Consider the following 57671-nt stretch of genomic DNA (forward strand, 5'->3'; position numbering starts at 1 on the left):
ACTAGCGCTCGTGGACAAAGGGTATCCATAGTTTGACTGCAGCGATTGCGACGAAACCGAGGTAGGATTCCTTGGTCTTGTCATAGCGGGTCGCAACGCGCCGCCAGTTCTTGAGCTTGTTGAAGAGGCGCTCGATCTGATTACGCCATTTGTATTTGGCTTTGTCGTGCGGGATTGGTTGGCGTCTGTTGCTTTTTGTCGGAATGACGGCCTCGATATTGGCGCTGGCGATCTCGTCGCGAATGGCGTCAGCGTCATAACCCTTGTCGGCGAGGAACGCCTCGATCTGGTCGGAGATCATCCGGAATAACGGCGCGAAGCCCTGGGTATCATGCGTTTGTCCGGGCGTCAGGACGAAGCCGAGCGGTCGGCCTTTCGCATCGCACCGGGCATGGAGTTTGGTTGTGAAACCGCCGCGCGATCGGCCAAGCGCCTCGGTCTCTTGAGTCCCCTTTTTATGCCGACTGCACAATGGTGTGCCCGGACCACGGTACTGTCGATCATGTCGGCACTTCGATCCCGTTCCACCAGTTCGGCCAGTGTCTCAAGCAGTGCCTCGAAAACACCGGTCTCCACCCAGCGTCGATATCGGCGGAAGACGCTGTTCCACTTGCCGTATTCATCAGGCAGATGCCGCCATTGCGCTCCTGTGCGCGCCATCCACAGCATGCCTTCGAAATAACGCCGATTGTCCTGAGCAGGGCGGCATCCACGCCCACTTTCAGCAGGTAGAAGCGGACTGATTACCGACCATTCCTCGTCTGTCAAACCTATCCGTTCGCCCAAAGCAGCCTCCAAATGGCAGCCTTGAATCAAAAAATGATTCCTCAGTCAACCTTTGTCCACGAGCGCTAGAACGAGACGGAGAAACCGACGACTGGCCCATGCTGGGTCACGTCATACTTGAAATTCTCAACCGTATCGTTGTCCTTGTAGTCCTGATAAAGCGCGCGGTAGCCGACACGGAATGTCGTGGGAATATCGAAAACCGTTGTTCGATATCCAAGATAGATTTGGCCATTGGCGCTGAGTTTGGTTCCAGCTCCGAAACCACCAATGTCGGCTTCTGCAAAAATGTTCCACCGGTCATTGATGTCGTAGAAGACACGCGCGCCTACAAAGGGATCGGTCCATTCCACCTTGCGCGACTCGCTGTAAGGGCCAACTTCAAGTCCGGCCTCCAGTCTTGTCCAGCGAACACCCACGGTTGGTTCAATCGCGAAAATCCGCTGGTTTCCGAAGAGCGTCGTTCCCTCGAGCTGCTGTTCATAGACGCGATAATAAGCACCAGCTGCCAAGGTGGTTGTCTTGATATCGAGGGCGAGTTCATTGTCGCGGAGGTTTTCATCCTGACTGGTCTTGACGTACTGACCGTCGATGAAAAAACCAACCGTGCCGTTGCTGATATCGACATTGCCCATGAAAGTCATATCGAGATTATCGAAAATTTCGCGAAAGGGGACGTTAACATCGGTGCTGCGGCCTAGCAGACCAGCGGTGCCGTTCAGCGATGCACCCCAGACATATGGGCTGAAAATCACGCGCCAGCGCTGCTGGTCCTGAATTTCTGGTTGTGGTGTCACGGCATCTGCCGCGAACGATGTCGCTGACATACCTATTAAAACAGTTGATGCTAATATAATACTTCTAGAAAATTTTAACAGTAAATTCCCGTTCTGGTTACGCGATCTTCCGTCTTTAACCGAAAAAACTCCCTTGATTATGTATTAGCAATTTCGATAATACATCAGATTCAAATCTTTCTCCATATATATGTTAATCATTCAGGGAAATAAACTGAGAATTGATACTTATATTAAGGTTTGTTCTGTTTACTTTCATCAGGTGCAACCATTTATTCGGAATGGGAGCGGCGCCTCTTTTCTCATTGAGGTGAGGCGAGGAAGTTATTTTGGCAATTCTTAATATGACAAATCGTGGAGTAACGAGGTCATCATGAAAACGAAACAATCTATCTGGAAGTCGTCTCGCCGGATGTTTGCGCGGGGCGCTGCAACTGCTCTCATCGCTGCAGCTGTGGTCGTTCCTCAGGCAGCTTTCGCCTGCACCAGCTTCGTTCTCCCGACGAGCGACGGTGGTATGGTCTATGCACGCACGATGGAGTTCGGGTTCGAACTCAAGTCCGATATGATCGTCGTTCCGCGAAACTATGCTTTCACGGCGATCGCCGCCGACGCGAAACCCGGCAAGCAATGGAAGAGCAAATATGCCGTGATCGGCATGAATGCATTCGGCATTCCGGCTCTCACGGATGGCATGAATGAGAAGGGACTTGCGGGCGGCATCCTCTATTTCCCGGATTACGCCAAGTTCCAGGATCCTTCCACGGCCAAGGCGGAAGACAGCCTTGCTCCTTGGGATGTTTTGAGCTGGGCCCTGACCAATTTCTCCACCGTGGCGGAAGTGAAGGCAGCTCTTGGCAGCATTGCCGTCATTGATGTCAAGCAACCCAATATGGGTTTCGCACCACCTGTGCATTATACACTGCACGATGCGACGGGTGCATCGATTGTCATTGAACCCATCGATGGCAAGCTGAAGGTTTATGACAATCCGCTCGGAGTGATGACGAATTCGCCGTCCTTCGACTGGCACATGACCAATCTGCGCAATTATGTTCACCTGTCGCCGGACAATACCAAGCCGCTCAAGGTCAATGGCGCTACTTTCACGCCATTGGGTGAAGGATCGGGTATGCTGGGCGTGCCTGGAGACACGACGCCTCCATCAAGGTTTGTGCGCGCAACCGCTTTCGTTCTGTCGGCGGCAAAGGTGCCGAGCGGGTCGCAAAGCGTTCGTCTGGCCGAGCATATCGCCAACAACTTTGATATTCCCAAGGGCTGGATCGTGGACCTGGCAACGCCGCTCGAATACACGCAGTGGACGACCATCGCCGACATGAAGAACATGACTTACTACGTCAAGACCTATGACGATCAGGTTCTTCGCGGTGCTGCTTTCAAAGATTATGATCTTGAAGCCAAGGATCTGGTGACGATCAAGATGCAGGAGCGTCTGGATCCGCCGGCCCTGACTGACAAGTAAGTCTTTTCAGGAATTGAGAGTCTGGAGCGCCGATCTGATTGAACCGGGTCGGCGCTCCAACTATTTACGCGGTCGTTTTCAGGACGCGCTATCGAAAAGCCTGCGCTTGCTACGGCACCTCGTCGGAGGCAGTCGGGCCGCCCTCGTTCTCCAGATTGGCAATGCGTTTAGTCTCCGAACGATTGAATTTCAGGCGTACCCCGACACCGCCACCATTTTCGGGAATGAATTGCGCACCGGCTTTTTCCAGCGCATTGGCCAATGCCTGTATCTGTTCGCCCGTTGGCGTACCGAGCTTGCGCTCAAACTGCTCGATGGTCGTTGCGTCGATCCCTGATAGTTGGGCCAGACGGTCGCGTGAGAATTCCACAAGCGCTCTGGCTGCACGGCATTGAGGTCCGGTTATCATCATCTGTGTCTCCCCTTGCAGTCATGTATCGAAAGAAAAATACTGGAAATGCGCTCTAAATGTTTGTTCTAACGCACATCTAATGATGGTCGGAGTTGCCGACCTTTTTCCCAGCGCCATTGATAATCGTTTCGAGCAGCCAGGGCTTGTGGTCGATTATTTCGGAAAGCTCCTGCAGACCTACTTGCGAACCGGCTTCCTTCAGCAGTGCGTCGGCCACCGAGGCTGATCCGTTCTTGCCTTCCTGCGCCAAACGATGCGCCCGCCGGATCAGAAGTTCCGGTTGTGAAAAACTGCTCTCAGCAAGTCTTTTTTCTATTCGGCGCTGTAGCTCTTCCGGAGCAATCATCTGTTGAATTCCCTTATTCCTGAAAGGCCTGCAACCGGCAGCGGTGTGCAGCCCACATTATAAATCTATGTTGTGATGAAGTTTTTGCCACGTGACAATTCGTACAAATCTGACGTTTCGGCAGATTTTACTATGAGGGCGAGTAGGTGGAGTTGTGAGGCTGTTCTACTTTAGTATCACGGAATAGTAACGAAATATTTCAGCACATCAAATCCGCAAATTGGCCAAATTATTGCCACGCTTTCTCTTGTTTGCATCTGGCAAGCTACTTACATAGCCGGTACGCCTTGGCGGGAAGAGCAGTGGTCAGGTAGCGCGCGACGGGAAGCGGATTTCGCTTCACGGCAGTGTGCTGCAGCGGCCAGTGGCTGTTTCCGTTTGATAAACAATAAGAATTCAATGGTTTGAAATGGCCACTCTTCGTTACTTTATTTGGCCCATGGTTTTTACCGTACTGGGTCTCGCTGGTGCCGTTTGGCTCGGTTTCGAAATGACCGGCACTTTTGGGGGAATGGTCTCCGTCTTCATCATCTGTGCAGTTTTGAGCGTTCTCGAAATATCGCTTTCTTTCGATAACGCTATCGTCAATGCGCGCATCCTGCGCGACATGACGCCGGAATGGCAGCATCGCTTCCTGACTTGGGGCATTATCATTGCCGTTTTCGGCATGCGCATCATCTTCCCGCTTGCCATTGTCGCCGTTGCCATGTGGACCGATCCGATCTCTGCATTGAAACTCGCGATCTGGCAGCCGGATGAATATGCTCGCGTGATCTCGGAATCCCATACAGGTATTGCTGCCTTTGGCGGTACATTTCTGCTTATGGTCGGCATGAAGTACTTCTTTGATGTCGAGAAGGACGTGCATTGGATCAAGGCCATCGAAAGCCGTATGTCGAAGTTTGCTTCGGTGCAGGGGGTCGAGATCGGTGTGGCGATCGCTCTGATCATCTTCTTCTCGTACCAGCTTGATGCCGAACATTCGCACACCTTCCTGATCGCAGCCCTGTTCGGTCTCCTGACCTTCCTCGCTGTCGAAGGACTGGGCGAGGTTCTGGATGCGACGCAGGAGCAGATGGATATGGTCCATCGCGGTGGTCTTGGCGCCTTCATCTATCTTGAAGTGCTGGATGCCAGCTTCTCGTTCGATGGTGTTATCGGTGCGTTCGCGCTGACCACGAACCTGTTCATCATCGCTATCGGTCTTGGTATCGGCGCATTCTATGTGCGTTCGCTCACTATCATGCTTGTCGAGCGCAAGACGCTGGGTCAGTACCGCTACCTCGAACATGGTGCTTTCTATGCGATCCTGGTTCTGGCGGTCATCATGTATGTCCAGACGCTGGTACATATTCCGGAAGTCATTACCGGCCTTATCGGCGCGGCTTTGATCGGTCTCTCGTTCATGTCTTCGCTGCGCTACAACCGGCTCAATCCGAACTGGCAGGAAGAAGCCGAAGAGGTGACAGGGCACTAGTTGGCCTTGTATCCTTGGATTAGAAGGGCAGCTTCGGCTGCCCTTTTTTGTTGGCCTTGACCGAATCGCCGGAGTTGAGGACCATCACCGGACGCGACTGACATCGCGTTTTCATGCTGCAGATTGTTTTCAGGGGATCATGATCGGCGCGCTGCGGCTCATTCGGGGAAGGGGATTTCCATGATCGTAACACGTTTGAGCAAAACCGCCTTCGTGGCGGCTATAGCCTTTTTCGCAACGCTGGTTTCGTTCGGTAATATCACCGATTACGACACGAATTTCGGGTTCGTGCAGCACGTCCTGATGATGGATACCATCTTTCCCGATGCCACGATCAAGTATCGCGCCATCACTAATCCGATGCTGCACAATGCCGCCTATATTCTCATCATCGCGGCAGAGACGCTAACGGCAATCCTGTGCTGGATCGGGGCGTTTGCGATGCTCGGCCGTCTGACTGACCGGGCGGTCAGCTTCAACCGTTCGAAGAAATGGGCCATTGCCGGTCTCGCACTCGGTTTTTTGGTCTGGCAGGTCGGCTTCATGTCGGTTGGCGGCGAATGGTTCGGCATGTGGATGTCGCAAACCTGGAACGGGATCGAATCTGCGTTCCGGTTCTTTATCACCATCATCGCTGTGTTGATCTTCGTCGTGCTGCCGGACGGCGAACTGGTGGATTGAATTTGACGTTTGAATTCCGGCTGAATGAGATGCTGTTTCAAACGTCAAATTCGAAAAATCCACCAGATACATGAAGTTACTAGTGGTCTTTGCGATTCCGACATTTGCCCGGCGCCTGTATCAGAGGGACGCAAATGTCGGAATCAGACCACTAGAGTAAATGTGATGCTGAAACAGGCTCGTCAATCAACTCGACACCAGCCTGTTTCATCTTCTGCAGCATGATTTCCATTGAGCCATTAAGGTCGATCCCGCGGCACGCATCCAGACGGACGCGCACCTGAAAGCCTTCTGCAATGGCGTCGAGCGCCGAATAGGCGACGCAGAAGTCGGTGGCCAGTCCCGCCAGAGTGAGCGAACCAATGTTACGTTCGCGTAAATACCCGCCAAGACCGGTCGGCGTGCTGCGGTCGTTTTCGAAGAATGCAGAATAGCTGTCTATGCCGATGCGAAAGCCTTTGCGAATGACGAGCTGTGCCCGTGTCCACTGCAGATCGGCGTGAAAATCTGCGCCATGACCGCCCTGAACGCAATGGTCGGGCCAGAGCGTCTGCAGGCCATAGGCCATCTCGATCGTATCGAAAGGCTGGGCGTGGGCATGAGTCGAGGCGAAGCTTGAATGATTGGCCGGGTGCCAGTCCTGCGTGAGGATCACGTGTTCGCTTTCATCGATCAGCCGGTTGACGGTGGGAATGATTTCGTCACCGCGATCGACGGCCAGCGCACCGCCGGGGCAGAAATCATTCTGGATGTCGACAACCACAAGTGCATGACCGATCATAGAATACTCGCTTTGCTTATTCCGTAACCGACTATAGCCAGACAGGGTTCACGAGACCAGCAATAAGCCGCGTTCTGGTATAACATCGGCAAGAGTGCTACGGACGGCTCAAATCAGACACCAGACAGGAAACCATCATGACAGATGTTATCGTCCGCGACAGCAATGGAACTCAGTTGAATGACGGCGATTCCGTCACCTTGATCAAGGACCTGAAGGTCAAGGGAACCTCCACGACATTGAAGCGGGGAACACTGGTCAAGGGCATTCGCCTCACCGGGAACCCGGACGAAGTCGATTGCAGCACCAAGCAGGTCAAGGGACTGGTGCTGCGGACCGAGTTTCTGAAGAAAGCCTGATTTTCAGAGCGCGCATTTTATTCCGAAAACCGCTTCGCACTTTTCTGGATGCGCTCTAGGCATCGATCTCCACGCGCCCGCGTGGGCGGCTGCAGCAGGCGAGGATATAGCCCTCGGCAATTTCGTCGTCGCGAATGCCGCCATTGTGATTCATCTCGGTCTCTCCGCCGAGGCACTTCACCTTGCAGGTGCCACAGATTCCGAACTCGCAGGCGCTCGGAATCTTGAGGCCGCCACTACGGGCGGCAAGCAGGATTGTGTCGTTTTCCGTACATTCGACTTCCACGCCGGAAAGGCTGAAGACGACGCTGGCTGCTGCCACGGCCGGGGCGATGGGTGCTGTCGCTGTACTCGCCGGTTCGGAGAGCGTGGACGGTACCGGAACCGACGAAATCTCGCTGGCCGGATTAAAGCTCTCCTGATGATAGTTGGCCATGTTGAAACCGGCGTCTTCCAGCAGGCCCCGCACACCGTTCATGAACGGTTCCGGCCCACAGCAGAAAACCTTGCGATGCAGGAAATCAGGCGCCAGCAGTTCAAGCCGCGCACGGTCTATGCGCCCGTGCAGGCCCGGCCAGACATGGCGTGCCGATGATTGCTCGACAATGAAGGCCAGATGCATTGCTTCCATGCGACCGGCAAGCAGCTCCAGTTCACGGCGGAAAATGATGTCGTCCGGCGTGCGCGCGCAATTGATGAACGCGACGTCGGTCGCTGGTGCACAGTCGAAGAGCCAGCGCGTCATGGAAACCATCGGCGTGATGCCGGAACCGGCAGAGACGAAAAGATACTTTTCGCCCGGATGATTGGCGAGTGAGAAATCGCCGTTCGGTCCGTAAGCCTTGATCTTCATCGGCGGACGCAGATTGTCGAGCATCCAGCGCGTGCCGATGCTGTCCTTCTGCGCCTTGACGGTGACGGAGACGTGGTAGGGGCGGGAAGGGGTCGAGGAAAGCGTATAGGTCCGTAGCACCGGGCCGAGGCCATCTGCCCGTTCAATCGGCAGTTCCAGAGTGACGAACTGGCCCGGCGTATAGCGGAACCAGTTGTCCTCGGCGGTCTTGAAGGAGAAGGTCATGACGTCTGGCGCTTCTTCGATGGCCGAGATGCATTCCAGCATCTGCAACCTGTCGTTCCACGGCAGCATCTCGTCCAGATATTTCAGAGGCTGCATGGCCTTCTCACTTCTTCAACTGCATTTCAAAAATCAGGCGACGCGGCTGAGCTTTGCCGCTTCACCACGCAGGCGCGGCGTAATGGTGTTGGTGTACCATTCGAGGAACTGCATCACGCCGCCTTCATGTTCAACCGAGTAAGGGCCCGGCTGATAAGCGGGCGAGCAAATGCCCACCGCATTTTCTTCAACGATCTGCCGGTCCTGGTCATTGGTCTGGATCCAGACATGGGTCAGTTCATCGAGATCATAATCCACGCCTTCGACGGCATCCTTGTGGACGAGCCATTTGGTGGTGACAAGCGTTTCCTCGGCGCTGATCGGCAGAACGCGGAAGGAAATCGCATGATCTGCCATCAGGTGGTTCCAAGTTGATGGATAGTTGAACATCAACATCGCACCGATATTCGTGTTGCCAGCCACCTGATCGCTCAAAGGCTTCTTGACTGCCGCCTTGCCAGACATGGTGTAGCTCACCGCGTCGCGCAGAAGTGGGATGCGGGTGATGCGATAGCGCCCATCTTCGGACATGTTGAATTCTGCAGGCAGACCGACGCTGGCGCAATTCTTCCAGAGCTGGTTGATCTCCGGGTCTTCCATCACGCCCTGCACGCCGGTTGCCGACGGAGCTTCCGGATAGGTGCGGCAGAGTTCTGGATGGTTCGCGGCGCAGTGATAGCACTCGCGGTTGTTTTCCCAGACGAGCTTCCAGTTGCCCTTCTCGATGATCGAGCTTTCGAAGGCGACCTTTGCATCCTTGATATTGTGCGGTGCGAGATAAGGCTCGACCAGATTGCGGAATGCACCGAAATCGGGCGCTTCCTCGGCGACGCAGACATAGATATAGCCGGCGACGGTTTCGCAATGAACCGGCTTCAGGCCGTATTCGGCAGGCTTGAAGTCAGGGCCGACCTGACGCGCGAAGAGCAGACGCCCGTCCAGTTCATAGGTCCACTGGTGATAAGGGCAGACGAGCTTTGCGGCGGTTCCCTTTTCAGCCGCGCAAATGCGCGAACCACGATGGCGACAGGAATTGTGGAAAGCACGAATGCCGCCCTGCGCATCGCGAACGATGACAACAGGATAAGCGCCGATCTGCACGGTCATATAGGAACCGGTCTTCGGCAGCTCGCAATCATGGCCGACAAACAGCCAGTCCTTGTAGAAAATGTTCTCCAGATCCAGCTTGTGATATTCTGGATCGGTGTAGAATTTCTGCTCCAGGCTGAAATTGGGGTCGCGCCCGGTCAACAGCCCCAGCATTTCGTTGCGAACGTCCATAGCCTCGAACCCTTGCTTTCCATCTTGGATCTGCCTTCTGCTGTTCTCCCAGCGACTATGGCTCGATCCGGTGTTCCCTTTGTCTTCCGGAAGCACGGCTTGTCCCGTTATCTCAATGGCTTGCCCACATCTCCCGAGGTCTGTGAACTAGCTTCCGTTATCTCGATTCAATCACTGAACTATTCTAAACGCGCATTGGGATGCGACATGGTTTTCGCGTAAAGACGACACGCCAAAATGTCGCTTTTGCGGCGTGATCAGATCGTCGCAAATATGTGTTACATCCGCCTTCGGAGCGTTTCCGGGATTGCAAATTGGTTTAAAAGCCAGTTACCACGTCAACCACATCCCAATCTGTTTCATTCCATGGGAGGCTCGGTGGCCATGAAACGTTCTGAAATCAACGAAATCATCCGCGAAAGCGACGCTTTCATCCGCTCTTTCGGCTATGTCATGCCGCCTTTCGCATATTGGTCGCCCGAGGAATTGAAGGCGCGGACCTCTTCGGATGCGCATGCCATTCGCGACGCGCGTCTTGGTTGGGATATTACGGACTACGGGCAGGGCAAGTTCGCCGATCTTGGCCTGTTCCTCTTCACCACGCGTAACGGCAACGCAGAAGACCTCAAGCGCGGCGGCGGCATGCTTTATGCCGAAAAGATCATGATCTCGCGCAAGAACCAGCTTTCTCCGATGCACCGGCATGTGGTGAAGGCCGAAGACATCATCAATCGTGGTGGTGGCACGCTGGTGCTGGAACTGTTCAACTCGCTGCCGGATGGTAGTGTGGATGAGCAAACCGACGTGACGGTTGCCACCGACGGACGCCTTGTGACGCAGAAGGCTGGTGCTCATCTGAAGCTGCAGCCGGGCGAAAGCGTGACGCTGCTGCCGGGCAATTGGCATGCTTTCTGGGGGGAAGGCGGCGATGTGCTGATCGGCGAGGTTTCGACCGTCAACGACGACCTGACCGACAATATTTTCCGCGAGCCGATTGGCCGTTTTTCGAATATCGATGAAAACGAGAAGCCGCTGCATCTTCTGGTATCCGACTACGACAAATGGCTGTGAGCCTACCGATATTTCGGTTCTGGCCGCCTGCAAATGGCGTTGTTTGACGTTTCCGGTCTGCATGTAACTTTAAGTGAACGATGCTCCGGTTCTCTAACGCTGCCATTTCCGGCAAACCGGGGCCGGAATCTCACGCGAAGCCAAACTGAAGGACTGAACATATGAAGCTGGCGATGATCGGAACGGGCTATGTGGGTCTGGTTTCGGGTGTGTGTTTTGCCGAATTCGGCTTTCACGTTACCTGCGTCGACAAGAACCCGTCGATCATCGAGCGGCTGAAGGCCGGGAAAGTCACCATCTTCGAGCCGGGGCTCGATGAGCTGATGACCCGCAATATTCGCGATGGTCGGCTGGAGTTCAGCACCGATCTTCCGACAAGTGTCGCGGATGCCGACGTCATCTTCATCGCTGTCGGCACACCGTCCCGTCGCGGTGATGGCGAGGCGGACCTGCAATATATCGAAGCAGCTGCGGATGAAATCGCCGCCGCCATGAAGCCGGGCGCCGTGGTCGTCATCAAGTCGACGGTCGTGGTTGGCACCAATGCGCGCATACGCGACCGTATCAAGGCTGCCAATCCGGCTGTGTCGTTCTCGATGGTGTCCAATCCGGAATTCTTGCGGGAAGGCTCGGCAATCGAGGATTTCATGCGACCCGACCGTGTTGTTGTTGGGGTGGAAGACGAGCGCGGCAGAACCGCGATGCAACGCCTCTATCGTCCGCTTTACCTGCGTGAAACGCCGATGGTCGTCACGTCGCTGGAAAATGCGGAAATCATCAAATATGCGGCCAATGCTTTTCTGGCCATGAAGGTGACATTCATCAACGAGGTTGCGGACCTTTGTGAGAAGACCGGCGGCAATGTGCAGGAAGTCGCGCGCGCCATTGGTATGGACAATCGCATCGGCTCGAAATTCCTGCATGCCGGTCCGGGCTTCGGCGGGTCGTGCTTCCCGAAGGATACGCGGGCCTTTGCTGCGACGGGCAAGAAATATGATGCCCCGCAATCGCTGATCGAACAGGTCATTGCGGTCAATGAGACGCGCAAACAGTCGATGGCCGAACGGATCGTGACTGCCGCCATGGAAAACGGTGCAGACACGGTTGCTGTCCTGGGCGTCGCCTTCAAGCCGAACACCGATGATATTCGCGAGTCTCCTGCGCTCGACATTATCGCGGCCATTCAGAAAGCCGGGATCAAGGTTCAGGCGCATGACCCTGAGGCCATGGACGCTGCCAGGGCGGTGCTTCCTGATGTTGTCTGGTGCAATTCAGCTTACGAAGCGGCGAAGGGCGCAGGCGTCGTTGCCCTGCTGACCGAATGGAACGCTTATCGTGCGCTCGATCTTAAGCGAGTGGCCAATGTCATGGCCGGAAATGTGCTGATTGATCTACGCAATGTCTACAAGGCAGAAGATATTGCAGGCACCGGGCTAGATTATCGTTCGGTTGGGCGGACGCTTCGGGCCTGACCAGAGCATTTCCAGCAAAAGTGGAAACCGATTTTGCGTCCAGAAATGCTCTGGAAACGACCGGGGAGTTTATTCCCCGGATGTCAGCCGCTTCTTCTCATTGGCGATGAGCCAGAGATTGCGAACATAGACGATGAGGCCAAGTCCTTGGCCAGCGATGAAGACCGGGTCTTTACGCTGGATCGCATAGATCAGCAGCAAAATGCCGCCGAAGAGTGAGAAGAACCAGAAGGCAACCGGCATGACGCTGCGTTTTGCCTTTTCGGAAGCCAACCACTGCACAACGAAGCGCATGGTGAAGCAGGCCTGAGCGACGAAGCCCAGCACGATCCAGCCATCCCACTGGGCCACGAAAACCTCGTGCAGCCACTGTGACAGGCTGTTGAAAATATCAGTCATGGGTGATCTCTCTCACACGCGGAACGACCTTGCGGCGCTTCCGCAGCCACCAGACGCCATAAAGGTCCAGAATGCCACGCACTCCACGGTCCAGAATGCCGTAATTGGATTTGCCGTGGCGGCGTTCGCGGTCGACAACATCGACATGCACGACGTCGAAACCTTCGCGGATTGCCAAAGCAGGCAGATAGCGATGCCATCCGTCAAAGAACGGCAGTTGCCGGAACAGGTCAGTGTGCAGCGCTTTCAGGCCGCAGCCGGAATCGCGGGTCTTGTCCTTGAGGATCGCGCCGCGCAGATTGTTAGCAAAGCGAGACGAAAGCTGCTTGAGTTTCGTATCCGTGCGCTTGAGGCGCTGTCCGGCTGCAATGCCGTAATCAGGCCCGGCCTTTAACAGTGCATCTGCCAGAACCGGGAGATAGGCGGGGTTGTTCTGTCCGTCGCCATCCATAGTCACGACGATCTTGCCGCGTGCCGCGAAAACACCGGAGCGCACAGCAGCGCTCTGGCCTGACGACCGGTCATGGCGCAGATGGCGGAGTGGCTTCCCGGCATGAATGCGGCCCGCGAGTACATCGCTGGTCGAGTCCGTCGAACCGTCGTCGACGACGATGACTTCGTATGCGCGGCCCTGCATGGCGGCATCGACTTCATCCAGCAAAAAGGCAAGATTGTCGGCTTCGTTGCGGCAGGGGATAACCACAGAAATCGTCGGTGTGTCCAAGCGGAGTGTTCCTTTATTCCTCGCGCTATCTGCTTAAGCTCGGCTTTCCTGCCCGGAAACCCGATAACGCGCAAGGCGCGCTCCATAGCATTGATTGGATGGCAAAGCCAAGACGGTTCAAGTAAACGTGAGTTCTGGCCCGGATAATAGCTTGATTGATCGGTTGACTGCCGTTTTTTAGCCGGACATTGCCGGATACGGAAGAGCCTCCGCCAGCCAATCCAGAAAATTCTGTGTCACCTCATCCCGGTTGATTTCATTGAGGCTCTCGTGGCGGGTGCCGGGCAGGATCGTGCAATTGACACGCTCAAAACCCATTTTCCGCATTCTGTCTGCCAATCTGCGCACTGCGGCACCGTTCACCGTTGCAGGGTCTTCGGCTCCACCAACAAGATTGAAGGGCATGTTTCGCGGGATATTGGAAAAGTTCCGGTCGTCGGCGCCACGGCGGATCAAGCGGAAAATGTCGATCCATAACGCCACGCTGGCATCGAAGCCGCAAAGCGGATCGGCGACATAGGCGTCGACCTCTGCCGGGTCGTGCGAAAGCCAGTCGAATAGCGTGCGGTGGCCCTTTATGGATCGACCCCAGGCGCGGAAAGTCATCTTTGGCAGAATGGTGCTCGGAACATCTGAGCCTTTCAGCATGCGCTCCATATAAAGAAGTGCGAGCGCTGCAGCGCTTTCCGCGCCACCATCGACATTGGCATTCCAGATCGCGGCGGCATCGACTGTGTCAGCGTAGTCCAGCACATAGTTCAGCGCGATCAGCCCGCCCATGGAATGTCCGAAAAGCACGACCGGAAGGCCCGGATGGTTCTCGTGAATATGCCGGTTAAGCGTCTGCACGTCCTCGATAGCCACACGATGGCCCTGCTTTTGTGCAAACATTCCTCTTGGCGCATGAGCGCCGATATTGGCTCCGTGACCGCGATGGTCGTGGATATAGACGTGGTAGCCTGTTGCGACCAAGACGGACGCGAAGCGTTCATAGCGTGCGGAATGTTCGGCAAGGCCGTGGCATATCTGGACAACGGCTCGCGGTGTCCCGGCGCGGACGGTGCGGAACGGGAGTTCTGATTTGTCTGAAACCGGCAGATGATGAATGGTTTTGAATGTCATTTCGCCATCTGATTTTATGCCGTGCAAATAGTCAATCTCCTCCGTTGCGGCGTCGCTTAAACAGGCACTGGAACGGAGTGTGAATGAATTTTAGGCAATTGCGTTTTTTGTGCAGATTCCGCTTGAAAAGCGCAAAAGCTTGGGCAAATCTAACTTTGCAGACGGGTTTTTTGAAGGGCAATCAGGGGCGTTTTAAACGGGATTCCACGTCATAACTTGCAGGCCGTCCGATGAAAGGGAGGAAACTTTCGCGGACGGTGGCCAGAGGGGAAACCGGGTGACGGAAATATCCGCGCCCGGTTTCATTATTTATGGTTTTCATCAGAGTTTGATTTGCGGTACCGGCTGCTTCCGTTTCGTGGGTTGCCGTTTGCGTCCGGGGCATATTTGGCCTACATACGCGTCAGCAATTTCCGCGCGGTTCGGCAATGTTAAGACCGATCGCGCTTCTCAACCTGCGGAGACGACGCGCTTTATGGCACGCCAGTTCATTTATCACATGTCCGGCCTCAATAAGGCCTACGGCAACAAGAAGATTCTGGAGAATATCCATCTCTCCTTCTATCCCGACGCGAAGATCGGCATTCTCGGCCCAAACGGCGCCGGTAAGTCGACCATCCTCAAGATCATGGCCGGTCTCGACAAGGAATATACCGGCGAGGCCTGGCTGGCCGATGGCGCGACCTGCGGTTATCTTGCCCAGGAACCGGAACTTGATCCTTCCAAGGACGTGCTCGGTAATGTGATGGAAGGTGTGGCCGCCAAGAAGGCGATCATCGACCGTTACAACGAACTGATGATGAACTATTCCGACGAAACCGCGGATGAAGGCGCGAAGCTTCAGGACATCATCGACAGCCAGAACCTCTGGGATCTCGAAAGCCAGGTTGAAATGGCCATGGAAGCGCTGCGCTGCCCTCCGGGCGACGCCGACGTGACCAAACTATCGGGCGGTGAAAAGCGCCGTGTGGCACTTTGCAAGCTTCTGCTTTCGAAGCCTGATCTGCTGCTTCTCGACGAACCGACCAACCATTTGGACGCCGAAACGACCGCATGGCTTGAAAAGCACCTGCGTGAATATCCGGGTTCGGTGCTGATCATCACCCACGATCGCTACTTCCTCGACAATGTGACGGGCTGGATTCTCGAGCTCGACCGTGGCCGCGGCATTCCTTATGAAGGCAATTATTCCGCCTATCTGGAAGCCAAGGCCAAGCGCATGCAACAGGAAGGCCGTGAAGAGGCTGCCCGTGAAAAGGCGCTGTCGCGTGAACGCGAGTGGATTTCTGCAAGCCCGAAGGCCCGTCAGGCCAAGTCCAAGGCGCGTATCAAGGCCTATGACGAACTGGTCAAGAGCGCGGAAGAGCGTCGCCCTGGCGATGCGCAGATCATTATCCCGGTCGGCGAGCGACTCGGTCAGGTGGTCATTGAGGTCGAGGGTCTGTCGAAAGGCTATGGCGACCGTCTCCTGATCGACGATCTGAGCTTCAAGCTGCCAGCAGGCGGCATTGTAGGTGTGATCGGCCCGAACGGCGCCGGTAAATCGACGCTCTTCAAGATGCTGACGGAGCAGGAACAGCCGGATAACGGTTCGGTTCGTATTGGCGATACGGTTCATCTTTCCTATGTGGACCAGAGCCGCGACGCGCTCGATGCCAACAAGACCGTCTGGGAAGAGATTTCCGGCGGCAATGACGTCATCAAGCTCGGCAAGTTTGAAATGAACTCCCGAGCTTATTGCGGTGCGTTCAACTTCAAGGGCGGCGACCAGCAGCAGAAGGTCGGCAATCTCTCCGGCGGCCAGCGCAATCGCGTTCACCTTGCCAAGATGCTGAAGTCCGGCGGCAATGTTCTGCTGCTCGATGAACCGACCAACGATCTCGATACGGAAACGCTCGGCGCGCTTGAAGATGCGCTGGAAAACTTCGCTGGCTGCGCCGTTATCATCAGCCATGATCGTATGTTCCTCGACCGTCTGGCAACACATATCCTCGCATTCGAAGGCGACAGCCATGTCGAATGGTTCGAAGGCAACTTCGAGGACTATGAAGCTGACAAGATCCGTCGTCTTGGACCGGATAGCGTCAACCCGAAACGGGTGACCTACAAGCCGCTCACACGGTAAGGTTCGAGATGTTCAGGCTCTGGCGGTCTGCAAATGGCGTGGTTCTGCGCTTCCGGTGCTCACGTACGCAAAGTACGCTCCGCTCCGGTTCTCGAACCTCACCATTTTCGTCTCGCCATAGCCAGAACCTCAACGAACCTTTGGCGCTTTAAAGCTAAGGCCGGTGCAATGCACCGGCCTTTTTTATTTGATGAAGGGAAACATGATGAAAGACTGGTCTGCAAAGCAATATCTGAAGTTTGAAGACGAACGCAGCCGCCCGGCACGCGATCTTCTGGCCCAGATACCGGTCGATAAGCCGCGCAAGGTGGTCGATATCGGCTGCGGACCGGGTAACTCGACGGAGCTTCTGGTTGAGCGTTGGCCGGAAGCTGATGTTTCCGGCTTCGATACATCGCCAGACATGATCGAGAAGGCCAAGGCCCGCCTGCCGAAGGTGGATTTCACCATCGGCGATGTGGCGAGCTACGAGCCGGATACAGAAACCGATGTTCTCTTCTCCAATGCTGTTTTCCAGTGGCTGCCGGATCACATCGAGCAGATGAAACGCCTCTTGTCGCTGCTTCGTCACGGCGCGGTGCTGGCCGTCCAGATGCCTGACAATATGGGCGAGCAGACCCATGTCGGTATGCGTGACGTCGCAAAAACAGAGGCCTTTGCTGCCAAGATCGGCACCAAGGGCAGGGGACCTCTGCCCCCGGTGATGGAATATTATAACGCGCTCGCCGGTCAGGCCGCCCGGCTGGATATATGGCACACGGTCTATAATCACCCGCTGGATGGCGTGGATGCGATTGCGGAATGGGTGAAGGGAACAGGATTGCGACCGTTTCTCGATCCGCTCGATGAACAGGAGCAGGCCGACTATCTGAAGGCTTACAAGGCGAGGATTGCGCCGCATTATCCGGCGGCTTTAGACGGGAAAGTCCTGCTGCGTTTTCCGCGTATTTTCCTGGTTGTTCAGAAGAGATAGTTGCCCGAAGATCGCTCTACACGGGGAATTGATCGATTGCCCGTGTAGAAGAATCTAATTATTTTATAATTATTTCAATGCCTTATATTGGAATCTCATCGCTCGGTAACGTCAATTATGCATTTAAGCAATTTCTAATATTGGAATAGATTGCATGCAAACGATTTTGTTCCTATGGTCTGGCCGCATCCTGAAACCGCTCTAAATATGAGCTGTCATGATCGTAACGCCGCGATGCGCGCCATCCCCGTTGCGACTTCGTTCAGGAGGCCGGTTTCGATGCTCTTGCTCCGTTTTTATTTTTCAATGGGAATGAACGCCGAGGCCGCCGGTTCAAGGACTGTTTCAGGCGTCGTTGTGTCTTCGCAATAGATCCAAGCAGCGTGATTTCGACCGGGAGGACATTTCAAATACGAGCCTGCTTTCGGGTTGAATGCGGTTCGTAGTTTTATGTTTACGAAGTGAAACAATCGCCGATTTCGGTAATCCCTGCTTGGGGTCGGCGGCTTGCAGGCTGTTTGAGAACCGCCTGCTATCGGGAGTTTTCAGAATGAACAATGCAGAAATGCATGCTGACGCCAATGGTGAGGTCGAAGCGGCACATGATGCCCATGACACGCGCCGCCGCGTCTTTGCCATCGTGGCCAGCGCATCGGGTAATCTGGTGGAGTGGTACGATTTTTACGTCTATTCCTTCGGTGCGCTTTATTTCGCATCGCAGTTTTTCCCTGCGGAGGACCAGACCAGCCAGTTGCTGAATGCGGCTGCGATTTTTGCGGCTGGCTTCCTCATGCGCCCCATCGGTGGCTGGCTGTTTGGTCGCATTGCCGACAAGCTTGGTCGGCGCACATCCATGCTGATTTCGGTTACGATGATGTGCCTTGGCTCTTTCGCCATCGCCATTTTGCCGACCTATGAAACGATAGGTGTTCTGGCGCCATTCCTGCTGTTGATCGTGCGCCTCTTGCAGGGCCTTTCCGTGGGCGGCGAATACGGCACCACCGCTACCTATATGAGTGAGGTGGCGCTGGCCGGGCGCCGTGGCTTCTTCTCCTCGTTCCAGTATGTCACGCTGATTGGCGGGCAGTTGCTCGCTGTTCTTGTGATCGTGGTCCTGCAGTTCTTCCTGACATCGGACGAGCTTCATGCCTGGGGTTGGCGCATTCCATTCGCCATTGGCGGTGTTGCAGCCATCGTCGCGCTTTTTCTGCGGCGGACCCTTCACGAGACCTCGACGGAAGAAACCCGCAACAACAAGGCGGCGGGCAGCTTCGCCAATATCTGGAAGAACCATCGCAAGGCCTTCCTTGTCGTCGTCGGCTTCACGGCTGGCGGTTCGCTCGCCTTCTATACTTTCACCACGTATATGCAGAAATATCTGGTCAACACTGCTGGCATGAGCAAGGAAACGGCCAGTGAAACCATGACCTTCGTGTTGTTGGCCTATATGTTGATGCAGCCGCTTTTCGGCGCGTTGTCCGACAGGATCGGCCGCAAGACGATGATGATCGGCTTTGGCGGCATTTCAATCCTGACCACAATCCCGCTCATGACGTTGATCGGTTCGGTGCAGAGCTCGACCTTGGCATTCATCTATATCGTGATCGCTCTGGCGGTTGTCAGCATGTACACCTCCATCAGCGGCATCGTGAAAGCGGAATTGTTTCCGGCGGAAGTGCGGGCGCTGGGCGTCGGATTTTCCTACGCCATCGCCAATGCGATCTTTGGCGGCACGGCTGAATATGTGGCGCTCTGGTTCAAGCAGCAGGGCATGGAAAGCGGCTTCTTCTGGTATGTGACCGCGATGATGGTGATTGTCTTCGTCGTCAGCCTTGTCATGCCGAACCCGCGTGAACATGGATATCTGCAAGGCCACGGCACCGAGTAGCCGGTGTTCTATCGCGTATCAAACGCCGCCTCGGGGCGGCGTTTTCACATCTCCACGGCTTCGTCGTCTTCGGGCGACAGAAGGCGCGTGGCGCGCCATTCGGTCAGCTTGGTATTGATTGCATCCAGCACGAAGAAGCGCGCTGAATCCTTGTCATATCCATCATCCCGCAGTGCATCGTAATCAGTATGCGTGTGGCGCACATGCGCGACTGTCGCCAGCCACACGGCAGTAGATGGTGGCAACGTCTTCATATGGGGGCTGAGCGCCGCAGCGCGGATCGGTTCTGAATCCGAATAGGGTACGGCTGGAAGCAGGAGCGTCAGCGATTTGGCGATTGCCTTCTGGCGCATTGTGCCTGCACGCATGGCTTATCCTTACAGTCAGTTATTGAGGCGAATCCTTTGTCTGCCTCATTGTGCCACGAAAATCGCTTGCGCAGGAATTACTTTTCATATAAACATATCTTTATATCTTTACGGATTGCCGCGACGGACCGTAAATGAGGTGATGGATCAATCAAGAGCGGAAGGCATGACCGGTTTGCAACTGCAACTCGATCTGATGGTAGATGTGCTGAAGGCGGTGGCTGAACCAAGCCGCTTGCGTATTTTGGCGCTTCTTTCGCGCGGTGATCTCACCGTCTCCGACCTGACGACGATATTGGGGCAATCCCAGCCGCGGGTTTCGCGCCATCTGAAGCTGCTTGGGGAAGCCGATCTTATCGATCGCTATCAGGAAGGGGCATGGGCTTATTTCCGTCTCGCCGACAATGCGATCAGTGGCGATCTTGCACGTGGGCTTTTGGCCCGTCTCGACAAGGCGGATGCGCTGGTTGAGCGCGATATGGAACGCCTGTCGCAGGTGAAGTCCAGCCGTCAGGAAAAGGCGGCCGCCTATTTCAGCGCCAATGCCGGCAGCTGGGATCAGATTCGCAGGCTGCATGTTTCCGAGAATGCGGTTGAAGTCGCGCTTAAGAAAGTTATCGGTGACAAGCCGTTTCAGGCGATGCTGGATGTCGGCACCGGCACGGGTCGGTTGCTGGAGCTTTTTGCCCCGCTTTACCTTCGTGGTGTCGGCATCGACATCAATCGTGACATGCTGTCTGTGGCGCGAGCCAATCTTGATCTTGCAGCTATCGGCAATGCGCAGGTTCGCCAAGGCGATGTCTATGCGCTGCCTGTGGAGCGTGAGAGCTTCGATCTGGTGACTATTCATCAAGTTCTGCACTTCCTTGACGATCCGCTTGCGGCCATTCGTGAAGCGGCGCGGGCTTTGCGCCCCAACGGACGGTTGCTGATCGTCGATTTTGCGCCGCACAAGCTCGAATTCCTGCGTGAGGAACACGCCCATTTGCGGCTTGGATTCAGCGACGAGCAGATGCTGGGCTGGATGAGAGATGCCGGTCTTGAGCCGGAAAAGACACTGGAACTGGAGCCGAAGGCGGCCAATGGAGAAGAGGGGCTGACGGTGAAGCTGTGGCTTGCCCGCGATCCACGCCTTCTTATCGCCGATCCGGCTTCGCATGTCTCCCAAAAGTGGGAACCGGTTTTGGGATAGAGACAATGCGACAAAAACAGATAATGAGCATGACGGAGACAGTTTGATGGGTTTTTACGGTCTTTCCCGCCGACCGGATATTGGCCAGACCACCCGGGTATCGTTCGAATTCTTCCCGCCCAAGTCGGAGGAAATGGAACAGCGTCTCTGGGATACGGTGACGCGGCTCGCTCCGCTGCAACCCGAATTTGTCTCCGTGACCTATGGTGCTGGCGGTTCTACGCGTGAACGCACAGCGCGTACTGTGGCGCGCATCCTCAAGGAAACAGATGTCAAGCCAGCGGCGCACCTGACCTGCGTGGATGCAACACGCGAGGAAGTCGACCGCGTCGTGCGTGAGTTCGCAGCTCTTGGTGTCAACCGCTTCGTGGCGCTGCGCGGCGACCCGGCCGCCGGTATCGGCGAAAAATATGTACCGACGCCGGGCGGCTATCAGAACGGCGCCGAACTGGTTTCCGGTTTGCGCAATATTGCCGATTTCGACATTTCGGTTTCCGCCTATCCGGAAAAGCATCCGGAAAGCCCGGATTTTGTCACCGATATCGATATGCTGAAGCGCAAGGTCGATAATGGTGCAACGCGCGCCATCACCCAGTTCTTCTTCGAGAACGACCTTTACGAGCGTTATGTCGAGCGTGTTCGCCGTGCTGGTATCTATATCCCGATCGTTCCAGGTGTCCTGCCGGTGCACAATTTCAAACAGGTCAAGAATTTCTGCGCGCGGTCGGCGACGCATATACCGAGTTGGCTGGCGGAACGCTTCGAAGGACTGGACAATGATCCGCAGACGCATCAGCTGGTCGCAGCGGCAATTGCCGCCGAGCAGGTGATGGATCTGATTGAGCGCGGCGTGCAGGATTTCCATTTCTACACGATGAATCGCGCCGATCTGCCATTTGCGATCTGTCATATGATTGGCATAAGGCCGAAGACGGAAGCAGCTTTAGAGGTTGCTTGAAATAAAAGAAAGCCCGGCGGTTACGCCGGGCTTTTCATTTTCGTGCGGGTCGGCCTATCCTCAAAACCGAAGCCGCCGTAATGGTTTAGGCTAATTCCCCTAAGGGATGACGCCTGCTATCAACGCTGCAACAAATGCAAATGCCGCACAGATCATGAGGACATTCAAAGATCGCGTAAGTCCCATTGGTCTGTCTCCTTCATATGCGCCCGGGTGACCGGACGCGCGCTGGTAGGAAGCTAGAATCTAAGCGCAAAACGCCTCGAACAAAAGAAGATTTCGTGCTGCAATCTGGCGTGATGGAGAAATAAACCTATCGTTTACTACCTAAACTATTGAAATATTTGACTAGAAAAATTTGTTCACATTTCATGAAAAAGACACCGAACTGCCACGTTTGGTACTGTTTTTGCCGTAGTTGCCACCGGCTTTTGGCGATGTTTTTTGCGCGTTTTAGCGAATTAGCGCCAAATATGCCGACAAGGTGAGGATAGATATCACTGTCGAATAGAGGATGACGTTGGAGGTTATCGCCGCCTCGCGACGATAATGCTCGGCCAGCATGAAGGGGCCTGTGCCGGTCGGAAGTGCTGCAAGAAGGGCAGCACTTTGCGCGAGCAGGGGAGGCAGTCCGAAGACATAGACCGCCAGCAGCCAGGTCGCGAGCGGCTGGACAATGAGCTTCGCCGACACGAGAAAAGCGATGGCATTGACGCTTTCGCGTTCGATCTTGTGCGGCTGGGCGAGGAACAGGCCAAGCGCCACCAGTGCGCAAGGGGATGCGGCACCACCGAGCATCTTCAGGAAGGTTTCCGCCGGGGCAGGGATGGTGAGCCCCAGAAAGGACACCACTGCACCAAGTGCTGGAGCGACAAGCAGCGGATTGCGGATCAGGGACCGCATGACCTTCCAGATGAGATGAAGCGGCTTCTTCTCGGTCTGCAAGCCGATTTCGATCAACACAATCGCAAAAGCAAAGGTGACGCAGACGGTGATGATGATCGAAATGGTGGTTGCGGCCAAAACGCCTGACCCGAAGGCGATCATCGAAAGCGGAATGCCCATATAGCCGGTATTCGGATAGGCAGCGTTCAGGCCGTCAAGCGCGGTATCAGCCAGAGGCAGTTTTCCACGCAGCCGCACCAGAAAGGGCAATGCGAAAGCAATGGCGCTTGAAAGCAGAAATACTGCGATGAACCCCGGCTGCCAGAGCTCGCTGCCATGCGTATTGGCCATGATGTCGAAGAGAAGGGCGGGTAGCGCCAGATAGACGACGAAACGGTTCAGCTCCGCTATCGCATGAGGCCCGAGTATTTTCAGCTTGAAGGCACCCCAGCCGGAGAAAATCAGCGCAAAAACGGGAAGGACGACAATCAGCGTTGTGAGCATGGGGCGCATTTCATTTCAGGAAAGGAAAAGGCGCGGTTTTTTGAACCGCGCCTTGTCGAGATCAGAGCCTATCGAGAAGCTCCTGTGTCGGCCATGAATCGGCAGGCATTCCAAGGCGCATCTGCTCAGCGCGCACGGCATCGCGGGTCAGGAGACCGAACACGCCGTCGATCTTTCCGCCCATGTCGTAACCGCGAGCCTGAAGCTTGGTCTGAAGTTCCTTTAGCTGGTCCTGTGTCAGACCCGGAACTGGATTGCCTGGATCGAAGGCGGGTGCACCAGCCAGGCGGGTTGCGAAATAAGCAGCCGTTGTGGCGTAGACGATGGACTTGTTCCATTCCACGAACACGTCGAAGTTGGGATAGGATAGGAAAGCCGGTCCCTTGCGGCCCAGCGGCAGTAGAAGCGACGCGTCGCCATCATCCGGGCCGAGTGGACCGTTGAGGCCCATCACACCCTGCTCAGCCCACCAGGAATGTGGCTTGCGGTTGGTGCGGATCGCTTCTTCCCAAGGCAGATCCTTGGTCAGGCGAACTTCCTCCAGCCAAGGTTGGCCACGCTTCCAGCCGAGTTCCGAAATCATGCGGCCTGCGGTCATCATGGCATCGGGAACGCTACTCTTCAGATCGACCTTGCCATCGCCGTCGCCATCGACGCCACGTTCAAGATAATCCTTCGGCAGAAGCTGCATCATGCCGATTTCGCCAGCCCATGCGCCGGTTGTTGCTGCATCGACGACGCCCTGGTCGAATAGCTTGAGAAGGGCGATCAACTGCGGGCGGAACAGGTCTGGACGGCGGCAGTCATAGGAGAGGGTGACAAGCGCATTCAGTGTGTCGAAATCACCCTGAATGGCGCCATAGTCGGTTTCAAGACCCCAGAAAGCGGCAAGGACTGGCCCCGGAACGCCATAGGTATCTTCAACCTTCTTGAAAACGTCGGCATATTTGGCCAGATTTTCACGGCCCTTCTTCAAACGCGCTTCCGAGATGAGGCGCTTGGAAAACTCGGTGAAAGTCAGGTTGAAAACAGTCTGCTTGCGGTCACGATCAAGTACCTTTTGCTCAAGCATGGCCTTGTGCAATTCGGCGATGCCCTTTTCGCCGACACCGGCTTCCCGGGCTTCCTTGGTCAGATTGTCCATCCACTGGCCGTAATCGATCTCGCATTCCGGCTTGGGAAGATTGACGGTGTTTTCAGTTGGCGTCGCAGCAGGCGCTGGAGACGCGGCGGCCTGTGCACCCGACATGGTTGTCGATGCAAGCAAGGCGGCTGCGATAACTGAAGCAAAAAACTTCATTGGTAACTCACACTAATAGATTGGGAGCAAAAGGCTCCCTTTCGGGGATTGTTTTAGCTATTGCCCCAACAAGCCCCGGAAATGAAGCAAAACTTGGTGTGAACTGCCAAACTGCGCCGTGTTAGCGGACCTTGTTGCTTTCCAGCCACTTTTTCCACGAGTTGGCATCGCCTGCGAAGACATTGATATCGGCGTCGCCCTTAATGCCGGGAATGGAGCCGGTGCCGGTATATTGCCAGAACGTCCACGGATGCGGGCCGTACTTCTCGTCCGGATGACCGGCAACGGAGCGCAGCCAGAACGGATAGTCTGCCATCTGCCGCAAGTCGTTGTCATCGAAGAAATCGACCGTCGTGTAAACAATCGGGCGTTTGCCGTAATGCTTCTCCAGCGCCTGCAGGAAGATGCGCATTTCCTTGCGCACAACGGCTGCGTTGGGGCGCAGCTTGCAGGTCGGCGATTGCGGGTTCCACTCCATATCGAGAACGGGTGGAAGCGCGCTCGGATCACGCGGCACGTTCTGGATATACCAGCGGGCCTGTTCGATGGCCGGACGGCAGAAATAGTAGAAGTGATAGGCGCTCCGTGCGATGCCTGCCTGATGGGCGCCGTTCCAGTGTTCCTTGAAACGGTCGTCGACGCGGTCGCCGCCTTCGGTCGCCTTGATGAAGGCGAAGGAAATGCCGCTGGCGCGCACGGCGCTCCAGTCAATGTTGGTCTGATATTTGGAAACGTCTGTGCCGTGGATCGGATAGTGCCAGGGCGTTTTACCGGTCCAGTCGTGCGGGTCGCGATCACCGAAGCGTGGTGCCTTTACCGAGCCGGACGGCGGTGCGATCCGGGCCACCGAGCCGCCCGATTTCTTTACGTCGGAAAAGTCGTAATCCACCGTCGTGCAGGCGGAGAGAAGTAAAGCGCCGAGGGCGAGAATGCTGCAGCTGGCCAGACGGTTCATATAGTGGTTCCGTGTCGCGAATCAGTCTTCTAACGGTTACGCGATCCGGAGGCGGACGTCACCAGTCTGGCGGGCAAGTTTGGTGCTAATCTGTGGCAGAGGGTGGCATTGTCGAACGAACAACCGTTATCCAGGCAAAGCCGCGATAAAGAATGCGCTTCTCAACGACAGCACTGCGTTCCTGCGCAAGCTGGTCGCAAACCGCGAACAAGTCGCTGCGCGGTGTGACATGGAACCATTCCAGCCATTGGAAGAGTGCCTTTCTGAACCAGCGCGGCAGCCGGGCCTGATCGCCAAAATCGACGATATGCAATTCTCCGCCCGCATTGAGGTGCCGGATGCTTTCATGAATGACCGACTGCCATTGCGGTATCATCGATACGGCATAGGAAATGAAAATCCGGTCGAAGCCGGCTTGCCCGAACAATCGTTCTGGATCGAACTGGGCCGCATCCGCACGATCAAGCCGGACGCGATCTTCGATGCCAGCGCGCTCCGCCGCCCGGCGTGCCGTATCCAGCATTTCTGCTGAAATATCGATGCCGAAGAGTTTTGCATCGGGGTAGTTTTCTGCAGCTTTTATCAGGTTGCGGCCGGTGCCGCAGCCGATCTCCAGAACTGTGCCGTCCTTGGGTACGGACAGTCCTGCGATCATGGGGTCGCGACCCAGAAGATAGTATTTGCGGGTCGCGTCATAGAAGTGCCGCTGACGACGGTAGACCTGATCCATGAGGTTGGCATGGTCTATACCCTGAACGCTCCATGGGCTGCGCGACATGTCAGGCATCCTTCAGCGCATAAAGATGGAACCCGCCATAGATCGACGAGCGATCGCGGTCGTGCAGGGTGCGGGATTCGTCCGCTTGATAGTCCCAGTGATCCAGAATCTGCGGTGCCACCCGTCCTGGAAGCAGGCTCGGTTCGGCTGCGGTACGAAAGATGACACGGGCATTTGGTGCTGCCGTACGGGTGATTTCACTCCAGAGGGCATTGAGCTGCTCGTCATTCATCCAGTCCTGCGCATCCAGCAGGATATAGCGGTCGACGGATGCCGCAGGCTTGGCAGCGAGAAAATCGGTATAGCTTGCGTTCTGTACGGTCATGCGATCAGCGCGTGCCCGTACCGTTTCGAAGTTGGTGCGCGACAGATAGGGCGGGAGAGGCCCGGTCTTCTCATTGCCGCTATAGCCGCGCCCGAACGCCTGCCAGGCGAAATAATTGTCGGTAAGGGGGAAACCGCAAGCGAGTTTCTCAAGACGGCTGCGCAGGACAAGCGCCATGTCGCCGTTTCCTGCAGTGGCAAGGGCATCATATTGCTGTGGCGGTATGCCCAGTCCGAAAAGGGATGATTTGCGGGCTGTGGCCCAGCGCACCATGCGTTTTTCAAAGAGAGGGGCAAGCGCCGTGTCGAAGAAGCTACGCTGCTCTTCCATTGTGCGCGCCTTCAAGATGTCGCGCGGATCGATCCCGTAGAGGCGCGCCACGCGATGGCCCATGCCGATGAAGACGCCAAGCAAGCCGTGGCGATAGAGGTCGCGCCAGAAAATGGAAATACGCTGGCGGCCATTCCATTTGCGTTTTTCCCAATAGGCGCGGCTTTCGCTGTCCAGATGTGGGCGGATGAAGCGCTTGTAGGCGGCAAGATTGGTCTTGTCGTCGGCTTTCCCGTAAAATCGGTAGAATGCATCGTAGTCGGGCAGGTTTTTGACAGCCGCAAGCTTCAGCCGGTTGAACGCGACGTGTGCCTGATTGAGATCGACCGCCTCCACACGTGCCGGATCGGCGGTCAGGTAGGACATGGCATTGCATCCGCCGGACGCGATGGTGACGATGCGGTGGTCCGGCTCTATAGCCAGAGCTGCCATATCAACTTCCGGGTCTTCCCATATCTGCGGATAGACCAGCCCTTTGAACAGCCAGGCAAACAGCCTTTCAGAAAAGCCTGCCCGCGAGAGGGCGCTGTTCTGGGTCACGGCCTGTTTTAGAATTGTGTCGGCTGATGCTTGCTGTGTCATCAAAAATTCCCCTAATGCACGAATCCCGACTTTGATTTTGCCAAGTTAAACATCGTCCAATGACAGGGGCGTGACGAATTAATTGCGGGTTTTTAAACCAGATGAATGCGGCTATACGCCTGTAATACTGTCGCTTTATTACGGTCGGTAAGACTATTTGAGAGAACTTTTTCGCGCCGTTGCCGTTTTCTTGTGTGACGGTCCGAGTCGACGGGATTTCTGTGTCGATGAGTGACCGTAAAGGTGATTGGCCGGATCAACCGGTCACGCACGGAGAAAACAGAGAGAGGCGTTTGGCAATATTGCCATTTAATGCCTGAAACCAGGCCAACGAGCCTGATCTAGGAAGGAGAGCCAACGTGAAGAAGTTTCTGATTGCTTCTGTCGCCGCCGTATCGCTTCTCGGCCTTGCAGCGTGCAATGACAAGAAGGACGACACGAGCAACGCACCGGCACCATCCGCGCCGGCAGCGCCCTCGAACAATGACACGACGACGACGCCAGCCCCGGCAACTCCGGCACCGGCCACCCCGGCGCCAGGTACAGGGACAGCGCCTTCCAACTAAGGTTGGGAAGTCGTGATGCACTAGCATGCGGGTGGCGATCCGGTTTCCGGGTCGCCATTCGTGCCAATAGGTTTCAGTCAAAGGCTTTAGGCCAATGGCTTTAAGCCAATGGTTTTAGGATTGAGATGAACGTTAAAGCAACCATGTCGGGAAAAGACGGGCATTCTGCGTTTTCCGTGTTTCAACGCAGGCTCGCTTCGGTTATGGCTTTTGTCATGAACCGTAACTTCCTGTTTTTCATCTCTGCGATTGTTCTTGTTGTGCTTGCCGCTTGCGGCAAAGGGGACGACGAGACTGCTGCCACCACGAATGGCGGCGAGCAGGGCGCTGCTGCTGTATCGCAGCCTGCCAAACCGGCAGAAAGTGGAAGCACGGAGAAGGGCCCCGATCTGGTCAAGTCGCTCCGCGATAGTTCCGGTGTGGTGAGCCCGGAAGAGAAGGCAGCAGCCATTGAACGCGCACGGAACAATGCTGTCGCTGCGGCAAAATCTGTCGGTCAGACGGATCAGCAGGCACAGACGGCTGGAGAAGCAGCAGCCACGGCCGCACAGCGTTCCTTCGACGAACGCGAACCCCAGCAATAAGCGTTCGTTGCGGAACTCGGCAACAATCTAAGCCAATGTCCTGATATTCTTTCTAAATGTTTGTTTTTTAGACTTTCGCTCGCCTGGGCGGTTTTCAGTTCATTCGGAATTCTATAGAAAAGTCCCATGTCGATTTGGGTTCGCATTGGTGAGTTTGTCACTTACGTGGCGTCGAATGCCATTACTGGCGTTATCGAAGCCGTGCGCACCGTTTTCGAAGGTGACGCCGATACACGGCGCCGGGTGGCCTTCTCCATTGCGATGATCGCGCTTTCAGCCAAAATGGCCAAGGCCGACGGGGTCGTCACACAGGACGAAATCCGCGCCTTTCAGGACATATTCGCTGTGCCGAAGGAAGAGACGGCGCATGTCGCGCGGCTCTATGATCTCGCCAAGCAGGATGTCGCTGGCTATGAATCCTACGCGCGTCAGCTCGCCGGATTGTGCAGTGAAGGACAACCCGATTGCCATCTGCTTGAGGATATCCTCGATGGTCTTTTTCATATAGCCACCGCTGACGGCTATGTGCATGAAAAAGAGATGGCCTTCCTTGCAGGCGTTGCTGATATTTTCGGCTATGATGAAGTCGCTTTCGATCGTATCGCGATCCGGCATGTCCAGCGCGGTGCTGACGATCCTTATGCCATTCTGGGGCTGGAGCGCGGCGTTTCTTTCGAGATGGCCCGCAAGCGCTATCGTTCGCTGGTCAAGGAACATCATCCGGACCGGCTGGTGGCAGAGGGCTTGCCGCTTGAATTCATAACCATTGCCAACAGGCGTCTGGCAGCGATAAACGCTGCTTGGGCAAGCATTGAGAAGAATCTGGAGGCTGCATGAGCAGCGTGCGCGAAATCGAGAGCGAGTTGTTGCAGGAGCTGGCGCTTGACCGGCCCGATTTTGCCGGTGCAACGCTTGATCCGTCACCCAATTTCGGTCCGCGTCGCGACGGCAAGATGCCTGCCTTTCTCATTCTCCATTATACCGGTCTGGCGACTGCCGAAGAGGCCGTGCAGGTTCTTAAATCGCCAGATATGGAAGTTTCTGCGCATTACCTTGTCCATGAAGACGGGCGGATCGTGCAGATGGTTTCGGAAAAGGCCCGTGCCTGGCATGCGGGCAAGAGCTTCTGGAAGGGCGAAACGGACATCAATTCCGCTTCCATCGGCATCGAGATCGTCAATCCGGGTAATCTCGAAGACTATCCGCCGTTCAAGGATGCGCAGATCGAGGCGGTCATCCGCCTCTGTCGCGATATATGCGAGCGTTATGCCATCAAGCCGGAAAATGTTCTGGCCCATTCGGATGTTGCACCTTCGCGCAAGACAGACCCGGGCCATAACTTCCCCTGGAAGCGGCTCCACGAGGCGGGTATCGGCCACTATTTCGAGCCGACGTCGATCCGCGGCGGGCGGTTTCTGGCACGTGGCGAAAACGGCCAGCCGGTCGAGGCGTTGCAATCCATGCTGGCACTTTATGGCTACGAAATCGCCATCACTGGTGTCTTCGATGAAGGCACCGAGACTGTGATTAAGGCCTTTCAGCGACATTTTCGGACACAAAATGTGGACGGGGTGGCCGATGTATCTACTATAGATACCCTCTACAGGCTAATTTTTTCCCTGCAGAATGTTACCGCCTGACGAGATGCGGGCGGTTAATCTTTCTATCCAGCATTGATTCGTATTTCTGTAATGATTTCATAAAAATAGATCGACCCAGCCCGGTTGCAGAAGGGTTGTGACGAAGGTTTACGCCGCGTTTGCGTGAATCGCGAATGTTACAACCTGTAAGACTATTTTACTTTTACAACCAATCTTCGGCTGCATTTGCCCGGCACTTCATCGCTCAATCCCAGCGGACAAGGGCCTGGCAACCCATATCGGGCGGGATCAAAAAACAGGACTGTTTTTACCCAAGACAGACAGTCTGAGAAAAGAAACGTTCCAAGACGGTAGGTTATGAAAATTAAATTTGTTGTTGTTTGCGCCCTTGTTGGCGCGATGAGTTCGTTTGGCCTGAATCCAGCACTGAGTGCCCCTTCAACTGAACCGACCAACCTCGCCGCTCTCCTCAAGGCACGCCAGCAGAACAAGACTGCCGAGGCGGAAAAGCCAACCAAAGCGCCGAAGAAGGCATCGGTCGTCAGCCGCCGTGCGGCTCCGACTGCCAAGAATTCTACGGGCAAGGGTTCTGCTGCTAAGCGTTCGCAGTCGAAGGACACGACTGCCCGTAACGCCAAGAGCGGCGGCGCTTATTCGAGCATTATCAATCGTTACGCATCGACCTACGGCGTGCCTTCCGCACTTGCCCATGCGGTTGTGCGTCACGAAAGCAATTTCCAGCCGAATGTGCGTGGCAAGGCCGGTGAAATCGGCCTGATGCAGATCAAGCTCTCGACCGCACGTGGCCTCGGCTACACGGGTTCAGCCAAGGGTCTCTATGAGCCTTCCACGAACATCCAGTTCGGCATGAAGTATCTGGCCCAGGCGCAGAAGCTCGGCGGCGGCAGCACTTGCGGCACGATCCTGAAGTACAATGCCGGTCACGGTGCAAAGCGTATGAACCCGACCTCGGCGAAATATTGCAGCTCGGTCAAGGCCTATATGCGCGCTCTCTGATGCATTTTCAGGATGCGAATGCAGATTTACGTCGGCGGTCGCGTAGAGTACAGGCCGCCTGACGTGAACGGAAAGCCGACAGTGGAGACACTGTCGGCTTTTCTGTTTCCGGTGACTGCAGATTTTTTCCGGAATCCGGTTCCACTGTTCCGCTATCGTTGCTATATGCGCGCTGTCAGTCGGTCGGGCAGCCGCGCTTGTCATATGCCGAAAGGCGGCAGGTGAGGAAAGTCCGGGCTCCATGGAAACACGATGCCGGGTAACGCCCGGCGGGGGCGACCCCAGGGAAAGTGCCACAGAAAGCAGACCGCCCCGTCTTCCGTACCGTTGCGCAACGAAACGGCAGGGATGACGGGGTAAGGGTGAAAGGGTGGGGTAAGAGCCCACCGCGTCTGCAGCAATGCAGACGGCACGGTAAACCCCATCGGGAGCAAAACCGAATAGGGACGGCGCGCTGGCTCGCAAGGGCCGGCAATCAGTTTCCGGATCAGCCGTCCGGGTGGGTTGCACGAGGCGGGTGGCGACATCCGTCCCAGATGAATGGCTGCCACGTCGGGCGAAAGCCCGGCCATACAGAACCCGGCTTACAGACCGACTGACAATCTTCTCTAGAGCGGCTTCTATTTTAAAAGAAGCGTTGGAACCGCTCCAACTATTTGTTTTGTCGCATTGCCCTACGCAAAACCGTTTCATGTTTTTGCTGGAAATGCTCCTAATCGACTGCTTCAGCATTCAAACGCAAGAAACGGATAGTTGCGTTACCGCCGGGACTTTAATTGGGACCTCCACGAAATCACGGAGGTTCAGTATGTCCAGTTTGAAAGACAAGGTCGCAATCATCACCGGCGCATCGTCCGGAATAGGGCGAGCCGCTGCATTGCTCTTTGCGAGAGAAGGCGCAGCCCTTGTGCTGAATGCTCGCGGGCTTGCCGGTCTGGAACGTGTTGCGGAGGAGATCGCGGCGTTTGGCGGAAAGGCGCATTGTGTTGCGGGCGATGTCTCAGAAGCTGAAACGCATGAGGCACTTGCTACGGCAGCGAAGGATAAATTCGGCGGGCTTGATATAGCTGTCAACAATGCTGGCACTGTAGGCCCTATCGCGCCGCTTGCCGAAATCGTGCCCGATGATTGGGAAGGGGTGCTGGCGGGCAATCTGACCTCGGCATTTCTGGGAGCGAGATCGCAAATCCCGCTGATGATCGAAAGGGGCGGGGGCTCGATTGTCTTCACCTCGACGTTTGTCGGCACGAGCGTTGGCATTCCCGGTATGTCGGTTTACGGAACCTCGAAGGCAGCTCTCATGGGGATGGTCAAGGGCATAACCGCTGATTACGGTGCCCGTGGCATCCGGGCGAATGCGCTTCTGCCGGGCGGTGTTGATACGCCGATGGGCGGAGATGAAAAGCAGAAGGAATGGGCCGCAGGCCTGCATGCGATGAAGCGGATCGCCCAGCCTGAAGAAATTGCGCAGGCAGCGCTGTTTCTGGCAGGCCCGATGTCGAGTTTTGTCGCTGGTTCAGCGCTTTATGCCGACGGTGGCAACGCGGCAGTGAAGTAAAAGAAGGGGCGGCTCCGCGATACGGAGCCGCCCATTCCAAGAGCCTCGGGAGGGGCTTAAATTGGCACGCCGGACATGAAATCGTAAATCAGCTTCATGTTCAGGACGACGATGATCGCAGCTGTAATGGCGGCAAGAATCGTCACCCAGCGTGGAGCGACCAGCGATCCCATCTTCTTTTTCTCCGCCGTGAACATGACGAGTGGAATGATGGCAAAGGGCAGCTGAAGACTCAACACGACCTGAGACAGGATCAAAAGCTCGGTCGTTCCCTGCGAACCATACATGATCGTCACGACGGCAGCCGGAACGATGGCCACGAAGCGGGTGATCGCGCGGCGCAGCCACGGCTTCAGACGTATGTCGATGAAGCCTTCCATCACGATCTGACCGGCCATCGTCGCAGTGATGGTCGAGTTCAGGCCGCAACAGAGAAGCGCAATCGCAAAAAGTGTTGGTGCGAGGGCCGATCCCAATAGCGGGTTCAGAAGAGCATGGGCCTTGTCGAGATCTTCGACACCGGTATTGCCGGTGGCGTTGAAGCTTGCCGCAGCGAGGATCAGGATCGATGCATTGACCAGGAGTGCGAATGTCAGCGCAATGGTGGAATCCAGCGTCGCATAGCGTATGGCTTCGCGCTTTTCAGCGGTCGTGTGGCCGTAATCGCGTGTCTGGATGATGCCCGAATGTAGATAGAGATTATGCGGCATGACCGTGGCGCCGATGATACCAAGGGCGATATAGAGCATGTCCGGATTGCGGATGATGTCGGTCGTTGGCGCAAAGCCCTTGATGACCGCGCCCCATTGCGGCTGCGCCATCAGAATCTGAATAAGGAAGCAGAGCGCAATCACACCCAGAAGGGTGATGATGAGCGCCTCGACACGGCGAAATCCCTTGTTCTGGAGATAAAGAACCAGAAGCACATCGGCAGCAGTGATGATGACACCGATTTCTAACGGAATGCCGAAGAGCAGGTTGAGGCCGATGGCGGTGCCGATTACTTCCGCCAGATCGGTGGCACAGATTGCCAGTTCGGCCAGGAACCAGAGCGGCCATGCGAGCGCGCGCGGATAGGCATCGCGACAGGCTTGCGCCAGATCGCGGCCGGTTGCGACGGCAAGACGTGCGCAAAGCGCCTGCAGGAGCACGGCCATAAGATTGGACAGCAGCACAACGGATAGCAACGTATAGCCGAAGCGAGAGCCGCCAGCGAGCGAGGTGGCCCAATTGCCGGGGTCCATATAGCCAACGGCTACCAGATAACCGGGACCGAAGAAGGAAAGTGCGCGACGGAACTTTGAACCTGAACGATTGACTCGGATCGAGCGGTGGACATCGGACATGGATGCTTCGCCGCGATCACGTCGCCAGCCTTCAAATGTTACTTCGCCGGCGCCGGAGGGGCCTGCTCCATGGGGTGCCATACTCAATGCCTTGGGTGTTTATGCAGTTGCAAACTATTTGCATTAAATATGCCAATGATGGAAAGGCGTCAACCGGGGGTGGGGCATCACAAATCATAAGCTTGTGATGCATAGTGTGTGGGTCCATCGCATTTGGATTGAAGCAAATGTCCGTTTTCGGGCAACTGCTGAGCGCAAACCGCCTTCAAAAAATCCCTGTTGAAAATTATGGGGCTGGCACAGTTCTGTAGAAGTGCTGAGCCAAAGGATAACGCTTCATTAAGCTTAATATCCGATAACTGACGAACGGATCCGCCATGTCGCCACGTTGACGGCAAATGGGCGGAATCCGCAAGCAAAACACGAAAGCATGTTTCCTGAAGTTGGGAACCGATTTTGGAACAAAACATGCGTGAAAACAAAAGATTGAAGCGCGAGACGCTTTAAAAACGGGCCAAGTACCCGGGAAAGGATCGGAATGATGGCAAGCCTCGGCGGAGACAATTCTCAAGCCGAAGGGGCTGAAGTCCGTCACGTTCCGGTGCTGATCGCCGAAGTGATCGACGCCCTGAAGCCTGTATCTGGCGCAGTGATTGTCGATGGGACATTCGGTGCTGGCGGGTATACGCGTCGCATACTGGAAGCGGGAGCGGACGTGATCGCGATTGACCGCGATCCGACCGCAATCGAAGCCGGGCGGGCGATGGAAAAGCAGTTTCCGGGCCGGCTCGATCTGGTCGAGTCCCGGTTCTCTGCTCTTGATGAAGCAGTCTCGAAGGTTAAGGGAGCAGGCAGCAAGGTGGACGGCGTTGTGCTCGATATTGGCGTATCGTCGATGCAGATCGATGAGGCCGAGCGCGGCTTTTCCTTCCAGAAGGATGGTCCGCTCGACATGCGCATGTCAAAAAAAGGACCAAGCGCTGCCGATGTGGTGAACCGTCTCAAGACCGGTGATCTTGCCCGCATCTTCAATTTTCTGGGCGAAGAGCGCCATGCAGGCCGCATTGCACGCATGATCGACAAGCGCCGGACCGCACAGCCTTTCACGCGTACGCTCGATCTGGCCAATGCCATCGAAGCGCTGGTGGGTCGCAATCCGAAGGATCGCATCCATCCGGCGACGCGGGTGTTTCAGGCGCTGCGGGTCTATGTGAATGACGAGTTGGGCGAACTGGCGCGGGCGTTGCTTGCTGCCGAACGCATCCTGAAACCGGGCGGTCGGCTGGTTGTCGTGACCTTCCATTCGCTCGAAGACCGCATGGTGAAGCGCTATTTCGCTGACCGCGCTGGCGGTAGTGCCGGATCGCGTCATCTGCCGGAAACACATGTCCGTCTGCCGAGCTTTACACCTGCGGTCAAGGGCGCTGTTGGCCCGACCGCAGAGGAAGAAGAACGAAATCCACGTGCGCGCTCGGCGAAGCTGCGCGCTGGAATAAGGACGGAAAATCCGCCACTGGAAGACGATTTATCGCTTTTCGGACTGCCCAAACTGCCCGAGACGAACGAACTGGCCCGGAGTTGAACGAGTGCTGCGTACTTTCGACATCATCATGATAGCGGCGATGCTGGTGGCGGCGACCGTCACCTACACGATCAAATATGACGCGGAAAAGCAGATCGCGGTGATCGCCAAGCTGAAGCGACAGATCGACTCCGAGAAGGACACGATCACGCTCCTGCGCGCCGACTGGGCATTGATGACCCAGCCTGGTCGTCTGCAAAGTCTCGTTGGTGTCTACGAAAAGGAACTCAACCTCCAGCCGATCGAAGCCGAACAGCTTGTGCTGGGTGTCCACGAAATTCCGGAACGTCCGGTTGACGATATCCAGAAGATCATCTCCGGCAGCGATGAACTGCTTGCAAGTGGCGTGCTTGAAAAGGATGCCATCACGACCGGCAGCGTCAAGAAAAGCGGGGCGAGGCACTGATCATGCGGCTGAGACTTTTCAGAAAAAAGAATATGCAGGCGGATGACGGTGTTGAGCCGGTTGGCGATGAAAAGCTGGCCGGCAACATGGCGTTTGTCGGCTCGCGCAAAAAGCATGGCAACCGCGCCCGCAATCGTCTCTGGATGGCCATCGCCTGTTTTGTCGGCATCTATGGTGTGATGGGTGGCAAGCTCATCTATTTTGGTGTCATCGGCGGCGAAAATGAGGATAATGCAGGCCCGGCGGTTCACCAGCTCGCGTCGCGCCCGGATATTCTCGACCGTAACGGCGAAATCCTCGCGACCGACATCAAGACTGCTTCGCTCTATGCAGAGCCGCGCAAGATCGTAGATCCCGACGAAACCATCGAAATGCTGTCGACGGTGCTGCCCGATCTTGATTGGGAAGCGACATATAAGCGTTTGAAAAGTGGTGCCGGTTTCGTCTGGATCAAGCGAGGACTGACGCCCCGCCAGCAGAGCCAGATCATGGCGCTCGGCGTGCCGGGCATCGGCTTCCGTACGGAAAAGCGCCGCTTCTATCCGGGTGGCCCGACCGCGTCGCATATCCTCGGTCTCGTCAATGTCGACAATCAGGGCATTGCGGGCATGGAGAAATATATCGACAGTCAGGGGCTGACCGATCTGCGTTCCGTGGGGCTCGCAACCGGACAGTCGCTGGAGCCGGTGCGCCTCTCGATCGATATTCGTGTGCAGCACATCATGCGTGACGTACTCGTCAAGGCCATGGAACGCTACCGGGCAATTGCTGCCGGTGCTGTGGTGCTGAACGTCAAGACCGGCGAAGTGATCGCCATGGCATCGGTGCCGGATTTTGATCCGAACAACCCGGTCCATGCTTTGGACAAGGACCGCCTAAACCGCATGTCGGCGGGCACCTATGAAATGGGTTCGACCATCAAGAGCTTTACCACGGCGATGGCGCTCGATTCCGGTAAGTTCAACCTGCAGTCGAAACTCGATGCCAGCCGTCCGCTGGTGTTCGGTCGCCAGACGATCCGTGACTTCCACGGCAAGGGCCGCTGGCTGACGCTGCCGGAAGTCTTCATCTTCTCGTCCAATATTGGTTCAGGACGCGAGGCGGATGCCGTCGGCATTGAAGGGCATCGCGCATTCCTCAAGAAGATTGGCCTTCTTGACCGTATGCAGACGGAGTTGCCGGAAGTGGCGCGTCCCGTTGAGCCGCGTGTGTGGAAGAAGGTCCATTCGATGACCATTTCGTTCGGCCACGGCATGATGACGACGCCGTTGCAGACGGCGGTCGGTGCGGCTGCACTGATGAATGGCGGCAAGCTGATGGAGCCGACTTTCCTGATGCGCACGCAGGCTCAGGCTGATCAGGTGGCCAAGCAGGTCATTCATCCACAGGTTTCTGCGGATATGCGTTACCTCTATCGCCTCAACGCGACCGCTCAGGGCGGCTCCGGCAAGCGGGCCACTGTTCCGGGCTACCGCGTCGGCGGCAAGACCGGCACGGCGGAAAAGGTTGTGCATGGCCGCTACTCGAAGGACGTGCGTTTCAACGCGTTTCTGGCGTCATTTCCGATGGATGATCCGACCTATGTCGTGCTGACCATCATCGACGAACCGAAGCCGGAAGAAGGCAAGTTCAGCGCAACCGCAGGTCTCAACGCAGCACCGATGGTTTCGGAGATCATCCGCCGGTCTGCATCGTTCCTCGGCGTGAAGCCCGATTTCCAACTCGAAGCCCAGCCAGCAATGGTTAGCAATTTAAGCGGCAAGCCTGATTTTCAACAGGAAGTGCCGCCAGCAATGGTTTCCAACGAATACGACTGATTCGCATAAAGCAGCCCTTGCAGCGAAACGCGCACAACTGAATCTGGATTTGGTATGACCATGAAACTGAAGGAAATCGCTCTCTTTAAGGAACTGGCCTCCGGCGATGCCGGTGAGGTGGAGATCACCGGCGTCACGTCGGACTCCCGGAAGGTCAAACGCGGTTTTCTTTTCGCAGCGTTGAAAGGCGTGAAAGCAGACGGTGCGGCTTTTGTCGTCGATGCCGTCAAGCGCGGCGCCAGCGCCATCATCGCAGGCAAGGATACGGCTGTCGCTGACGCAGGCGTCCCGGTTCTTCATGTCGATGATCCCCGCCTTGCATTGGCAGTTGCTGCGGCGCAGTTCTATGGCAAGCAGCCACAAGTTATGGTTGCAGTTACAGGCACCAGCGGCAAGACTTCCGTCGCGTCCTTTACCCGGCAGATTTGGGCCTATGCCGGTTTTCCGGCGGCGAATATCGGCACGACCGGCGTGTTTTCGCCGACGCGCAGCGACTATAATTCGCTGACAACACCCGATCCGGTGGAGTTGCATCGTGTTCTGGCAGAGCTTGCCGATGAAGGCGTGACCCATGCGGCCATGGAAGCCTCATCGCATGGCCTTGATCAGCGTCGTCTTGATGGTGTCAAGCTCGCTGCCGGTGCGTTTACCAATCTCGGTCGTGACCATATGGATTATCACGCGACCATCGAGGAATATCTTGGCGCGAAGATGCGTCTCTTCAACATGCTTTTGCCGAAGGGTGCGCCAGCCATCATCTTCTCCGACGATCATTTCTCGGCGCAGGCCATCGAGGCGGCGACGCTTGCCGGATGCGACGTGAAGACGGTCGGACGAAAAGGCAATTTCATTGCTCTCAAGCGGCTCGAGCACGAGCGTTTCCGCCAGCATGTCGAAGTGCGCATCGGCGACGAGATTTTTGAGATCGAATTGCCGCTCGCAGGGGATTTTCAGGTTGCGAACGCGCTGGTTGCCGCAGGGCTTGCCATGGTTACGGGCGTTCCGGCTGCGGCTGCAATGCGTGCCTTGGCGCTCCTCAAAGGTGCGCCGGGACGGCTCGATCTCGTCGGTGCGACGGAAGATGGCGCTCCAGCCTATGTCGATTACGCCCATAAGCCTGAGGCGTTGGAAAATGTTCTGACTTCGGTGCGTCCGTTCACGACGGGCCGGGTGATCGTGGTCTTCGGTTGCGGCGGCGACCGCGACAAGGGAAAGCGTCCGATCATGGGCGAAATCGCCTCGCGACTGGCGGATGTGGCAATCGTCACGGACGACAATCCGCGCTCGGAGGTTCCAGCCCAAATCCGCTCGGAAATCATGGCAGCAGCGCCGGGCGCAACCGAAATTGGTGATCGTCGAGAGGCTATCTTTACCGCTGTATCCATGATGCAGGCGGGCGATACGCTGGTCGTTGCAGGCAAGGGGCATGAAGAGGGCCAGATTGTCGGCAGCATTACCTTGCCGTTCTCTGATCATGCGGAAGTTGCAGCAGCACTTGCTGCCCGCCTTGAGGAGCGCTCGGAATGAGTGACTGGCTCTGGACATCCAACGATATGGTTGAAGCCATGGAAGGCAGGCCCTTTGGCAACCTTCCCAGCGGCATAACCGGCATCTCAATCGACAGCCGTTCGCTGAAACCGGGCGAGGCTTTTTTCGCCATCAGGGGCGAACAGTTCGACGGGCATGATTTCGTAACCAGCGCCATGGCCGCTGGTGCGGGTCTTCTTGTGGTGGCCGAGCATCGTCTGCCCGCATTCGGCAATTCCAAAGTACCGATGATCGTGGTCGAGGATGTGCTTGAGGCCCTGACCAAGCTTGGCATTGCCTCGCGGGCACGCTCGAAGGCGCAGATCATCGCGGTGACTGGTTCGGTTGGCAAGACGACGACCAAGGAAGCCCTGCGCCATGTGCTTTCGGAAGTCGGCAAGGTCCATGCTTCTGTGGCGTCGTTCAACAATCATTGGGGTGTGCCGCTGACGCTTGCGCGCATGCCTGCCGATACGGATTACGGCGTTTTCGAAATCGGCATGAACCATCACGACGAAATTCGTCCGCTGGTGAAGATGGTGCGCCCGCATGTGGCGCTGATCACGCTGATTGCACCGGCACATCTTGGTCATTTCGCCAATCTGGAAGAAATCGCCGTTGCTAAGGCGGAGATTTTCGAAGGCATAGTTCCCGGCGGCTATGCGCTTCTCAATCGTGATGACAAGCGCTTCAAACAGCTGGAAGAACTGGCCGAAAAGGCCGGTGTCGAACACATTGCCACATTCGGCGAGAACGCCCGGTCCGACTATCGTCTGCGCGAAGTGAAGCTGCACCCAACCTGCTCTTGCATGACGGTCAAAATCGGAACGCATGAAGCAGCCGTGAAGGTTGGTATGCCGGGCCGTCATATTGTGCAGAACATGCTCGCCGTTCTTGGGGCCGCTGATCTGGTCGGAGCTGATATCGCCAAGGTGATGATGGCCATGGCGACGCTTTCTGCCGAAGGCGGTCGCGGCGCGCGCCATGTGCTTCAGCATCCTGAAGGAACCTTCACGCTGATCGACGAGAGCTACAACGCCAATCCGACCTCGATGCGCGCAGCCCTGTCGCTGTTGCATTCGACCACACCGGAAGGTTCGCGTGGCCGTCGCATCGCGGTTTTAGGCGACATGCTGGAGCTTGGCCGTCAGTCGGGCAAACTTCATGCCGATCTCGCGCGCCCGATCGTGGATGCTGAAGTGAATACGCTTTTTATCGGTGGACCGGACATGTCGGCGCTGAAAAATGCCTTGCCGGTTGAAATTCAGACCGAGTACAGGCAAAGCACCGACGAATTGTTGCCGCTGGTGATCAAGGCGGTCCGTCCGGGCGATGTCATCATGGTGAAATCGTCGAAGGGGATCGGCTTTTCCAAAATCGTCAAGACGTTGATTAGCCAGTTTCCGCCGGTGGAACCCGCGGAGTAAGCGGTATTTGAGGGATTTTTCTCTACATGTTGATGCTTCTCACCTTCTTCGCCGAACATATGACACCGCTCAATGTGTTCCGCTACATTACCTTCCGTACCGGCGGCGCGATGATTACATCGGCGCTGATCGTGTTCCTGTTCGGCCCGTCGATCATCAACTCGCTTCGGGTGCGTCAGGGGAAAGGCCAGCCGATCCGCGCTGACGGTCCGCAGACCCATTTCAAGAAGGCCGGTACACCCACCATGGGCGGCCTCATGATCATGACCGGTATTCTTGTGTCATGCCTGCTCTGGGCCAATCTGGCCAGCGTCTATGTCTGGGTCGTTCTGCTGGTTACGGTGGGTTTCGGCGCCATCGGCTTCTATGATGATTATCTCAAGGTGACGAAGCAGTCCGACAAGGGTTTTTCCGGCAAGGCGCGTCTTGGCATCGAATTCCTGATCGCCGCTATTGCCGCTTTCGTCATCATGCGGGCAGGGCAGGAGCCGTTCTCGTCGTCGCTGACATTCCCGTTTGCCAAGCAGTTCGTCGTCAATCTGAGCTGGTTCTTCATTCCGTTTGCAGCCTTCGTCATGGTGGGCGCAGGCAATGCCGTAAACCTGACAGATGGTCTCGACGGGCTTGCAATCGTACCGGTCATGGTGGCCGCAGCGTCTTTCGGCTTCATTGCCTATCTTTCCGGCAACGCGATCTTCGCCGACTATCTGCAGATTCATTTCGTGCCGGGCACAGGTGAACTTGCTGTGGTTCTTGGCGCTGTTATTGGCGCGGGCCTCGGCTTCCTGTGGTTCAATGCGCCTCCCGCCGCTATCTTCATGGGCGATACGGGTTCGCTGGCGCTGGGTGGTATGCTGGGCACTGTTGCGGTTGCAACGAAGCATGAAATCGTTCTCGCCATCATCGGTGGTCTGTTCGTCGTCGAAGCGCTTTCCGTCATCATTCAGGTTGGCTCCTTCAAGCTGACCGGCAAGCGCGTCTTCCTCATGGCGCCTATCCACCACCATTTTGAAAAGAAGGGCTGGACCGAGAGCCAGGTCGTGATCCGGTTCTGGATCGTTGCGATCATTCTCGCGATGATCGGCCTTTCCACCCTGAAGCTCAGATAACAGGCATATCGAATGATCCCGATCACCGCCCTCAAGGATAAGACAGTCGCCCTTTTCGGACTGGGCGGGTCGGGTATCGCGACCGCCAAGGCCATTCTTGCGGGCGGCGCAAAGATCATTGCCTGGGATGACAATCCCGACAGCGTTGCCCGTGCCCAGAGCGCGGGCATTGCCACAGGCGATTTGCGGCAGGCTGACTGGACGCAATTTGCGGCTTTCGTGCTTTCGCCGGGCGTTCCGCTGACCCATCCAAAGCCACACTGGACTGTCGATCTGGCTCATGCCGCAGGTGTCGAAATCATCGGTGATGTGGAGCTGTTTGTCCGCGAGCGCAATCACATTGCTCCCGATTGCCCGTTCATCGCCATCACCGGCACCAACGGCAAATCGACGACGACCGCTTTGATCGCCCATATCATCAAGGCTTCCGGTCGGGATATGCAGCTTGGCGGCAATATCGGCACCGCAATCCTGACGCTGGAGCCGCCGCAGGCAAATCGCTTCTATGTGGTCGAATGTTCATCCTATCAGATCGATTTGGCGCCATCGCTGAACCCGACGGCGGGCATTCTGCTCAATCTGACACCGGATCATCTCGACCGTCATGGCTCAATGGAAAACTATGCCGCGATCAAGGAACGTCTGGTGGCGGCGAGCGACACGGCAATTGTCGGCGTTGATGATGATTATTGCGAAGCCATTGCGGACCGGCTTTATCGCGATGGTGTACACGTCGTGCGAATTTCCAAGGAAAGGCACCTTGGCAAAGGCTATTTCGCTGACGGCGCAAAGCTGCTCTGGTCGCAGGACGGGGAAATTGACGAAATCGCTTCCCTGGAAGGTATCGGTTCGCTGCGCGGTGCGCACAATGCGCAGAACGCGCTTGCGGCTGTCGTCGCCTGCCTGTCAGTGGGCTTAAGCCTTGAAGAAATCGATGCGGGATTGAAGAGCTTTCCCGGTCTGGCCCACCGCATGGAGCAGGTTGGGCATCGCGGGAAAGTCCTGTTCGTCAACGATTCCAAGGCAACCAATGCGGAAGCAACGGCTCCGGCGTTGTCCTCCTTCCCGCAGAACATCTACTGGATTGCAGGTGGTGTGCCGAAAGCTGGCGGGATTACCTCGCTGGCCGGGTTCTTCCCGCGAATTGCCAAGGCCTATCTGATCGGCGAAGCCGCAGCGCAGTTTGCGGCAACGCTTGGCGATGGGGCGCCATTTGAGATTTCTGACACGCTTGCAGTTGCCGTCGAACATGCGGCTCGCGATGCCGGTAACGATGCTGCTCCCGAACCGGTTGTGCTGTTGTCGCCCGCTTGCGCGAGCTTCGATCAGTTCCAGAATTTTGAAAAACGCGGCGATGCATTCCGCAGCGCTGTTCTGGCGCTTCCGGGCGTCGAGCCGATAGGAGGGAAAAGCTGATGGTAAGCCGTGTCGATCGCGGTCCTGTCGCCAATTGGTGGTGGACAATAGACCGCTTCTTCCTCGCTGCATGTCTTGCTCTAATGGGGCTTGGCATTCTGCTGTCATTCGCCGCAAGTCCTGCCGTGGCCCAGCGTATCGGGCTCGACGGGTTCCACTTTGTCGAGCGCCAGATTTTCTTCATGCTGCCGGCAGTTGGCGTCATGATCGGCGTGTCGTTTCTGTCGCCGCGCCAGATCAGGCGATTTGCTTTGATCCTGCTCGGCATTTCGCTTGTATTGATGGTTGCCGCACTGTTCTTCGGTATCGAAGTGAAAGGTGCGCGGCGCTGGGTCAATCTGGCAGGGATCTCTATCCAGCCGTCAGAATTCATGAAGCCTGCATTCGTGGTGGTTTGCGCCTGGCTGTTCTCGGAGCGTGAACGCGGTGGCGAAATGCCCGGCAATTTTCTTGCCATGCTGCTGTTCGGCACCGTTGCTGCTTTGCTCGTCCTCCAGCCTGACCTTGGCCAGACAATGCTGACCACAGGCACATGGGGTGCCATGTTCTTCCTCGCCGGTCTGCCGATGTTCTGGATTCTGGTCCTGGGTGGTCTTGCTGTTTGCGGCGGCGTTTCAGCCTATTTCATGTTCGATCACGTGGCCGGGCGTATCAACCGGTTCATGACAGGCGAGGGCGACACGTTCCAGGTCGATGCCGGACGCGAAGCAATCCTGCGCGGCGGCTGGTTCGGACAAGGTCCGGGCGAAGGTACCATCAAGCGCATCATCCCGGACAGCCATACCGATTTCATTTTCTCGGTTGCGGCAGAAGAATACGGCATCGTTCTGTGCATGATCATCATGCTGCTTTTCGCATTCATCGTCGTGCGCGGCCTTTCGATTGCGTTGCGCGAGCGTGATCCGTTCACTCGTCTGGCTGTCTCGGGGATTGTCATTCTGTTCGGCTTCCAGTCGATCATCAACATGGCTGTGAACCTGCATCTCATGCCTGCAAAGGGAATGACCCTGCCGTTCATCTCCTATGGCGGTTCCTCGCTCATTGCCATCGCCATCACGATGGGCATCCTTCTGGCTCTGACGCGCCGCCGTCCGGAAGCCCGTATGACCCATACGGTCGGTAGCGGTGTCGATATGGGCAAACGCATTCCTGCGCTGTGAGGGGCTGATGGTAAAAGGCGTAATCGTACTGGCCGCCGGTGGAACGGGCGGTCATCTTTTTCCGGCGGAAGCGCTGGCGCATGAACTGAAGGCGCGTGGTTGGGACGTCCATCTGGCGACCGATGCGCGCGCGCAGCGTTTCGCGGGTGACTTCGCGGAAGATCATGTTCATGTCATTCGTTCGGCAACAATTGCAGGCCGCAACCCGATAGCGCTCCTGAAGACGTTCTGGTCACTATGGCAGGGCAATCTCGATTCCCGTAAATTGTTCCGCAGGCTGAAGCCCAAACTCGTTGCGGGCTTTGGTGGCTATCCGACGCTGCCGCCGCTTTATGCTGCAAGCAATATGGGTATCCCGACGATGGTGCATGAGCAGAATGCCGTCATGGGTCGCGCCAATAAGGGGCTGGCCGGGCGCGTGAAGGCGATTGCCGGTGGTTTCTTGCCTGAGACCGGTGGAACCCATGCCGAAAAGACGGCTACGACCGGCAATCCGGTGCGTCCACCAGTTCTGACTGCAGCCGGAACGCCCTACAAACCGGTCAAGGCGGATGAACGTTTCCGCCTGCTGGTTTTTGGCGGTAGCCAGGGCGCTCAGTTCTTTTCGACTGCCATTCCCGCTGCCGTGGCTTTGCTGCCAGAGAACGACCGAGCGCGGCTGCTGATCACCCAGCAGGCCCGCAAGGAAGACGAAGCCGCTGTACGCGAAGCTTACAAGAAACTTGGTGTTCCCGCTGACGTTGCGCCGTTTTTCAACGATATGCCAGCACGCATGGCGGATGCCCAGTTCGTGATTTCGCGGTCCGGTGCTTCGACCGTTTCTGAGATCACCGTGATCGGTCGTCCGGCGATGTTGGTGCCGTTTCCGCACGCGCTCGATCATGATCAGGCAGCGAATGCAGCAGCGCTCGCGGCTGTCGGCGGTGGCGAGGTTGTTCGCCAGTCGGAATTGTCGCCAGAACGCCTTGCCGAGATACTCCAGGCTGCGATGAATGAGCCACAGCGCCTCGAAGCACAAGCAAAAGCTGCAAAAAGCGTTGGTAAGCCGGATGCAGCGCAGTTGCTTGCTGATCTGGCAGAGGCTATTGCAGCAGGTAAATCTGTTCAGGAATTCAAAAAAGGAACTCGGCCATGAAAATGCCGCTGAATATCGGGCTTGTCCATTTCATCGGAATTGGCGGCATCGGCATGAGCGGTATTGCCGAAGTGCTGCATAATCTCGGCTACAAGGTACAGGGCTCTGACCAGTCCGACAGCGCCAATGTGCAGCGCCTGCGTGAAAAAGGCATTGAGGTCTTTGTCGGCCACAAGGCTGAAAATATCGGTGATGCCGAAGTTGTTGTCGTTTCGACGGCGATCAAGAAAAACAATCCCGAGCTGGTTGCTGCACGCGAAAAGCTGCTGCCTATCGTGCGCCGCGCCGAAATGCTGGCCGAGTTGATGCGCTTCCGTCATGCGGTTGCGATTGGCGGTACGCATGGTAAGACCACCACGACCTCAATGGTCGCCGCATTGCTTGATGCCGGGCATCTTGATCCGACCGTCATCAATGGCGGTATCATCAATGCTTACGGTACCAATGCCCGTATGGGCGATGGCGATTGGATGGTGGTGGAAGCCGACGAAAGCGACGGCACGTTCCTCAAACTGCCAGCCGATATCGCGGTAGTCACCAATATCGATCCGGAACATCTCGATCATTACGGCAATTTCGATGCCGTGCGTGCGGCTTTCGCGCAGTTTGTCGAGAATGTGCCGTTCTATGGCTTTGGTGTGATGTGCCTTGACCATCCCGAAGTGCAGGCTCTGGTGAGCCGCATCGAAGACCGCCGTATTGTGACTTATGGCCAAAACCCGCAGGCTGATGTGCGTTTTGTCAATCACCGCATGGATGGTGCTGCGAGTCTGTTCGATGTCGTGATCCGTTCGCGCAAGGGCGAGGCAGCCGAGATCAAGGATCTGCGTCTGCCGATGCCGGGGCAGCACAACGTATCCAATGCGACGGCGGCAATCGCCGTTGCGCATGAGCTGGGTATCGCGGCCGACGATATTCGTCGTGGTCTTGGTTCGTTCGGCGGTGTGAAACGTCGCTTTACCCATACAGGCACGTGGAACGGCGTCGAGATATTCGATGATTATGGCCATCACCCGGTTGAAATCCGCGCCGTGCTGAAAGCTGCACGTGAAGCCACAAAAGGTCGTGTGGTCGCCATTGTGCAGCCCCACCGCTATACGCGTCTGGCAAGCCTCTTTGATGAATTCGCGGCATGTTTCAACGATGCCGATACGGTTATCGTAGCGCCGGTCTATACGGCTGGCGAAGACCCTATCGAAGGCATCAATTCCGAGGCGCTCGTATCGCGCATCAAAACCGCAGGTCATCGCGATGCACGCTATGCCAGCGGGCCAGAAGCACTGGCACCGTTGGTTGCTTCGATAGCGGAGCCGGGCGACTTCGTGGTCTGCCTCGGCGCAGGCAATATTACGCAGTGGGCATATGCGCTGCCGAAAGAACTGGCTGAACAGGGTAAGAAGTAAGATGGAAAGCGGCGAGACGCTTCTGAAGAAGCTCGACGGCAAATTGTCGGGCTTGCGTGGTCGGCTGACGCCCGATGCCGGCATGGACAAGATCACCTGGTTCCGCGCTGGCGGACCGGCACAGGTTCTGTTTCAGCCTGCCGATGAAGAAGACCTCTCCTCATTTCTGAAGGTTGTGCCGGAAGAGATACCGATTCTCGTGGTTGGCATCGGCTCCAATCTGCTCGTGCGCGATGGCGGTGTTCCAGGCTTTGTCGTGCGGCTTTCCGCAAAAGGCTTCGGCGAAGTCGATCAGGTTTCTGAGACGCAGCTGCGGGCAGGCGCGGCGACGCCTGACAAGCGCGTGGCCGCAGCGGCGCTGGAAGCGGGGCTGGCTGGCTTCCACTTCTACCATGGCATACCCGGCGGCATGGGCGGGGCTTTGCGCATGAATGCAGGCGCCAACGGCGTGGAAACGCGCGAGCGCGTCGTGGAGGTTCGCGCCCTTGATCGCAAGGGTGATGTGCATGTGCTTTCCAATGCGGATATGGGCTACGCCTATCGGCATTCCTCAGCATCGCCGGATCTGATTTTTACCTCTGTCTTGTTCGAGGGAACTCCCGGCGAGCATGAAGCGATCAAACAAGCCATGGACGAGGTGCAGCATCATCGCGAGACGGTGCAGCCTGTACGCGAAAAGACAGGTGGCTCGACCTTCAAGAATCCGGAAGGCACATCGGCCTGGAAGGAAATCGACAAGGCAGGTTGCCGCGGTTTGCGCGTCGGCGGCGCGCAGATGTCCGAAATGCACTGCAATTTTATGATCAATACAGGCACCGCAACGGGGCTCGATCTGGAGACTTTGGGCGAAACGGTTCGCGCCAGAGTTTTTGAAAATTCGGGTATTCGCCTTCATTGGGAAATCAAACGTCTCGGTTTGTTCCGCGAGGGCGAGGCGGTAGAAGAGTTTCTTGGAAAATTTTGATAAAAAAGTTGCCCGGATTTTCTACCTGATATTCCGGGCTTTTTTGCCTTCACAAGCGACGCGTAAGGTTCGTCCCTTTCTATAGGGTCTTGTCACGGAATCAATCCTCTGATTCTTTAGGGTTAACCACACAGTGATTTGATTCGGCAGGATTTTCCTGCCGCGGGTGCCTGCGGCCTTCGCTGCTGGGTTGCTTGGATTCTGTTTAATTGATGCGCAGGGGATTGCGCAGAGGGGATGCTAACATGACGGGAAAGCACGTCGCCGTTTTGATGGGCGGTTTCTCTTCGGAGCGCCCGGTCAGTTTGTCCTCTGGAACGGCTTGCGCTGCGACCCTTGAAGAGCGCGGCTATCGCGTGACGCGTATTGATGTGGATCGCAATGTTGCCAGCGTTCTTGCCGAACTGAAGCCTGACGTTGCGTTCAATGCGCTGCATGGCCCTTTCGGTGAGGATGGCGCTATTCAGGGCGTTCTCGAATATCTCCAGATTCCCTACACGCATTCGGGCGTGCTCGCATCGGCGCTCGCCATGGACAAGGACCGCGCCAAGAAGGTTGCGGCTGCTGCCGGTGTTGCTGTTGCTTCCTCGCTTCTGCTCAACCGTTTTGAGATCGGCACTGAGCATCCGATGGAGCCGCCTTACGTGGTCAAGCCGGTTCGCGAAGGTTCGAGCTTTGGCGTCGTGATCGTCAAGGAAGATCAGGCGCATCCGCCGCAAATCATCAGTTCGGCTGAGTGGAACTACGGTGCCGAGGTTCTGGTCGAAAAATACATTCCCGGCCGGGAATTGACCTGTGCCGTGATGGGTGATCGCGTCATGGACGTGTGTGAGATCATTCCGGTAGGCCATCAGTTCTACGATTATGATTCAAAATATGTTGCAGGCGCGTCATCTCACGTGTGTCCGGCAAAAATTTTACCAAATATTTACCAAAAAATACAAACAATGGCCCTTACGGCGCATCGGGCAATCGGGTGTCGGGGCGTAAGCCGGTCAGACTTCCGTTTCGACGATCGTTTCTCTGATGATGGCGAAGTTATCTGGCTGGAAATCAATACCCAGCCGGGGATGACTCCTACCTCGCTCGTGCCTGATATCGCCAAAGCGGCTGGTATCTCTTTCGGTGAATTGTTGAGTTGGATGGTGGAGGACGCGTCTTGTTTGCGTTGAACGGAAAATCGGACGGATATGGGCGCTCGGGCTCGATGCGGGATGCATCGGGAACGACGGGTGCTGCTTTTGTCCTGCCGCGTTTCCTACGCAAGCCGTTTCGCTTTGCTGCTCGCCTTTTCCAAGGCAATGTAAATATTCCACGCCATGCTGGCACTGTCGGCATGCTGGGTTTCCTTGGTGCTACCGGCCTTTATGGCATGGCGGTTGGCGGTCACACGCCGGAGGTGGTCAAGGCGACTGCTTCCACACTCGGTTTTGCAATTGAGGATATAAAGGTCGTCGGCAACCACGAGACGTCCGATATCGATATTCTGGGTCAGCTCGATCTCGATGGCGAGACATCTCTCGTTGGTCTGAGCGCTGAAGAAGCGCGCCAATCCATCGACAAGCTGCCATGGGTTGAAAGCGCAGAAGTTCGCAAGGTTTATCCTGGTACGGTTCTTGTCTCGTTGCATGAACGCAAGGCGTTCGCCATCTGGCAAAACGACAAGGATCTGGCGCTGATCGACGCCGCCGGCGATACCATCGTTCCGTTCCGTCCGGGCCGTTACAATTCGTTGCCGCTCGTCGTGGGTGATGGCGCGGAAAAGAAGGTCAAGGGCTTCGTTGATGAAATCGCTGCCTATCCGGGTCTGGCCGGAAAGGTTCGCGCCTACATCCGTGTCGGCGACCGTCGCTGGGACCTGCTTCTGGATAATGGCGTGCGCATCATGCTGCCGGAAACCGATCCGCTGAAGGCGCTCGCGCAGGTCGAGAAGCTCGATCAGGATCAGCACCTTCTGTCGCGCGATATCGCTGCGGTCGATCTTCGTCTCGATGATCGCGTGACTGTTCAATTGACTGCAAGTGGCATGGAGCAGCGCCAGAAGTTTCTGGCAGAGCGTAAAAAAGAACTATCCCGCACGGGGAAGCGCGTATGAGTATTCTGGGCGGCAAGGGATCATCACAAGGCGGAGCTGCAGGGCGCAAGGTGCGCCTGTTAACGGTTCTGGATGTCGGATCGAGCAAGGTTTCCTGCGTCATCGCACGGTTGCGTCCGCATGAAGGCGGCGCACTGCTGCCGGGCCGCACGCACCGTATGGAAGTGCTGGGCATCGGCCATCAGCGTTCGCGGGGCGTCAAGTCGGGCGTCATCATTGATTTGGATGCGGCAGAGCAGTCGATCCGCCTTGCGGTTGATGCAGCTGAGCGCATGGCTGGTCTGACCGTCGATAGCCTGATCGTCAATATTTCAGCCGGTCGCCTCAAGAGCGAAACCTTCACGGCCAGCGTCAATCTGGGCGGCCATGAAGTCGAGCAGACCGATATTCGTCGTGTTCTGGCTGCCGGTGCCAAGCAGGCGCTCGCAGCCGAGCGTCACCTCGTTCATTCGCTGCCGGTTGGCTACACACTCGATGGCGAACGCGGTATTCGCGATCCGCTCGGCATGCTGGGCGACAGCCTTGGCGTCGATATGCATGTGCTGACTGCCGATGCAGCGCCACTGCGCAATCTGGAGCTTTGCATCAATCGCTGCCATTTGTCGGTGGAAGCCATCGTTGCAACGCCTTATGCCAGCGGTCTTGCCGCTCTGGTCGGCGACGAAGCTGAAATGGGCGCGGCCTGCATCGATATGGGCGGCGGCACGACGACGATTTCCGTCTTCTCCGAAGGCAAGTTTATTCACGCCGATGCAGTGGCCATCGGCGGTAATCACGTGACGATGGATGTGGCTCGCGGCTTTTCCACTCGGATGGAAGATGCCGAACGCCTGAAGGTCATGTATGGCTCCGCTCTGCCGAGCGCTGCCGATGACCGCGATCTCATCTCCGTTCCGCCCATCGGCGACGATGAGCGTGATGTACCCAATCAATATCCGCGCTCGGTGCTGACGCGGATTATCCGTGCAAGAGTGGAAGAGACACTGGAACTGGTGCGCGACAGGCTTAACCAGTCAGGTCTTGGACATATTGTCGGCAAGCGTGTGGTTCTGACCGGCGGCGCAAGCCAGCTGCCAGGAATGCCAGAGGCAGCCAGGCGAATCCTTGCAAGAAATGTACGAATCGGGCGTCCTCTAGGAATAGCGGGATTGCCTGAGGCGGCTAAGGGGGCAGCTTTTGCCGCGACCGTTGGACTTCTGATTTACCCGCAGGTGGCCGGGATAGAAGAGCGGTCGGTGAAAGCGGCTTCCTCCGGTCTCATGACCGGTACGGGTGGGCGCATTCAACGTGTCAGCCAATGGCTGAAAGAGAGTTTCTGAGTAGTAAGTATTGTGTAAGCTGTTGAAATAGCGTGTTGAATTATTGGGGCGTGACCATCTGGGTAACAACCAATCCACACCGCGGCGGCGAAGCGGTGGTAAGGCTTAAGAGGAACAAGGACCTATGACTATCAATCTGCAAAAGCCGGATATCACCGAGCTGAAGCCCCGCATCACCGTATTCGGTGTCGGCGGCGGCGGCGGCAATGCGGTCAACAACATGATCAATGCCGGTCTGCGCGGCGTGGATTTTGTCGTGGCCAACACCGACGCTCAGGCTTTGACGATGTCGAAGTCCGAACGCATGATCCAGCTCGGCGCTGCCGTTACAGAGGGTCTTGGTGCTGGTTCCCAGCCAGAAGTTGGCCGTGCGGCTGCTGAAGAGTGTATCGACGAAATCGTCGATCACCTGAATGGCACGCATATGTGCTTCGTGACCGCCGGCATGGGCGGCGGCACCGGCACCGGCGCTGCTCCGGTCGTGGCGCGCGCTGCCCGTGAACGGGGCATCCTCACCGTTGGCGTCGTGACCAAGCCTTTCCATTTCGAAGGCGCCCGCCGCATGAAGACTGCCGATCTCGGCATCGAAGAACTGCAGAAGAACGTCGATACGCTTATCGTCATTCCGAACCAGAACCTCTTCCGCATCGCCAACGACAAGACCACCTTCGCCGATGCTTTCGCAATGGCTGACCAGGTGCTTTATTCGGGCGTTGCCTGCATCACCGACCTGATGGTCAAGGAAGGCCTCATCAATCTCGACTTCGCCGACGTTCGTTCGGTGATGCGCGAAATGGGCAAGGCTATGATGGGTACGGGCGAAGCTTCCGGCGAAGGCCGTGCAATGGCTGCTGCCGAAGCTGCAATCGCTAACCCGCTGCTTGACGAAACCTCGATGCGCGGCGCGAAGGGCCTCCTGATCTCGATCACCGGTGGTCGCGACATGACCCTGTTCGAAGTCGACGAAGCTGCTACGCGTATTCGCGAAGAAGTCGATCCGGATGCGAATATCATCCTTGGCGCAACCTTCGACGAAGGCCTCGAAGGCGTCATCCGCGTTTCTGTCGTCGCTACCGGTATCGATAAGCAGTTAGGAGACGCGGCGCCTGCGCCGCTGGAATTTCGCCAGCCGGTAAAGCAGACTGCACAGGCGAAGCCAATGGCTCCGCATGGCGCACTTCGTCCTCCGGTTGTTGAACAGCCGCGTCAGGTCGATCCGATTGCCCAGGCGATCCAGTCTGCCGAAGCTGAAATCCCAGCCGCACCGGCAGCTCCTGCGGCTTCTGCTGAGCCGGAATTCCGCCCGCAGAGTCGCATTTTCCAGGCTCCGGCACCGGAGTCCTTCGAACGCGCTCCGGTTGCCCGTGCACCGATGCCGCAGGCACCGGCAGGTCATCAGGCAGCACAGCCACAGGCCTACCAGCAGCCGCAGATGCATGAACAGCCGGTTCGTGAACCGCGTCCTGCTCCGCGCATGCCTGCCGTTTCGGATTTCCCGCCGGTTGCACAAGCTGAAATCAATGCCCGTCGTGCTCCGCAGCAGCCTGCACAGGAAGAGCCGCGCGGCCCGATGAGCCTCCTGAAGCGCCTGACTCATGGTCTGTCGCGTCGTGAGGAAGATCAGCCTGCAGCCCGTCTGGAACCGGCTCAGCATCGTGAACCTGGCATGCGTCCGGCTGAACGTCGCGCTCCGCAGCAGGACACGTCCATCTACGCACCGCGTCGCGGCCAGCTTGATGATCAGGGTCGTCCGCAGCCGCGCGCAGCTTCGGAAGAAGATCAGCTCGAAATCCCGGCCTTCCTGCGCCGTCAGTCGAACTGAGCCATTTCGGTGAGTGAATAGGAAAGCCGCGGGTAACCCCCGCGGCTTTTTCGTTTCAGTAAACAAAATCAAAACATTCGTAAGAAAGCGTGATTTTGTTCAAGTCACGCAAATTATTATTTTAATTGTAACGGAGTATGGTCCGGGCAGCACGAGTTGGTGAACCCTCTGTATTTCCTGTCGCAATTTTAGCTATATCTATCCATATAGACGCAAAGAATTGCGAAATGGGCTGTGTTGAAATTCCGTTTAAACGGCCTGTATTCATTTTATTCAGCAGATTGGAACTCTCTTGAGCGCTTATCAAAAGACAATTGGTCGTGCGGTTACGCTTTCGGGCGTCGGCGTTCATGGCGGAGCTCCAGCTTCGGCGACGTTTTTCCCGGCCGATGCCGATACGGGAATCGTATTCCAGCGTTCAGATCTGAAGGGCAAGGCGCCGGAAGTGCGCGCCCATGTCTCACAGATTGGCGCAACTGACCTCTGCACGTCGCTTGGGCCGAAAGAGTCCAAGATCGACACGGTTGAGCACTTGATGGCGGCGGTCGCCGCGCTGGGCATTGATAACCTTGTCGTTGAAATTGATGGTCCGGAAGTTCCTATTCTCGATGGTACGTCTGCGCGTTTTATCGAAGCTTTCGATGAGGCGGGTGTTGTCACGCAGGAAGCAAAGCGACGCTTTATTCGCATTCTGAAAACGGTCCGAGTCGAAGCTGGCGGTTCCTGGGGTGAATTCCGCCCCTTCGCCGGTACGCGGTTTGAAGTCGAGATCGACTTCGAATGCCCGCTGATCGGTCGGCAGAAGTTTGCAGACGATGTGGACGAAGCGACCTTCCGCAAGGAGCTTTCCACCGCGCGGACTTTCGGTTTCATGAAGGATGTGGAACGCCTCTGGGCTTCCGGCCATGCGCTTGGCTCGTCGCTCGACAATTCGCTTGTCATTGGTGACGACAATTCTGTCATCAATCCGGGGGGGCTGCGTTTCAAGGACGAATTCGTTCGTCACAAGACGCTCGATGCCGTCGGCGATCTGGCACTTGCCGGTCTGCCGTTCATCGGCTGTTTCCGTTCCTACCGCAGTGGTCACAGGCTGAATGCGGAAACGGTGAAGGCGCTGCTGTCGGACAAGACGGCGTTCGATATTGTCGAGGCTTCCGGTGTTCGCCAGAACTCGAGAGCATCGGATTTCGTTGCTGTGAAGCCGAATATAGCGGCTCCATGGGCGCTCTAAATTTAGCCAAGAAATAGTATGTATCGGCGCATGGCCTTAATTGAGCCGTGTTCGCCGGTTCACCTCACAATTGAGTCGGTGCGCCGTTCTACGGTGGATTGATCGGGGAGCAACTACCCATACGGGTAGCCAATACCGGGGCCAATTCACACTGGTTACGCGTTTCGATACGCCGTCCGGCGGATTCAGACCACTAGACGATTGCCGATTTCGCCTGCATGTGGTTTATGGACGGCCAAAACAGCGTCAGCTATGTTCGTACATTCGCTGAAGCTGAATGATTTGTATGGATGGAGCTGCCGTGCAGTGCTAGAAGCACGCAGCTCCAAACAGGAATGACGCTGTCAGAAGGCCGGAGACCGCATGACGAGTTTCAAATTCAAGGGTGTGACGAAAACCGCGCTGCTGACTGGCGCTATCGCCGTTCTTATCCCGCTCGCCGGTTGTGCCAGCAAGGACGACGACATCGATCTCACCAAGTATGTCGAGACGATTGATCCTGCCGACAAAACCTACAATGAAGGTCTCGCCAATCTGGACGCAGGTCGCCTTGATGAAGCTGCGAAGAAGTTCGCCGCCGTCGATCGCCAGCATCCCTACACGGAATGGGCACGCAAGTCGCTCGTGATGGCTGCCTTCACCAACTACCGCAAGGGCAATTACGAAGAAGCGATCTCGATGGCGAAGCGTTACAACACGCTTTACCCGACTTCGCCTGAATCGGCCTATGCCTATTACATCATCGGTCTTTCCTACTTCCGCCAGATTCCGGACGTGACCCGCGATCAGGCTGCAAGCCGTCGCGCAATCGCTGCGATGCAGGAAGTGGTCGATCGTTTCCCGGATTCCGAATATACGGATGATGCCAAGGCCAAGATCCGCTTCGCCCGCGACCAGCTCGCTGGCAAGGAAATGCAGGTTGGCCGCTATTATCTGGAACGCAAGGAATACCTTGCCTCTATCAAGCGCTTCCGCGGCGTTGTGGAGGAATATTCCAATACCCGTCAGGTGGAAGAAGCACTGGCTCGTCTCGTCGAAGCCTACTATGCGCTTGGCTTGACGTCGGAAGCCCAGATGGCCGCTTCGGTTCTCGGCAAGAACTATCCGGACAGCCCGTGGTACAAGGACAGCTACAAGCTTCTGCAGAGCGGTGGTCTTGAGCCACGCGAAAACGGTAATTCGTGGTTGGCCAAGGCTTCGTCGCTCATCACCGGCGGCGGCTCATAAGCTGATTCTCACATGCTGTCGCACCTGTCGATCCGCGATATTGTTCTGATTGAAAGGCTCGACATCGAGTTCAAGACAGGCTTGTCTGTACTTACCGGTGAAACCGGGGCGGGCAAGTCCATTTTGCTTGATTCGCTTTCACTGGCACTTGGCGCGCGTGGCGACGCCTCGTTGGTGCGTCATGGTGCCGATCAAGGGCAGGTGACTGCAGTGTTCGATGTGCCGGGCGCACATCCTGCCCGGATTTTTCTGCGCGATAACGGTTTTGACGATGATGGCGACATCATTCTGCGCCGCCTGCAGATGGGCGATGGTCGCACGCGCGTCTTCATCAACGATCAGGCGGCGAGCGTCGCGCTCCTTCGTGATCTCGGACGCAGGCTTGTGGAAATCCATGGCCAGCATGACGACCGCGCGCTGATCGATACCGATCTTCACCGTACATTGCTGGATGCTTTTGGCGGTCTCGAGCCAGAGGCCGCAGTGGTTCGCGAGCGTCACAAGGCTTGGCGCGATGCGGAAACAGCACTTGCCAAGCATCGTGCCCGCGTCGAGCAGGCCGAGCGTGAAGGCGATTACCTGCGGTCTTCAGTTGAAGAACTGACCAAGCTGGATCCGCAGCCCGGCGAGGAAGAAGAGCTCGCCGAGCGCCGCGCGATCATGATGAAATCCGAAAAGATCGCGGGTGACGTGAACGAAGCCGGTGAGTTACTGTCGGGGCAGGGATCACCTGTGCCGTCTCTGGCAAGCCTTGTGCGTCGTCTGGAGCGCAAGATCCCGGAAGCGCCGCATCTGCTGGAGCCGGTTTGCAAGGCAATTGACGAGGCGCTCAACAGTCTGGCTCTCGCGCAGGACGGTATAGATCATGCCATGCGCGAAATCGATTTCGATCCGCGCGTGCTGGAACAGGTTGAGGAGCGGCTTTTTGCTTTGCGCGCCGCCGCACGCAAATATTCTGTCGCAGTAGAGGGATTGCCTGCGCTGCGTGACAAGATGGATGCTGATCTTGCCGATCTGGATGCCGGAGCAGAAAAGCTGATCCAGCTTGAAAGTCAGGCGGCCGAAATGCGGGTGGCCTATGACACGGCGGCAGCCAAGCTTTCCGGTTTGCGCAAGGAAACAGCGGAGCATCTGAAGGCTGCTGTGATGGCCGAATTGCCTGCACTGAAGCTTGAGCGCGCCGAATTCATTGTCGAGATGACCACTGACGCGCAAGCACGGGCGGCTGAAGGCATCGATACGGTTGAGTATTGGGTGCGCACCAATCCGGGCACGCGGGCTGGACCGATGATGAAGGTTGCTTCGGGCGGTGAGCTTTCGCGTTTCCTGTTGGCGTTGAAGGTGGCGCTTGCTGATCGCGGTTCTGCTCCGACGCTCGTATTCGATGAAATCGATACCGGCGTGGGCGGTGCGGTGGCAGATGCCATCGGGCAGCGCCTTGCACGGCTTTCCGGGCGCGTGCAGGTGCTTTCGGTCACACATGCACCGCAGGTGGCGGCGCGTGCTTCCACGCATTTCCTGATTGCCAAGTCTGCGACCAATGAAGACCGTGTGTCTACCTCGATCCGTTCCATCGGGGTGGATGAGCGGCAGGAAGAGATTGCCCGCATGCTGGCCGGTGCCAGCATTACCGACGAAGCGCGCGCAGCAGCAGAACGCCTGCTGGCTGAGAATTGAGCATTTCCAGCAAAAGTGCAAAGCGGTTTTGCGTCGGATAATACGTACAAACAAAGAGATAGTGCGCTCGTCTCCTGACATGACGCTGTCAGGGGATATGCATGTTCGTAATGTCGGGTCGGTGTAGGCGCGATGCCATTTCTTGGTTATGTTG

Annotated in this window: 50 protein-coding genes, 1 other RNA gene and 2 pseudogenes; 36 read left to right on the forward strand and 17 right to left on the reverse strand. The window is 56.5% G+C overall.

From position 1 onward, the window contains the following. Position 1: 1 nt before the first annotated feature. Positions 2-816: pseudogene (locus tag AAE521_RS26760) on the reverse strand (IS5 family transposase). Between the two features lie 35 nt (positions 817-851). Continuing rightward, positions 852-1613 carry a hypothetical protein gene (locus AAE521_RS11690; RefSeq protein ID WP_235817394.1) on the reverse strand — a complete coding sequence of 254 codons (762 nt, stop codon included), beginning with the start codon at positions 1611-1613 and terminating at the stop codon, positions 852-854. A 343-nt stretch (positions 1614-1956) separates the two neighbouring features. On the opposite strand from AAE521_RS11690, the gene AAE521_RS11695 reads away from it, so the two are divergent. After that, positions 1957-3066: a linear amide C-N hydrolase gene (locus AAE521_RS11695; protein ID WP_342061393.1), complete on the forward strand. Its 1110-nt coding sequence runs from the start codon at positions 1957-1959 to the stop codon at positions 3064-3066. A 109-nt stretch (positions 3067-3175) separates the two neighbouring features. Here the strand turns inward: AAE521_RS11695 and AAE521_RS11700 are convergent, their stop codons facing one another. Together AAE521_RS11700 and AAE521_RS11705 are read right to left on the reverse strand one after the other, a co-directional pair. Beyond that, on the reverse strand, positions 3176-3478 hold the full coding sequence (locus tag AAE521_RS11700) for a helix-turn-helix domain-containing protein (RefSeq protein ID WP_071630005.1): 303 nt from the start codon (positions 3476-3478) through the stop codon (positions 3176-3178). A gap of 76 nt (positions 3479-3554) precedes the next feature. Continuing rightward, positions 3555-3824: a hypothetical protein gene (locus tag AAE521_RS11705; protein ID WP_071630006.1), complete on the reverse strand. Its 270-nt coding sequence runs from the start codon at positions 3822-3824 to the stop codon at positions 3555-3557. Positions 3825-4233: 409 nt separating this feature from the next. Between AAE521_RS11705 and AAE521_RS11710 the strand changes: the two genes are divergently transcribed. Next, positions 4234-5301, forward strand: a complete 1068-nt coding sequence (locus tag AAE521_RS11710; protein ID WP_012091719.1) for a DUF475 domain-containing protein — start codon at positions 4234-4236, stop codon at positions 5299-5301. Between the two features lie 180 nt (positions 5302-5481). Then, positions 5482-5982, forward strand: a complete 501-nt coding sequence (locus AAE521_RS11715) for a DUF2165 family protein (protein ID WP_010659692.1) — start codon at positions 5482-5484, stop codon at positions 5980-5982. 151 nt (positions 5983-6133) lie between these two features. On the opposite strand, the gene pncA is transcribed toward AAE521_RS11715, so the two are convergent. Beyond that, on the reverse strand, positions 6134-6763 hold the full coding sequence (pncA, locus tag AAE521_RS11720; protein ID WP_342061394.1) for a bifunctional nicotinamidase/pyrazinamidase: 630 nt from the start codon (positions 6761-6763) through the stop codon (positions 6134-6136). A 137-nt stretch (positions 6764-6900) separates the two neighbouring features. Here pncA and AAE521_RS11725 point away from each other — a divergent pair, with 137 nt between their 5' ends. Then, positions 6901-7122: an alkylphosphonate utilization protein gene (locus tag AAE521_RS11725; protein WP_010659694.1), complete on the forward strand. Its 222-nt coding sequence runs from the start codon at positions 6901-6903 to the stop codon at positions 7120-7122. A 55-nt stretch (positions 7123-7177) separates the two neighbouring features. Here AAE521_RS11725 and AAE521_RS11730 read toward each other — a convergent pair whose 3' ends face one another. Next, a complete protein-coding gene (locus AAE521_RS11730; RefSeq protein ID WP_012091721.1) occupies positions 7178-8296 on the reverse strand; it encodes an FAD-binding oxidoreductase in 1119 nt (372 codons plus the stop codon). Positions 8297-8329: 33 nt separating this feature from the next. Next, complete coding sequence (locus AAE521_RS11735) at positions 8330-9577, reverse strand: aromatic ring-hydroxylating oxygenase subunit alpha (protein WP_071630008.1); 1248 nt, start codon at positions 9575-9577, stop codon at positions 8330-8332. A 384-nt stretch (positions 9578-9961) separates the two neighbouring features. On the opposite strand from AAE521_RS11735, the gene AAE521_RS11740 reads away from it, so the two are divergent. Together AAE521_RS11740 and AAE521_RS11745 are read left to right on the forward strand one after the other, a co-directional pair. Then, positions 9962-10648, forward strand: a complete 687-nt coding sequence (locus AAE521_RS11740) for a D-lyxose/D-mannose family sugar isomerase (RefSeq protein ID WP_012091723.1) — start codon at positions 9962-9964, stop codon at positions 10646-10648. 161 nt (positions 10649-10809) lie between these two features. After that, positions 10810-12120, forward strand: coding sequence for a UDP-glucose dehydrogenase family protein (locus tag AAE521_RS11745; RefSeq protein ID WP_071630009.1), 1311 nt, complete (start codon positions 10810-10812; stop codon positions 12118-12120). A gap of 69 nt (positions 12121-12189) precedes the next feature. On the opposite strand, the gene AAE521_RS11750 is transcribed toward AAE521_RS11745, so the two are convergent. The 3 genes from AAE521_RS11750 to AAE521_RS11760 form a co-directional block, all read right to left on the reverse strand. Beyond that, positions 12190-12519, reverse strand: coding sequence for a lipid-A-disaccharide synthase N-terminal domain-containing protein (locus AAE521_RS11750; protein WP_071630010.1), 330 nt, complete (start codon positions 12517-12519; stop codon positions 12190-12192). Then, positions 12512-13243 carry a glycosyltransferase family 2 protein gene (locus AAE521_RS11755; protein ID WP_010659700.1) on the reverse strand — a complete coding sequence of 244 codons (732 nt, stop codon included), beginning with the start codon at positions 13241-13243 and terminating at the stop codon, positions 12512-12514. The genes AAE521_RS11750 and AAE521_RS11755 overlap by 8 nt, the downstream gene beginning before the upstream one ends. 177 nt (positions 13244-13420) lie before the next feature. Further along, a complete protein-coding gene (locus AAE521_RS11760; protein ID WP_071630207.1) occupies positions 13421-14365 on the reverse strand; it encodes an alpha/beta fold hydrolase in 945 nt (314 codons plus the stop codon). Positions 14366-14840: 475 nt separating this feature from the next. Between AAE521_RS11760 and ettA the strand changes: the two genes are divergently transcribed. From ettA to AAE521_RS11775, 3 genes are all read left to right on the forward strand, one after another. Beyond that, a complete protein-coding gene (ettA, locus tag AAE521_RS11765; RefSeq protein WP_012091727.1) occupies positions 14841-16490 on the forward strand; it encodes an energy-dependent translational throttle protein EttA in 1650 nt (549 codons plus the stop codon). Between the two features lie 205 nt (positions 16491-16695). Next, positions 16696-17463 carry a trans-aconitate 2-methyltransferase gene (gene tam / locus AAE521_RS11770; RefSeq protein ID WP_071630208.1) on the forward strand — a complete coding sequence of 256 codons (768 nt, stop codon included), beginning with the start codon at positions 16696-16698 and terminating at the stop codon, positions 17461-17463. A 550-nt stretch (positions 17464-18013) separates the two neighbouring features. Next, a complete protein-coding gene (locus tag AAE521_RS11775; protein WP_342061395.1) occupies positions 18014-19351 on the forward strand; it encodes an MFS family transporter in 1338 nt (445 codons plus the stop codon). 44 nt (positions 19352-19395) lie between these two features. Here the strand turns inward: AAE521_RS11775 and AAE521_RS11780 are convergent, their stop codons facing one another. Continuing rightward, positions 19396-19719, reverse strand: a complete 324-nt coding sequence (locus AAE521_RS11780) for a DUF2293 domain-containing protein (RefSeq protein ID WP_010659706.1) — start codon at positions 19717-19719, stop codon at positions 19396-19398. Positions 19720-19885: 166 nt separating this feature from the next. On the opposite strand from AAE521_RS11780, the gene AAE521_RS11785 reads away from it, so the two are divergent. After that, the gene (locus AAE521_RS11785; RefSeq protein ID WP_010659707.1) at positions 19886-20911 is read left to right on the forward strand and encodes an ArsR/SmtB family transcription factor; all 1026 of its coding nucleotides are present in this window, start codon (positions 19886-19888) and stop codon (positions 20909-20911) included. A 46-nt stretch (positions 20912-20957) separates the two neighbouring features. Beyond that, entirely contained in the window at positions 20958-21869 is a 912-nt protein-coding gene (gene metF, locus AAE521_RS11790; protein WP_071630011.1) for a methylenetetrahydrofolate reductase [NAD(P)H], read from the forward strand. Between the two features lie 453 nt (positions 21870-22322). On the opposite strand, the gene AAE521_RS11795 is transcribed toward metF, so the two are convergent. The 5 genes from AAE521_RS11795 to AAE521_RS11815 form a co-directional block, all read right to left on the reverse strand. Then, positions 22323-23258, reverse strand: a complete 936-nt coding sequence (locus AAE521_RS11795) for an AEC family transporter (protein WP_071630012.1) — start codon at positions 23256-23258, stop codon at positions 22323-22325. A 61-nt stretch (positions 23259-23319) separates the two neighbouring features. Next, complete coding sequence (locus AAE521_RS11800) at positions 23320-24558, reverse strand: lytic murein transglycosylase (protein ID WP_071630013.1); 1239 nt, start codon at positions 24556-24558, stop codon at positions 23320-23322. A 121-nt stretch (positions 24559-24679) separates the two neighbouring features. Further along, positions 24680-25513, reverse strand: coding sequence for a glycoside hydrolase family 25 protein (locus AAE521_RS11805; RefSeq protein ID WP_029929055.1), 834 nt, complete (start codon positions 25511-25513; stop codon positions 24680-24682). A gap of 85 nt (positions 25514-25598) precedes the next feature. Beyond that, on the reverse strand, positions 25599-26291 hold the full coding sequence (locus AAE521_RS11810; RefSeq protein WP_071630014.1) for a class I SAM-dependent methyltransferase: 693 nt from the start codon (positions 26289-26291) through the stop codon (positions 25599-25601). Position 26292: 1 nt separating this feature from the next. Then, positions 26293-27528 carry a BtaA family protein gene (locus AAE521_RS11815; RefSeq protein ID WP_071630015.1) on the reverse strand — a complete coding sequence of 412 codons (1236 nt, stop codon included), beginning with the start codon at positions 27526-27528 and terminating at the stop codon, positions 26293-26295. A 359-nt stretch (positions 27529-27887) separates the two neighbouring features. On the opposite strand from AAE521_RS11815, the gene AAE521_RS11820 reads away from it, so the two are divergent. The 7 genes and pseudogenes from AAE521_RS11820 to AAE521_RS11850 all read left to right on the forward strand — a co-directional run bounded on the left by AAE521_RS11820 (position 27888) and on the right by AAE521_RS11850 (position 32854). Continuing rightward, entirely contained in the window at positions 27888-28094 is a 207-nt protein-coding gene (locus AAE521_RS11820) for a hypothetical protein (RefSeq protein ID WP_010659713.1), read from the forward strand. Between the two features lie 165 nt (positions 28095-28259). Further along, positions 28260-28678, forward strand: a pseudogene (locus tag AAE521_RS11825) (hypothetical protein). A gap of 126 nt (positions 28679-28804) precedes the next feature. After that, positions 28805-29515: a J domain-containing protein gene (locus tag AAE521_RS11830; RefSeq protein ID WP_010659715.1), complete on the forward strand. Its 711-nt coding sequence runs from the start codon at positions 28805-28807 to the stop codon at positions 29513-29515. Then, positions 29512-30318 (forward strand): N-acetylmuramoyl-L-alanine amidase, encoded by an 807-nt coding sequence (locus AAE521_RS11835; RefSeq protein ID WP_342061396.1) that lies wholly within the window; start codon positions 29512-29514, stop codon positions 30316-30318. The genes AAE521_RS11830 and AAE521_RS11835 overlap by 4 nt, the downstream gene beginning before the upstream one ends. Before the next feature lie 318 nt (positions 30319-30636). Beyond that, positions 30637-31296 (forward strand): lytic transglycosylase domain-containing protein, encoded by a 660-nt coding sequence (locus AAE521_RS11840; RefSeq protein ID WP_010659717.1) that lies wholly within the window; start codon positions 30637-30639, stop codon positions 31294-31296. A 175-nt stretch (positions 31297-31471) separates the two neighbouring features. Beyond that, an RNA gene (gene rnpB / locus AAE521_RS11845) (RNase P RNA component class A) lies at positions 31472-31899 on the forward strand. A gap of 205 nt (positions 31900-32104) precedes the next feature. Further along, positions 32105-32854, forward strand: a complete 750-nt coding sequence (locus tag AAE521_RS11850; protein WP_342061397.1) for an SDR family oxidoreductase — start codon at positions 32105-32107, stop codon at positions 32852-32854. Between the two features lie 56 nt (positions 32855-32910). Here the strand turns inward: AAE521_RS11850 and AAE521_RS11855 are convergent, their stop codons facing one another. Continuing rightward, positions 32911-34281: an Nramp family divalent metal transporter gene (locus AAE521_RS11855; RefSeq protein ID WP_342061398.1), complete on the reverse strand. Its 1371-nt coding sequence runs from the start codon at positions 34279-34281 to the stop codon at positions 32911-32913. 457 nt (positions 34282-34738) lie between these two features. Between AAE521_RS11855 and rsmH the strand changes: the two genes are divergently transcribed. The 18 genes from rsmH to recN all read left to right on the forward strand — a co-directional run bounded on the left by rsmH (position 34739) and on the right by recN (position 57517). Next, positions 34739-35782: a 16S rRNA (cytosine(1402)-N(4))-methyltransferase RsmH gene (gene rsmH, locus AAE521_RS11860; RefSeq protein ID WP_342061399.1), complete on the forward strand. Its 1044-nt coding sequence runs from the start codon at positions 34739-34741 to the stop codon at positions 35780-35782. Between the two features lie 4 nt (positions 35783-35786). Further along, positions 35787-36188 (forward strand): cell division protein FtsL, encoded by a 402-nt coding sequence (ftsL, locus tag AAE521_RS11865; RefSeq protein ID WP_010659722.1) that lies wholly within the window; start codon positions 35787-35789, stop codon positions 36186-36188. Positions 36189-36190: 2 nt separating this feature from the next. Continuing rightward, positions 36191-38005 carry a peptidoglycan D,D-transpeptidase FtsI family protein gene (locus AAE521_RS11870; protein WP_151664949.1) on the forward strand — a complete coding sequence of 605 codons (1815 nt, stop codon included), beginning with the start codon at positions 36191-36193 and terminating at the stop codon, positions 38003-38005. Positions 38006-38059: 54 nt separating this feature from the next. Further along, a complete protein-coding gene (locus tag AAE521_RS11875) occupies positions 38060-39532 on the forward strand; it encodes a UDP-N-acetylmuramoyl-L-alanyl-D-glutamate--2,6-diaminopimelate ligase (RefSeq protein ID WP_342061400.1) in 1473 nt (490 codons plus the stop codon). Then, positions 39529-40959, forward strand: coding sequence for a UDP-N-acetylmuramoylalanyl-D-glutamyl-2,6-diaminopimelate--D-alanyl-D-alanine ligase (locus tag AAE521_RS11880; protein ID WP_342061401.1), 1431 nt, complete (start codon positions 39529-39531; stop codon positions 40957-40959). The genes AAE521_RS11875 and AAE521_RS11880 overlap by 4 nt, the downstream gene beginning before the upstream one ends. 26 nt (positions 40960-40985) lie before the next feature. After that, positions 40986-42068 (forward strand): phospho-N-acetylmuramoyl-pentapeptide-transferase, encoded by a 1083-nt coding sequence (gene mraY, locus AAE521_RS11885; RefSeq protein ID WP_010659726.1) that lies wholly within the window; start codon positions 40986-40988, stop codon positions 42066-42068. Between the two features lie 12 nt (positions 42069-42080). Continuing rightward, positions 42081-43484, forward strand: a complete 1404-nt coding sequence (gene murD / locus AAE521_RS11890; protein ID WP_342061402.1) for a UDP-N-acetylmuramoyl-L-alanine--D-glutamate ligase — start codon at positions 42081-42083, stop codon at positions 43482-43484. Continuing rightward, on the forward strand, positions 43484-44644 hold the full coding sequence (ftsW, locus tag AAE521_RS11895; protein ID WP_010659728.1) for a putative lipid II flippase FtsW: 1161 nt from the start codon (positions 43484-43486) through the stop codon (positions 44642-44644). Before murD ends, ftsW begins: the two co-directional genes overlap by 1 nt. Positions 44645-44651: 7 nt before the next feature. Further along, the gene (gene murG / locus AAE521_RS11900; protein WP_342061403.1) at positions 44652-45779 is read left to right on the forward strand and encodes an undecaprenyldiphospho-muramoylpentapeptide beta-N-acetylglucosaminyltransferase; all 1128 of its coding nucleotides are present in this window, start codon (positions 44652-44654) and stop codon (positions 45777-45779) included. Then, positions 45776-47182 carry a UDP-N-acetylmuramate--L-alanine ligase gene (gene murC / locus AAE521_RS11905; protein ID WP_342061404.1) on the forward strand — a complete coding sequence of 469 codons (1407 nt, stop codon included), beginning with the start codon at positions 45776-45778 and terminating at the stop codon, positions 47180-47182. The genes murG and murC overlap by 4 nt, the downstream gene beginning before the upstream one ends. 1 nt (position 47183) lies before the next feature. After that, entirely contained in the window at positions 47184-48146 is a 963-nt protein-coding gene (murB, locus tag AAE521_RS11910) for a UDP-N-acetylmuramate dehydrogenase (RefSeq protein ID WP_342061405.1), read from the forward strand. A gap of 245 nt (positions 48147-48391) precedes the next feature. Then, positions 48392-49318, forward strand: a complete 927-nt coding sequence (locus AAE521_RS11915; RefSeq protein ID WP_010659732.1) for a D-alanine--D-alanine ligase — start codon at positions 48392-48394, stop codon at positions 49316-49318. Next, positions 49306-50241 (forward strand): cell division protein FtsQ/DivIB, encoded by a 936-nt coding sequence (locus AAE521_RS11920; protein WP_071630027.1) that lies wholly within the window; start codon positions 49306-49308, stop codon positions 50239-50241. Before AAE521_RS11915 ends, AAE521_RS11920 begins: the two co-directional genes overlap by 13 nt. Beyond that, complete coding sequence (ftsA, locus tag AAE521_RS11925; protein ID WP_012091753.1) at positions 50238-51560, forward strand: cell division protein FtsA; 1323 nt, start codon at positions 50238-50240, stop codon at positions 51558-51560. The genes AAE521_RS11920 and ftsA overlap by 4 nt, the downstream gene beginning before the upstream one ends. A 124-nt stretch (positions 51561-51684) precedes the next feature. After that, positions 51685-53382: a cell division protein FtsZ gene (ftsZ, locus tag AAE521_RS11930; RefSeq protein WP_010659735.1), complete on the forward strand. Its 1698-nt coding sequence runs from the start codon at positions 51685-51687 to the stop codon at positions 53380-53382. A gap of 292 nt (positions 53383-53674) precedes the next feature. Next, entirely contained in the window at positions 53675-54613 is a 939-nt protein-coding gene (gene lpxC, locus AAE521_RS11935; RefSeq protein WP_010659736.1) for a UDP-3-O-acyl-N-acetylglucosamine deacetylase, read from the forward strand. A 363-nt stretch (positions 54614-54976) separates the two neighbouring features. Then, positions 54977-55840, forward strand: coding sequence for an outer membrane protein assembly factor BamD (locus AAE521_RS11940; RefSeq protein WP_010659737.1), 864 nt, complete (start codon positions 54977-54979; stop codon positions 55838-55840). A 12-nt stretch (positions 55841-55852) separates the two neighbouring features. Then, positions 55853-57517, forward strand: a complete 1665-nt coding sequence (gene recN, locus AAE521_RS11945) for a DNA repair protein RecN (protein ID WP_342061406.1) — start codon at positions 55853-55855, stop codon at positions 57515-57517. Positions 57518-57671 lie beyond the last annotated feature (154 nt).

Source organism: Brucella cytisi, from assembly GCF_038433355.1.
Taxonomy (GTDB): Bacteria; Pseudomonadota; Alphaproteobacteria; order Rhizobiales; family Rhizobiaceae; genus Brucella; species Brucella cytisi.

Coding starts and splice junctions, on each gene's coding strand:
- AAE521_RS11690 (WP_235817394.1), bottom strand. CDS start 1,613: ATGTCAGCGACATCGTTCGCGGCAGATGCCGTGACACCACAACCAGAA.
- AAE521_RS11695 (WP_342061393.1), top strand. CDS start 1,957: ATGAAAACGAAACAATCTATCTGGAAGTCGTCTCGCCGGATGTTTGCG.
- AAE521_RS11700 (WP_071630005.1), bottom strand. CDS start 3,478: ATGATGATAACCGGACCTCAATGCCGTGCAGCCAGAGCGCTTGTGGAA.
- AAE521_RS11705 (WP_071630006.1), bottom strand. CDS start 3,824: ATGATTGCTCCGGAAGAGCTACAGCGCCGAATAGAAAAAAGACTTGCT.
- AAE521_RS11710 (WP_012091719.1), top strand. CDS start 4,234: ATGGCCACTCTTCGTTACTTTATTTGGCCCATGGTTTTTACCGTACTG.
- AAE521_RS11715 (WP_010659692.1), top strand. CDS start 5,482: ATGATCGTAACACGTTTGAGCAAAACCGCCTTCGTGGCGGCTATAGCC.
- pncA (WP_342061394.1), bottom strand. CDS start 6,763: ATGATCGGTCATGCACTTGTGGTTGTCGACATCCAGAATGATTTCTGC.
- AAE521_RS11725 (WP_010659694.1), top strand. CDS start 6,901: ATGACAGATGTTATCGTCCGCGACAGCAATGGAACTCAGTTGAATGAC.
- AAE521_RS11730 (WP_012091721.1), bottom strand. CDS start 8,296: ATGCAGCCTCTGAAATATCTGGACGAGATGCTGCCGTGGAACGACAGG.
- AAE521_RS11735 (WP_071630008.1), bottom strand. CDS start 9,577: ATGGACGTTCGCAACGAAATGCTGGGGCTGTTGACCGGGCGCGACCCC.
- AAE521_RS11740 (WP_012091723.1), top strand. CDS start 9,962: ATGAAACGTTCTGAAATCAACGAAATCATCCGCGAAAGCGACGCTTTC.
- AAE521_RS11745 (WP_071630009.1), top strand. CDS start 10,810: ATGAAGCTGGCGATGATCGGAACGGGCTATGTGGGTCTGGTTTCGGGT.
- AAE521_RS11750 (WP_071630010.1), bottom strand. CDS start 12,519: ATGACTGATATTTTCAACAGCCTGTCACAGTGGCTGCACGAGGTTTTC.
- AAE521_RS11760 (WP_071630207.1), bottom strand. CDS start 14,365: ATGACATTCAAAACCATTCATCATCTGCCGGTTTCAGACAAATCAGAA.
- ettA (WP_012091727.1), top strand. CDS start 14,841: ATGGCACGCCAGTTCATTTATCACATGTCCGGCCTCAATAAGGCCTAC.
- tam (WP_071630208.1), top strand. CDS start 16,696: ATGAAAGACTGGTCTGCAAAGCAATATCTGAAGTTTGAAGACGAACGC.
- AAE521_RS11775 (WP_342061395.1), top strand. CDS start 18,014: ATGAACAATGCAGAAATGCATGCTGACGCCAATGGTGAGGTCGAAGCG.
- AAE521_RS11780 (WP_010659706.1), bottom strand. CDS start 19,719: ATGCGTGCAGGCACAATGCGCCAGAAGGCAATCGCCAAATCGCTGACG.
- AAE521_RS11785 (WP_010659707.1), top strand. CDS start 19,886: ATGACCGGTTTGCAACTGCAACTCGATCTGATGGTAGATGTGCTGAAG.
- metF (WP_071630011.1), top strand. CDS start 20,958: ATGGGTTTTTACGGTCTTTCCCGCCGACCGGATATTGGCCAGACCACC.
- AAE521_RS11795 (WP_071630012.1), bottom strand. CDS start 23,258: ATGCTCACAACGCTGATTGTCGTCCTTCCCGTTTTTGCGCTGATTTTC.
- AAE521_RS11800 (WP_071630013.1), bottom strand. CDS start 24,558: ATGAAGTTTTTTGCTTCAGTTATCGCAGCCGCCTTGCTTGCATCGACA.
- AAE521_RS11805 (WP_029929055.1), bottom strand. CDS start 25,513: ATGAACCGTCTGGCCAGCTGCAGCATTCTCGCCCTCGGCGCTTTACTT.
- AAE521_RS11810 (WP_071630014.1), bottom strand. CDS start 26,291: ATGTCGCGCAGCCCATGGAGCGTTCAGGGTATAGACCATGCCAACCTC.
- AAE521_RS11815 (WP_071630015.1), bottom strand. CDS start 27,528: ATGACACAGCAAGCATCAGCCGACACAATTCTAAAACAGGCCGTGACC.
- AAE521_RS11830 (WP_010659715.1), top strand. CDS start 28,805: ATGTCGATTTGGGTTCGCATTGGTGAGTTTGTCACTTACGTGGCGTCG.
- AAE521_RS11835 (WP_342061396.1), top strand. CDS start 29,512: ATGAGCAGCGTGCGCGAAATCGAGAGCGAGTTGTTGCAGGAGCTGGCG.
- AAE521_RS11840 (WP_010659717.1), top strand. CDS start 30,637: ATGAAAATTAAATTTGTTGTTGTTTGCGCCCTTGTTGGCGCGATGAGT.
- AAE521_RS11850 (WP_342061397.1), top strand. CDS start 32,105: ATGTCCAGTTTGAAAGACAAGGTCGCAATCATCACCGGCGCATCGTCC.
- AAE521_RS11855 (WP_342061398.1), bottom strand. CDS start 34,281: ATGGCACCCCATGGAGCAGGCCCCTCCGGCGCCGGCGAAGTAACATTT.
- rsmH (WP_342061399.1), top strand. CDS start 34,739: ATGATGGCAAGCCTCGGCGGAGACAATTCTCAAGCCGAAGGGGCTGAA.
- AAE521_RS11870 (WP_151664949.1), top strand. CDS start 36,191: ATGCGGCTGAGACTTTTCAGAAAAAAGAATATGCAGGCGGATGACGGT.
- AAE521_RS11875 (WP_342061400.1), top strand. CDS start 38,060: ATGACCATGAAACTGAAGGAAATCGCTCTCTTTAAGGAACTGGCCTCC.
- AAE521_RS11880 (WP_342061401.1), top strand. CDS start 39,529: ATGAGTGACTGGCTCTGGACATCCAACGATATGGTTGAAGCCATGGAA.
- mraY (WP_010659726.1), top strand. CDS start 40,986: ATGTTGATGCTTCTCACCTTCTTCGCCGAACATATGACACCGCTCAAT.
- murD (WP_342061402.1), top strand. CDS start 42,081: ATGATCCCGATCACCGCCCTCAAGGATAAGACAGTCGCCCTTTTCGGA.
- ftsW (WP_010659728.1), top strand. CDS start 43,484: ATGGTAAGCCGTGTCGATCGCGGTCCTGTCGCCAATTGGTGGTGGACA.
- murG (WP_342061403.1), top strand. CDS start 44,652: ATGGTAAAAGGCGTAATCGTACTGGCCGCCGGTGGAACGGGCGGTCAT.
- murC (WP_342061404.1), top strand. CDS start 45,776: ATGAAAATGCCGCTGAATATCGGGCTTGTCCATTTCATCGGAATTGGC.
- murB (WP_342061405.1), top strand. CDS start 47,184: ATGGAAAGCGGCGAGACGCTTCTGAAGAAGCTCGACGGCAAATTGTCG.
- AAE521_RS11915 (WP_010659732.1), top strand. CDS start 48,392: ATGACGGGAAAGCACGTCGCCGTTTTGATGGGCGGTTTCTCTTCGGAG.
- ftsA (WP_012091753.1), top strand. CDS start 50,238: ATGAGTATTCTGGGCGGCAAGGGATCATCACAAGGCGGAGCTGCAGGG.
- ftsZ (WP_010659735.1), top strand. CDS start 51,685: ATGACTATCAATCTGCAAAAGCCGGATATCACCGAGCTGAAGCCCCGC.
- AAE521_RS11940 (WP_010659737.1), top strand. CDS start 54,977: ATGACGAGTTTCAAATTCAAGGGTGTGACGAAAACCGCGCTGCTGACT.
- recN (WP_342061406.1), top strand. CDS start 55,853: ATGCTGTCGCACCTGTCGATCCGCGATATTGTTCTGATTGAAAGGCTC.